A 57,671-nucleotide genomic window follows, 5' to 3' on the forward strand; every position below is an offset into this window, starting at 1 on the left:
GTGGTGGACGGGCGGGGCGCCCGCCGCGAACTGCGGGCGCGCCGCGAGGTGATCCTGTGCGCCGGCGCCATCGGCTCGCCAACCCTGCTGCAGCGCTCGGGCATCGGCCCGCGGCCCTTGCTGGAACAACTGGGCATCGGCGTGCGCCACGCGCTGCCCGGCGTCGGCGAGAACCTGCAGGACCACCTGCAGCTGCGGCTGATCTACCGCATCCAGGGCACCCGCACGCTGAACCGTATCGCCGCCACGCCCTGGGGCAAGGTCGGCATGGGCCTGGAATACCTGTTCAAGCGCAGCGGCCCGTTGTCCATGGCGCCGAGCCAACTGGGCGCCTTTGCCAAGTCCGACCCCGGCCAGGCCTCGGCCAACCTCGAATACCACGTGCAGCCGCTGTCCCTGGAGCGCTTCGGCGAGCCGCTGCACGCCTTCCCGGCCTTCACCGCCTCGGTGTGCGACCTGCGCCCGCAAAGCCGCGGCAGCGTGCGCATCCGCAGTACCGACCCGCGCGCCAAGCCGCTGATCCAGCCCAACTACCTGAGCCACCCGGAAGACCTCAAGGTAGCCGCCGACGCCATCCGCCTGACCCGCCGCATCGCCGCCGCGCCGGCCCTGGCGCGCTTCCATCCGGAGGAATACAAGCCCGGCCCGGACTTCCGCAGCGAGGAAGACCTGCACCGCGCCGCGGCGGACATCGGCACCACCATCTTCCACCCCGCCGGCACCTGCCGCATGGGCAGCGGGCCGAATGCCGTGGTCGATAGCCAGCTGCGCGTGCACGGCATCCCCGGCCTGCGCATCGCCGACGCCTCGATCATGCCCACGCTCACTTCCGGCAACAGCTGCTCGCCGGTGCTGGTGATCGCCGAGAAGGCGGCGCGGATGATCCTGGCCGAACCCACGCGGCAGGCAGAGGTCATCCCTATCAGCGGCCGGGAGGAAAAGGCCCTGTCCTGACGGCCACCCCGGCGGGACGAACACGAGGTTCGACAGCAGACAGCGTCGCGCGGCCCCCGGGCCGTGGCGGTCGAGGCTGAAACAACAATAAGAGCCCCCACGAGGGGCAGGAGAGCCGTAATGACCGATCTAGCACAGCCCCAGTCGTTCGAACGGGGGCGCTCCAGCAGCCGCGAAGAGCGCAAGGTGATCTTCGCTTCCTCGCTCGGCACCGTGTTCGAGTGGTACGACTTCTTCCTCTACGGATCGCTGGCAGCGGTCATCAGCAAGCAGTTCTTCGCCGGCGTCAACGACACCACCGCCTTCATCTTCGCTCTGCTGGCCTTTGCCGCCGGCTTCCTGGTGCGGCCCTTCGGCGCCCTGGTGTTCGGCCGTCTGGGCGACATGATCGGGCGCAAGTACACCTTCCTCGCCACCATCCTGCTGATGGGCCTGTCGACCTTCTGCGTCGGCCTGCTGCCGTCCTACGCCAGCATCGGCGTGGCCGCGCCGATCATCCTCATCGCCCTGCGCCTGCTGCAGGGCCTGGCCCTGGGCGGCGAATACGGCGGCGCGGCCATCTACGTCGCCGAGCACGCCCCGGCCAACAAGCGCGGCGCCTACACCAGTTGGATCCAGTGCACCGCCACTGCCGGCCTGCTGCTGTCGCTGCTGGTGATCTGGGGCTGCCGCCAGGCCACAGGCGAAGCCTTCGAGACCTGGGGCTGGCGCCTGCCGTTCCTGATTTCCATCGTGCTGCTGGGCATTTCCACCTGGATCCGCCTGTCCATGCAGGAGTCGCCGGCGTTCCTGAAGATGAAGGCCGAGGGCAAGATCAGCAAGTCGCCGCTGAAGGAGTCCTTCACCCGCTGGAGCAACCTGAAGATCGTGCTGATCGCCCTGTTCAGCATCAACGCCGGCCAGGCGGTGACCTTCTACGCCGCGCAGTTCTACGTGATGTTCTTCCTCACCCAGGTGCTCAAGGTCGACCCGGGGCTGTCCAACGTGCTGCTGATCATCTCCCTGGTGATAGGCGCGCCGCTGTTCGTGCTGGCCGGCTGGGTGTCCGACAAGGTCGGGCGCAAGCCGGTGCTGGTGGTCGGCCTGCTGCTGGCGACGGTGTTCTACTTCCCGCTGTTCAAGGCCCTGACCCACTACGCCAACCCGCAGATCGACCAGGCCTCGCGCCAGGCGCCGGTGGTGGTGATGGCCGACCCGGCCACCTGCACCTTCCAGTTCGACCCGGTGGGCAAGGCCAAATTCGACAGCCCCTGCGACAAGGCCAAGACCCTGCTGGTGAAAGGCGGCGTGCCCTACAGCACCCAGGCCGCGCCGGCCGGCAGCGAGTTGGTGGTGAGCGTGGGCGAGAAGCGCATCGAAGGCTTCGACGCCGCCGCCCTAGGCGCCGCGGTGAAGGAAGCCGGCTACCCGACCCAGGCCGACGCCTCGCTGGTGAACCGGCCGATGGTGATCGCCATCATCGTGGCGCTGATCTTCATCGCCACCTGCTGCTACGGCCCGCTGGCGGCGCTGATGGTCGAGCTGTTCCCGACGCGCATCCGCTACACCTCGCTATCGCTGCCGTACCACATCGGCAACGGCTGGTTCGGCGGGCTGCTGCCGACCATCTCCTTCGCCCTGGTGGTGTACACCGGCAACATCTTCTACGGCCTCTGGTATCCGGTGCTGATCACCGGCGTGAGCCTGGTGTGCTCGCTGCTGTTCCTGCGCGAGACGCGGCACAACGACATCCATGCCGATTGATCACGGCGCCGCCGGGGGCTCTTCGTAGGAGCGAGCTTGCTCGCGAAGGGTGCCTTCCGGCGGCAGCCGTGTGCCAGGTTGACTCTGTCCCCTCTCCCTGAAGGGAGAGTGGGCTGTCCGGTGCGCTCGGGAAGTTCGGCGTCAACCTGAGCGGACGTCTGCGAATCGCGCACAGGGCGCGCTCACCCGTCCATGCCACCGGGGCATCCGGCGTGGCCGGCAAATCCAATCGCGGACGGAGTCCGCTCCTACGCCCGTGCTTTTCTGAACCGTAGGCGTAGCTGTCTTGCAGGCCGCGCCGGGGTGCTCTTCGTAGGATGGGTTGAGCTTGCGAAACCCATGCGGTTGCGGTGATGGGTATCGCTTCGCTCAACACCATCCTACGGGTCTTGTGCTTGCCGGAGGGTGTAGGACTCTGTCCGCGATTCGGCGGATAACGCCGTAGGCGTTATGCGCCCTACGTCCGGCCGGGGCGGGCGTGTTCAGAACAACGCCATCTGCCGATCGACCGTGCTGCAAGTGTCGGGGACGTGCTGACAGATAATTCAGGGCTGCCGAGCTCTTCGTCATGTTCCATTTTCGCTGCGATATCCAGGAACGAGCATGCGGGTGACAGGGAAAGTGGACTGCATACCCTCTCGAACGCTCGCTCTAAAAACGCTCTGTCTTCCAAGGCTTTCAGGGGGGAACAGGTCATGCCGGCCCCCCTGGGAAGCGAGCCCGCGCCGGTTGCCGGCAAGGAGTGGAAGACATCCTCGAGTACTGATGGAAACAGCAAGCAGTGGAAGGACATGACAAGGAGATCGAGCGATGAGCAAGCACTACGCGAACGACCTGGAGTATCCATTGCTCTTCGGCGCGCAGCCTCTGGGGCTGGGCCGGGAGGGCGGCTACATCGAGGGCGGCCCGTCGGATGATACGTTGATCGGCGGCGCTGGAGACGACCTGCTGTACGGCGACGCTGGCGACGACTTTCTCGAGGGGGGCGGCGGCGACGATTACCTGATGGGAGGCGAGGGCGAAAACACCTACTACTTCGCTTCCGGCTGGGGAAACGACACCATCGAGCCGCCCCCGCTGTACGACTGGGAAACCGGTATCACCAGGCCTCCCAGCGACAGCATCGAGTTCGGCCCCGGTATTTCCGGCAGCGACATACGGCTGGTCAAGAACGGCAACGATCTCATGATCTTCGGCCAGGGTGGGCGTGACTCCATCACCCTGTCGGGCTACTTCGACGAGGCCGGCCCGTTGCGCGAAATACGTTTCGCCGATGGTACGCGCTGGCTGCCTGAACATATCCTCGACCAGGTGTTGTCGGGCACCGAGAACGACGACGACCTGCACGGCGATGAGCGGGACAATCGGATTTCCGGTGGCCTGGGCAACGATCGGTTGTTCGGCGAGGGGGGAAACGATCACCTCGATGGCGGGGAGGGAAACGACTATCTGCTGGGTGGCGATGGGGACGATATCCTCATCGGTGGCGCTGGCGATGATTTCCTCATGGGGCATTCCGGCCATAACCGCTACCGCTTCGAGCGAAACTGGGGAGCGGATCGCCTCTTCAGCACCAATGGCAAGGATGGTCGGGAAACGCTGGAGTTCGGCGAGGGAGTGGACCCTTCAAGCCTGAGGATCGCCGAGCGGGATGGCGTTCTGTACCTGATCCAGGAAGGCACCGGCAACCGGCTCGAATGGTCGGGCTATTTCGACTTCAAGCATGGGGACGCCGAGATCCGCTTCGCCGATGGCACCGTCTGGGGGCGTGACTATATCGACGCCGTATTGCAGCGTGGAGCTTCCCCCCAGGGGCGTTGCAATTTGCCCGGCGGCCTTGGCAGCCAAACGCCGATATCGCCGCTGGACGAGTCGCCTGGAGCACCGCTGGCTGCGGCGTCCGGCAGGCTCGATGCCGATGGCTTGCTGCTCACTCTCGAAGGCAAGACTCATCAACTGGTCAACGTGCTTGCGGCGTTCGGTACGCCGCCTGCCAGCGGCTCCCTGGGAGCGGTTGCGGTGAGCACGCAGTTGGAGCATCTCCTGGCAGTCGCTGGCTGAGTCCGGAGGAGTGGCTCCTCGGCGTGAGCCGAGGGGCCTTTGACCTTTGCCATCCAACTATGTCGGCCTCAGTTCCGGCAAAAAAATCGTCGTACCGAGTTCCTGGGAAATTTCCACCGTTTCTGTGGCGTTTAGGAAAAATTTGCAGGCAGAACTGGAAGTGGACTGCATACGTTCCTAGGGCCTCCTCTTAAAAAGACTCCCAGATGGGCATTTCAGGGAGTCGATCATGCTGCGCATCTTACGTGGGCGTTATCGAGCCAAGCCGCTAGCCTGCGGCCGCCAGCAACGGACGGGAGTCATCCTGTGAAGGTCCTGTTGCTGCACCAGAACTTCCCTGGCCAGTTCCGCTACCTGGCTCGGAACCTGGCCACCGATTCCGCCTGCGAGGCGCGGGCCGTCGGGCTGGACAGCGCGCCAGGGCTACCCGGTGTGCCACTGCTGCGATACCGCCCCACCCGGGCACCGGCCAGACAGGCGCATGGTTATCTGCGCACGCTGGAAAACGCAGTGCTGCATGGCCAGCAGGTAGCGCGACTGCTGCTGCAACAGCGGCGCAAGGGATATAGCCCGGATGTGATCCTGGCGCATCCCGGCTGGGGAGAGACGCTGTTCGTCAAGGACGTATTCCCCGACGTCCCGTTGATCCATTTCTGTGAGTTCTATTACCAGCATCGAGGCGCGGATGCGGGCTTCGATCCCGAGTTTCCCTCGACGCTGGACGACTCCGCGCGCCTGCGCCTGCGCAATACCCTGCATCTGCTCAACCTCGAACAGTGCGACCTGGGCATCACGCCAACCCATTGGCAGCATTCCCTTCATCCCGAGGCCTATCGGGGAAAGATCCGTATCGCCCACGAAGGCGTTCCGGTCGATGAGTTGCGGCCGGACCCTCAAGCCTCGCTGGTTCTACCCTGCGGTCGGCAACTGCGAGCCGGGCAGCCAGTGGTGACCTACGTGGCGCGCAACCTGGAGCCTTACCGGGGCTTCCATAGCTTCATGCGTTCGCTGCCGGCCATTCTGGCGGCCAACCCGCATGCCCAGGTGCTCGTCGTCGGTGGCGACGGTTGCAGCTACGGGGCGCCGCCGCGGGATGCCGCCAATTGGCGCAGCAAGTTGCTGGAGGAAGTGTCGCCGGACCCGGAGCGCGTGCACTTTCTCGGCAAGGTGCCGTATGCAACCTACCGGCGCGTGCTGCAGGTCTCCGCGGCCCATGTCTACCTCACCTATCCCTTCGTCCTGTCCTGGTCGCTGCTCGAGGCCATGGCCAGCGGCTGCCTGGTCGTCGGTTCGGATACCGCGCCGGTGCGCGAGGTGATCGAAGACGGGCGCAACGGTTACCTGGTCGATTTCTTCTGCGCGCAATCCATCGCCGAGCGCGTCCTGGCTGCCCTGGAACAGCCGGCTTCGCAGCAGCAACTGCGGGATGCCGCCCGGCTCACGGCGCAACGTTACAGCGTAACCGCTGGGCTCGAGGCCTACCGCCAGTTGCTGGCCGATGCCCTCGAAGGAAGGGCCGTGGCGGCGCGCTGAGGCCATGGACGCACTCTTGGAAAAGCACAAGGAAAACCGATGCCCCTGGAACAACCCGAAGGCATAGCCGATGCCACCCCGAAACTGGACAGCGCAGTAGCCTGTCTGGTGATGCTGGCGCGTTTTCATCAGGTCGCCGTTTCGCCGGAGCAACTGGCCCATGAGTTCAGCCCGTCCCAGGAAGGCTTCGGTACCGCTGAAATCCTCCTGGCGGCGCGCAAGCTTGGCCTCAAGGCGCGCGCCGCGCGCAGCACGGTCGATCGACTGGCCAGAACGCCGCTCCCTGCCATAGCCCGGTCGAATGCCGGCGGCTTCTTCCTTATCGCACGGCTCGACCAGGGGCAGGCACTGATCCAGGACCCCAATGCACGGCGGCCGGAAGTCTGCTCCCTGGCTGACCTGGAGAGTCGCTGGAGTGGCGAGCTGATTCTGGTCCGCTCCGAGGCCTCGGATGCCGCCGGTCTCTCCCGTTTCGACTTCACCTGGTTCATCCCGGCCGTGGTCAAGTACCGCAAGCCGCTGGGGGAGGTCCTGGTGGCGTCCTTCGTGCTGCAGATATTCGCCCTGTTGACGCCGCTGTTCTTCCAGGTGGTGATGGACAAGGTACTGGTGCACCGAGGGCTTTCGACCCTGGACGTACTGGCGGTCGGCCTGCTCGGCATCATGCTGTTTGAAACCCTGCTCAGCGGCTTGCGCAGCTACGTCTTCGCCCATACCGCCAGCCGCATCGACGTGGAACTTGGTGCGCGCCTGTTCCGCCACCTGATCACGCTGCCACTGGCGTATTTCCAGGCGCGTCGCGTCGGCGACTCGGTGGCGCGGGTGCGCGAACTGGAGAACATCCGCAACTTCCTCACCGGCAATGCCATCACCCTGGTGCTCGACGTGCTTTTCTCGGTGGTGTTCATCGCCGTGATGTGCTTCTACAGCGGCTGGCTGACCCTGGTGGTGGTGCTTTCGCTGCCCCTGTATTTCCTGCTCTCGCTGTTCGTCACGCCACTGCTGCGCGCGCGGGTGCAGGAAAGCTTCAACCGCGGGGCCGAGAACCAGGCCTTCCTGGTGGAAACCATCAACGGCATCGACACCCTCAAGTCGATGGCCGTCGAACCGCAAACCACCCGCAAGTGGGACAACCAACTGGCAGCCTACGTGGCGGCCGGCTTCAAGACACAGAACCTGTCCATGCTGGCCAACGAGGGGGTCTCGCTGATCGGCAAGCTGGTCACGGTTGCCACCCTATGGCTGGGCGCGCGCCTGGTCATCGAGGGCCAACTCACCGTAGGGCAGTTGATCGCCTTCAACATGCTGGCAGGCCGGGTGTCGCAACCGATCATGCGCCTGGCGCAGCTGTGGACGAATTTCCAGCAGACCGGCGTATCGGTGCAGCGCCTGGGGGACATCCTCAACAGCCAGACGGAGCTTTCGCAAACCTCCCGCAGCAGCCTGCCCGCGCTGAAAGGCCGCGTGGAATTCGACCAGGTGCATTTCCGCTATCGTCCAGACGGTTCGGAGGTGCTGCGTGGCATCAGCCTGAGCATCGCCGCGGGCGAGGTTATCGGCATCGTCGGCCGCTCCGGCTCCGGCAAGAGCACCCTCACGCGCCTGCTGCAGCGGCTGTACGTGCCCGAGCGCGGGCGGGTGCTGGTGGATGGCATGGACCTCGCGCTGGCCGACGTTTCTTCGCTGCGTCGCCAGATCGGCGTAGTGCTGCAGGATAACCTGCTGTTCAACCGCAGCATCCGCGAGAACATCGCGCTGACCGACCCCGGCGTGCCGGTGGAAACGGTGATCCAGGCCGCGCGCCTCGCCGGCGCCCATGAGTTCATCCTGGAACTGCCGGAAGGCTACGACACCCTGGTCGGTGAACATGGTTCCTCTCTATCCGGAGGCCAGCGGCAGCGCATCGCCATCGCCCGGGCGCTGATCGGCAATCCGCGCATCCTGATCTTCGACGAGGCCACCAGCGCCCTGGACTACGAGTCCGAGCGCGTGGTTCAGCAGAACATGAAGGCCATCTGCAAGGGGCGCACCGTGATCATCATCGCGCACCGCCTGAGCGCGGTGCGCGATGCCCACCGCATCGTGGTCATGGACCGTGGCCAGATCGTCGAACAGGGCAGCCATGCCGAACTGCTCGCCCACCAGGCCGGGCACTATTCGCGCCTGTTTCGCCTGCAGCAGGGCGGTGTGCCATGAGCGCCCGCCGTGAACTGCTGCAGCGCTACCGTGAAGCCTGGCGCCAGGCCTGGCGCAATCGCCAGGCGATGGACGCGCCGCGACGTCTGCCCCATGAAGTGCAGTTCCTGCCCGCGGCCCTGGCCTTGCAGGAGCAGCCGGTCGGTCCGCTGGTGCGCTACATCAAATGGTCGATCATGGCCTTTGCCGCCCTGGCCGTGCTCTGGGCCTGCCTGGGTGAGATAGACGTGGTCGCCACTGCCCGCGGCAAGATCGTGCCCAGCGGCAAGACCAAGGTCATCCAGCCCAGCGAGGTGGCCGTGGTCAAGGCCATCCATGTCTACGACGGGCAGCAGGTAAAGGCCGGCGACCTGCTACTGGAACTGGACCCGAGCCAGACCGAGGCGGACGTCGAACGCCTGAAAGCGGACCTGCTGGCGGCCAGGGTGGATAGCGCCCGCGCAAGCGCCATGCTCGAAGCCATCCGCGACGGAGTCGAACCCGGCTCCCTGGCGGAGCGTCTGCCCCAGGCCAGCGAGGAGCAGCGCCAAAGCGCCCAGCGCTGGCTGAGCGGGCAATACCTGGAGCTACGCAGCAATGTCGAGCAGACCCAGGCGCTGATCGAACAGCGCAGCGCGGAAATCCAGGCGGCGCAATCCACGGTCGACTCCCTGCGCATCACCCTGCCCATCGCCGAGCAACTGGCGGCGGACTACAAGCGCCTGATGGAGCGCCGCTTCGTCGCCAAGCACGCCTGGCTGGAGAAGGAACAGTCCCGTCTGGAGCAGACCCGCGAGCTCGCGGTGCAAAAGGCTCGCCTGCTGGAACTGCGAGCCTCCAGGCGCGAAGCCGAACAACGCCGCGAAGGCGTGATCGCCCAGACCCGCCGGGCCATGCTCGACCTGCAGCAGCAATCCGAACAGAAGGCCGCCGCCCTGGCCCAGGAACTGCGCAAGGCGCAGCAGCGCGACCAACTGACCCGCCTCACCGCCCCCGTGGACGGCACCGTCCAGCAACTGGCCATCCACACCCGCGGCGGCGTGGTCACCGCGGCCCAGCCCCTGATGGCCATCGTGCCCAAGGACCAGCCCGTGGAAGTGGAAGCCATGCTGGAAAACAAGGACATCGGTTTCGTCTGGCCCGGGCAGGAAGTGGAAATCAAGGTCGAGACCTTCACCTTCACCAAATACGGCGTGGTGCCGGGCGAAGTCATCAGCATCTCCGACGACGCTATCGAGGATGAAAAGCGCGGGCTGCTCTACAGCATGCGTATCCGGTTGAAGCAAAACCATATCCGCGTCGGTGCGCGGGATATTCCGCTGACGCCGGGAATGGCTGTCAGTGCGGAAGTCAAGACGGATAAGCGGAAGGTGATCGAGTATTTCCTGAGTCCGCTTAAACAGTATGTGAGTGAGAGTTTGGGGGAGAGATAGACGGTGGCGAGAGTTTTTATTATCAATGTTATTGGGCTGTTAACATGCTTCTGAATATTTTATTTATTTATCCTCTGTTTCTAGTTTCTATGAACTTATTTCTTTTATGGAAATGGCGGCGTATGACTAGATGGAGGTGGGGAGCGATAGCAGTAATATGGCTGCCTTTTTTTCTGCTTCTGATTGTAGGAGGAGTCTTTTGGGGGGGCGAAGTTCGGAGAAAAAATCTAATAGAAAGTTATGAGGCGGTTTTTGGTGGGGGGCGAGATGAAGCCTACGGTAACCCTAGAGAAATGCTGCAAGGGGATGAGGATACAGTTTGTTTGTATGACTCATATGATTTGTCTCTTGTTATAAATAAAGAGGGGGTGCCCGTAGTTGAAAACTTGGATCCAAATGACTTTCCAGCTGAAGATGGAGTTTGGTATGCGATTTTTATATCTAATAATTTTGTAACGAGAGTGAGGGTTCTTTCTCCTGGCTTGCTAGGAGATGGATGTTATGGTGATTAATAGATATTTGTTTGTGAGGTGAGTATGAGTAGCTGGCCAGGTAGTAGGGTTTGGTGGGAGAAGAAAGCACGAGACATGTATGAAAGTCGCACAGGTAGGAGCGATTTTAAGAATTCAGATCCCCAGTTTGATGCGTTCAGACATGCGTATACGAGTGCATTATGGACATGGCTGTTCGGCTCCGAAATTGCCAAGGCTGGAGGGGACTATGTTGAGCTAAATAATAGAAGGAATTTTGAGTCTCCGAGAGGGGGCCGAGACATGAATGGAGATCTTCATAATAATAATATAGGTAGAGAAGTTGGCAGTAGGTCATGGGATAGTGCAGGGGATATTGGGGATGAGATTCTAGAGAGGCTGAAAAAGGGAGACTTGGTCACTGATCCTCAGAATGATCCTAGAACAGAACCTGATAATTTTCCGGAAAAACTTTCGCCTTTGCCGATTAAGGATAATTTATGGTATCCCATAAAGGACAAGATTGGTGAGTGGAGAAAGTGGTTGGAGAGCCCTGAGGGGCAAGCCGATCCTGAAGGCGGAGAAATAATTCGTGATTTAATTTCCTATTATGATACAGGGGCTTTATGTTCAATCGCACCAATGGCATATACCGGGTTTGTTTCTGCGACTAATCTTGAGTTTCGTATAGATCCACTTGCGTTAGATCTTGATGGAGATGGCCTGGAAACGGTAGGTTTGAGTTCTGGGGTTAAGTTCGATTTTGACAATGATGGTATAAAAACAGGTACTGGATGGGTTAATAAAGATGATGGATTCCTCGTCTGGGACCGCAATGGCAACGGTCAGATTGATAATGGCGGCGAGTTGTTTGGTGTCGATTTCATCAAGAGCGATGGAAAGAAAGCAACCGATGGGTTCGATGCATTGCGTGATCTGGACTCCAACAACGATGGTGTCTTCGACGCCAAGGACGAGCAGTTCGATAACCTGCGTATCTGGCAGGATCTGAATCAGGACGGTATTGCTCAGGCCAATGAGCTTAAGAGCCTGGCCGAGCATAATATCGTTGCCATCAATCTGGATTCGAGCAAGTCCAGCCAGAACAGCAATGACAACATCATCAGCGCCATTGGCAGCTTCATTCGCGATGACGGCAGCACTGGAGAAGTCAATGGCAACCAGAGCCTGGTTGGGAACTTGGACCTGGCCTCCAATCCCTTCGATCGTGAATTCACCGACCAGATACAACTGGATGAAGTAGCCAAGGGGCTGCCGGACATGCAGGGCTCTGGCGCGGTACGTGATTTGCGTGAGTCGAGCATGCTCAATGAGGGGCTGAAGAGCCTATTGAACGAATACGCTCAGGCTTCGACTCGCGAGCAGCAAATGGCGCTGTTGGACCGACTCCTCGGCGAGTGGGGAAAAACGGCTGACTATAGTGATTTCCAACAGCGCATAAAGGGCTTGAGCAATGGTCAGGTTCAAGTCGACTTCGAGTGGTCGTGGGAAAGAAATGGTACCGCTCCGACTCAGGCTGAATTGGACAAGCGGGCGCTGTTGGAGAAGATTCGACTGCTGGAGATTTTCAATGCACAGAATTTCTTCAATTTCTCTCTTGATGAGAAGAGACCAGGTCGATTCACGCTGAACCTCGGGGCGGGGACTACCAACTCTACGGCTGGGTCGGCTCAGGCTGGCGGTTCGATTTTGTTGACCGAGCAGAGCTTCAATCTTTTTGGTGAGCAGATCGGTTTGCTCAATTCGGCCTACGAGGCACTGAGAGAGTCCGTTTATAACGGCCTGCTTCTGCAGACGCGCTTGCGTCCCTATGTGGAAGCGATCGGCATCAGCCTTGATGCGAATGGTGTTGGTCTGGATTTCACGGGAGTCGCCAATCTGTTCCAGCAGGTATTCGATGCTTCACGTATCAAGGGATTTACTGACCTTCTGGAATTCATGCGCCAGCCGGCCGCGAACAAAGGGTTGGCGGTTCTACTGCCATTGAGTGAGCGCCTGGCTCAAGGCTTGACTGCGGACGACATTGAACAGATCAGGAAATCCGGTCTGGCTTTGTTGGTCGGCGACTTTAGCAATCAAGGGCTCAATGGCTCGGCTGGACGAGATTTTATTTTCGGACTGGCGGGTAATGATGCTTTGCATGGCAATGCTGGTGAAGACTTACTCAGTGGTGGAACTGGCAATGACACCCTCTATGGAGGTGCTGGAAATGACGTCCTGCTCGGTGGCGCCGGCAACGACTACCTCCATGGTGGAGACGGCAGCGATGTATACCGTTTCGAACGGGGCTGGGGTCAGGATCGGATCGACAACTACGACAGAGGCACCGACAAAGTCGATGCCATCGAGTTCGGCAGTGACATCACGACTGACGACATTCTCGTCGGCCGCTGGGGCTCCGACCTGATCCTGAGCCTGAAGGGTGGCGATGATCGGATCACTCTCACTAATTACCTCACCAACGACGGTAATAACTCATATCGCCTGGAAGAAATCCGCTTCGCCGACGGCACCATCTGGGACGTCGAGCGGGTCAAGGCGATGTTGCTGCAAGGAGGCGAGGGCAATGACAGCCTCACCGGCTACGCCAGCGATGATCACCTGAGCGGCGGCACCGGTAATGATCGGCTCTCTGCCGGGGCCGGCAATGACTGGCTTGAGGGCGGTATCGGTAACGACACCCTGTACGGCGATGCTGGCAACGACACCTTGGTGGGGGGGGGTGGTAATGACTACCTCCATGGTGGGCACGGCAGTGATGTGTACCGTTTCGAACGGGGCTGGGGTCAGGACCGCATCGACAACTACGACAGAGGCACCGACAAAGTCGATGCCATCGAGTTCGGCAGTGACATCACGACTGACGACATTCTCGTCGGCCGCTGGGGTACCGACCTGATCCTGAGCCTGAAGGGCAGCGATGATCGGATCACACTCAGCAGTTACCTCTCCAACGATGGCAACAACTTGTATCGCCTGGAGGAAATCCGCTTCGCCGACGGCACCATCTGGGACGTCGAGCGGGTCAAGGCGATGTTGCTACAAGGGGGCGAGGGTAATGACACCCTCATTGGCTACGCTAGCGATGATCGCCTGAGTGGCGGCACCGGTAATGACCGGCTCACTGCTGGGGCCGGCAATGATTGGCTCGACGGCGGTATCGGTAACGACACCCTGTATGGCGATGCCGGCAACGACACCTTGGTGGGAGGTGCTGGCAATGACTACCTCCATGGTGGGGACGGCAGTGATGTGTACCGTTTCGAACGGGGCTGGGGTCAGGATCGGATCGATAACTACGACAGAAGCACCGACAAAGTTGATGCCATCGAATTTGGCAATGACATCTCGACTGACGACATCCTGGTGAGGCGCCGGGACTCCGACCTGATCCTGAGCCTGAAGGGTGGCGATGATCGGATCACTCTCACTAATTACCTCACCAACGACGGTAATAACTCATATCGCCTGGAAGAAATCCGCTTCGCCGACGGCACCATCTGGGACGTCGAGCGGGTCAAGGCAATGTTGCTGCAAGGAGGCGAGGGCAATGACACCCTCACCGGCTACGCCAGCGATGATCACCTGAGCGGCGGCACCGGTAATGATCGGCTCTCTGCCGAGGCTGGCAATGACTGGCTCGAGGGCGGTATCGGTAACGACAGCCTGTACGGCGATGCTGGCAACGACACCTTGGTGGGAGGGGCTGGTAATGACTACCTCCATGGTGGAGACGGTAGTGATGTATACCGTTTCGAACGGGGCTGGGGCCAGGACCGTATCGACAACTACGACCGAAGTACCGGCAAGACGGATGCCATCGAATTCGGCTCGGACATTTCTGCCGATGATGTCCAACTGAGTCGCCGGGGCTCCGACTTGATACTGAGCCTGAAGGGTGGCGATGATCGGATCACACTCAGCAGTTACCTCTTCAATGACGGTAACGACTTGTATCGCCTGGAAGAAATCCGCTTCGCCGACGGCACCATCTGGGACGTCGAGCGGGTCAAGGCGATGTTGCTGCAAGGGGGCGAGGGTAATGACACCCTCATTGGCTACGCCAGCGATGATCGCCTGAGCGGTGGTGGTGGGAATGATCAGCTTGATGCCGGTGCGGGGAATGACTGGCTTGATGGCGGTGTTGGTAATGACCGTCTCTTTGGCGGCGCTGGAAATGACACACTGAGTGGAGGTGTCGGCGACGACAGTCTCTATGGAGGCGTTGGAAATGACATGCTGATTGGGGGTGCCGGGAATGACTGGCTTGATGGCGGTGTTGGTAACGACACCCTGATCGGGGGTGTCGGCAATGACTATCTCAACGGTGGCGAGGGCAGCGATGTATACCGCTTCGAGCGGGGCTGGGGTCAGGACACAGTTTTTAATTACGATAGAAGTTCCGATAAAATCGACGCCATCGAGTTCGGTCCGGATATCCTTGCCCACGACATCCAGATTAGTCGAAAGGACTCCAATTTAGTTCTGAGCTTGAGGGGGAGCGACGACCGAATCACCATCGATAACTATCTGCTTAACGATGGCAGTAATGAATATTGCTTGGAGGAGATTCGTTTCGCCGATGGCACTATCTGGGATGTCGATCTCATCAAGGCTTTATTGCTGCAGAATGGAGAGGGCAACGACACTATTATTGGTTATAGCACTAATGACCTTCTGCAAGGGGGCGGGGGCGATGACTATCTTGGGGGGGAGGAGGTGATGATACATTGGTTGGCGGTGCTGGCAACGACACCCTCAATGGCGGTGGTGGCAATGATGTCTATCGGTTTGGCCGTGATTGGGGACGAGATACAGTATATAATTTTAATTATCAGGGCGTTAATGCGCGTGATGCGATAGAGTTTTATGATGGCATAAGTTTTGATGATGTATATATCTATCGCAATGGTGATCATCTTGTTATCTCCCTCAAGAACGCCTCCGATGAAGTTACGGTAATCGACTATTTTGCCAATGATGGTTATGGCCGCGGTCGACTGGATGAGATACGTTTTTCCGATGGTGTCGTTCTGGATATTGAGACGGTCAAGTCCCTGGCTCTATGTGGAACGTCAGGAAACGATCGGTTGCAGGGCTATTCCGGGGCCGATCAAATTAACGGTGGCCAGGGTGCCGATACCCTATATGGTGCGGATGGCGATGATACCTTGATTGGCGGGGCTGGTAACGACCTGCTCAGCGGTGGAGATGGGCGGGATGTCTATCGTTTCGAGCGTGGATGGGGGAACGACACGATCCATAACTATGATCCTGATCAGAATATCCGGACCCGTGATGCTATCGAGTTTGTCGGTGAAATCACCGCTGACGATATAGTCTTGGAGCGCTCTAATGATAATTTGATTCTACGAATAGTGGGTGGTCCGGATAAAATAACTATTAATGGCTTTTTTGGGGGCGATGCGCCAGGCTCTTCGGGGCTGGGCGAGATTCGTTTTCCCGATGGCACAGTCTGGGACATTGAGCAGATAAAGCACCTGACCCTGCAAGGTGGCGAGGGGAACGATTCGCTTCAAGGATATTCGTCAGCCGATACGCTTACTGGCGGAGCCGGCAACGATACGCTTTTCGCTGGCGATGGGGATGATCTGCTGGTTGGCGGGAGTGGCGATGATCTTCTGGAGGGTGGGAATGGCAGTGACATATACCGCTTCGATCCTGGATGGGGAAATGACACCATAGAAAGCTGGAACTCCAATGAATTCGATATCATCGAGTTTTCCGAGGGAATTTCGGCAGGGCAGGTAGTTGTACGACGCGATGGGAGCGATTTGTTACTTTCGTTGAGTGACGGCACTAATAGTATTCGTATAAGAGGCTATTTCTTCTCTGATAATGAGTCTGACGAGGCTGGATACGAAGTACGCTTTGCCGATGGTACCGGCTGGTCGCGTAATGAAATCCTTATGCTGGCCCAGGCTAATGAGCTGAAGCCCGTCTATGGCACGGAAGGGAACGACACCCTGGTTGGTGGGGAGGGCTACGACGCCCTTGATGGAGGGGCTGGCAACGATCTGCTCATGGGCATGGGAGCGAATGATGAGATTTTCGGCGGTTCCGGAGATGACACCATCGTCGGTGGTGCCGGTAATGATCTCATGAGTGGAGGGCTTGGAAGCAATACTTATATTTTTGATAAGAATTGGGGGCAAGACATTATTTGGCTGTACCAGGAATATGACGAAGGTCAGGGGCTGATTCTGGCCGCGCAGGACCGGATCGAGTTTGGGCAAGGGATTTCCAGCGATGATATTCAGTTGATCCGGCATGGCGGTAACCTGATTATTCAGTCGAGCAGCGATGGGGACTCCATTACTTTAGGGAGCTACTTCGAGGGTACAGGCAAGCTTTCTGAAATTCTTTTTGCCGATGGAACTCGCTGGGGAATCGAGCAGATTATGGAAAGGATCCGGCAATCCCCTGAAGGCCATGATCAATACAATGACACCCTGATTGGTGGTTCGGGCAGCGATATATTCGACGGCAAGGGTGGTGACGATTTCATCGACGGTGGAGAAGGAAATGATGCTCTATACGGCGGAGAGGGAGATGACACCCTGATCGGTGGATATGGCAAGGACCTCTTGGCCGGTGGGGCTGGTGAAAATACGTATCGTTTCGATCAGGATTGGGGATGGGATCGTCTTGTCAGCAACTGGGATTACAACTGCAGAGAGACGATAGAGTTCGGTGCGGGTATAGATCCTTCCGATATTCGAGTGACCAGCAATGGCGACACCTTGTACCTGACCCAGGAAGGGACTGGAAACCGAATCGAGTTGGAGAATTACCTCCAGGATACAGACGAGGCCTGGAGCGCTTCGGGGGGGATTCATTTTGCGGACGGTACGGTCTGGGGGAGGGAGGATATTTATTCGTTGCTGGAAAGAGACGCGCCGGATCAGGAGCGAATCGATGCTCCATTCGATGATTGGTGGCGTGGAGATGGAGGTGCTCCCGCCGTTGAACCGATGAGCTTGCCATTGGGCAGGGGAGTTTCAGGTTCAGCGGAGGCTCCTGCGTCTCGTAGTGCATTACCCGACTCCAGTCGGTCTCTGGCTGCCTTGGAGGGCAAGACACAACTCCTGATAGATAACATGGCTGCCTTCGGCGTACCGAGCCCAGCAGGATCTGGCGCGGTGTTCGAGCAGCGCCACGGGCTGGAACTGGTGCTTGCTGCCGGCAACTGATCGCTCTGTGTTGAGAAAGGCCCCTCGATGTGAGTCGAGGGGCCTTTCTTTTCAGTGATCTTGGGGCAACTTCATCTGTCGGCCGAACAGTCGTGCGAAGTCACTGCTTATGGACTCTGGTTACCGGCGGTTCGTTGCTATTCCTGAGCGAGGTTTCGTAGGAGCGAGCTTGCTCGCGAATGGTATTTACCGGCGGCAGCCGTGTGCCAGGTTGACTCCGCCCCTCTCCCAGAAGGGAGAGTGGGCTGTCCGGTGCGTGCGGGAAGTTCGGCGTCAGCCTGTATGAGCGGGCTCCTTCCGCGAATCGCGCGCAGGGCGCGCTCACCCGGCCGTGCCACCGGGGCGTCCGGCGTGGTCGGCGAATCCAATCGCGGACGGAGTCCGCTCCTACGCCCGTGCTTTTCTGAACCGTAGGCGTAACTGTCTTGCAGGCCGCGCTGGGGTGCTCTTCGTAGGATGGGTTGCGATACCCATGCGGTGGCGGTGATGGGTATCGCTTCGCTCAACACCATCCTACGACGGAACTCCTCCCGTGGGTGGGCGTGTTCAGAACAACTCCATCTGCCGATCGACCAGCCGTGCGAAGTCGTCGCCGACGAAGGGCAGGATGGCGTCGGCCACCGGTTGCAGCTGGCGCGTCAGGTAGTGTTCGTAGTCGATGGCCGCGCGGCGGTTTTCCAGGGGTTCGGGGCCGGCGGTGGTGATCAGGTAGCTGATCCAGCCGCCGTGCTGATACTGCCGCGGGCGGCCCTGGCTCTGGTTGTAGTCGTCGGCGGCACGGGCTGCGCGCACGTGGGGCGGGACGTTGCGTTCGTAGTCGTCCAGGCGCCGGCGCAGGCGCTTGCGGTAGACCAGCAGGTCGTCCAGTTCGCCGGCCAGGGTGCGGCGCACGTAGTCGCGCACGTAGTCCTGGTAGGGCTGGCGGCGGAAGATGCGTTCGTACAGCTCCTGCTGGAAGCGCTGGGCCAGCGGCGACCAGTCGGTGCGCACCGTTTCCAGGCCCTTGAAGACCATTTCCTCGCTGCCGTCGGCGCGCCGCACCAGGCCGGCGTAGCGCTTCTTGCTGCCTTCCTCGGCGCCGCGCACCGTGGGCATCAGGAAGCGCTGGTAGTGGGTTTCGTACTGCAGCTCCAAGGCGCTTTCCAGGCCGTAGGTTTCGCGCAGGTGTTCCTTCCACCATTGGTTGATGCGTTGCACCAGGGCGCGGCCGATGCGCTCGGCGTCCGCCTCGGCGTGGGCGCCGCCGAGCCAGACGAAGGTGGAGTCGGTGTCGCCGTAGATCACCTGGTGGCCCTGCGCTTCGATCAGCTCGCGGGTGCGGCGCATGATCTGGTGCCCGCGCATGGTGATGGACGACGCCAGGCGCGGGTCGAAGAAGCGGCAGCCGCTGGAGCCGAGCACGCCGTAGAAGGCGTTCATGATGATCTTCAGCGCCTGGGACAGCGGCTTGTTGCCCTCGCGCTTGGCCGCCTCGCGGCCCTGCCACACGCGCTCGACGATGGCCGGCAGGCAGTGCCGGCTGCGCGAGAAGCGGGCGCCGCGGAAGCCTTCCACCGAGTGTTCGTCGTCCGGCTGGCGCAGGCCTTCCACCAGGCCCACCGGGTCGATCAGGAAGCTGCGGATGATCGACGGGTACAGGCTCTTGTAGTCCAGCACCAGCACCGATTCGTACAGCCCCGGGCGCGAGTCCATGACGAAGCCGCCGGGGCTGGCCTCCGGCGGCTTGCCGCCGAGGTTGGGGGCGACGAAGCCGAGGCGGTGCATGGCCGGCAGGTACAGGTGGGTGAAGGCCGCCACCGAGCCGCCGCTGCGGTCGGCGGGCAGGCCGGTGACGCTGGCGCGTTCGAGCAGGAAGTGCAGCAACTCGGTCCTGGCGAAGATGCGCGTGACCAGCTCGCAGTCCTTGAGGTTGTAGTGGGCAAGGGCCGGCTTGTCCTCGGCGAACTTGCGGTCGATCTCGGCCATGCGGTCGTAGGGGTTGTCGATCGCCTTGCCTTCGCCCAGCAGCGTCTGCGCCACGCTTTCCAGGCTGAAGGAGGGGAAGCTCCAGGTGGCCGAGCGCAGCGCCTCGATGCCGTCGATGATCAGCCGCCCGGCGGCCGCGGCGAAGTAGTGGTTGTTGCCGCTGCCGTGCTGGCGCCAGTGCATCTCGTCACCATCGCGGCCCAGGCGCAGGGGGACCTTCAGGCGCTGGGCGTGCTCGCGCAGCACGCGCAGGTCGAACTGCACCAGGTTCCAGCCGATGATGGCGTCGGGGTCGTGCTCGGCCAGCCACTGGTTGAGGCTTTCCAGCAGTTCGCCGCGGCTGTCGCGGTAGGCCAGGTCGAAGTCCAGCCAGCTGGCGTCGCCGTTGGCCGGGCCGAGCATGTACACCTGGCGCTGGCCGCAGCCTTCCAGGGCGATGGAATAGAGGTTGCCGTGGATGTCGGTCTCGATGTCCAGGGACACCAGCTTCAGCTGCGGCCGGTAGTCCGGCGCCGGCTTGAGCACGGCTTCGCACAGCACGCCCTCGGCATCGGCCTCGCCATCGAAGCTCACCGGGGCGGTGATGAAGCGCTCCATCAGGTAGCGCTCCGGCGGACGGATGTCGGCCTCCAGCACCTCGATGCCGGCCGCGCGCAGGCGCTTGTCCAGGTCCATCAGCTGGCGGTGCTGGCGGCAGTACAGGCCCAGCACCGGGCGTTGCTCGAAGTCGCGCAGCTGCAGCGGCCGCAGCTCCACGCCGGTCTCGCCCTGCAGCAGGCGCTGCGCCGCCTCGCGCTGGGCGGCGGGCAGGAAGGCCACCGAAGTCTGCGGCGGCAGGCGCACCCGGCGCGGGCCGGCGCCGGTGGCCAGCCAGAACTCCACCTCGGTGCCGGCGGGCGTGTCGCGCCAGTGCCGGGTGAGGACGAAGCCGTGTTGTGCTGCCACCGGTAACCCCTGGGAAGAATCTTTCAGGCGTTCATTCTACCCGGGGTGGGACGCTTGTAGGCGCTTGCTGGTGATAAAGCGTTTGCGTGACGAGCGCCGGCCCTGCCGGCGCAATCGCGGATAAATCCGCTACAAGGTGCAGGAGAGACACCGTCGTAGGATGGTGTTGAGCGAAGCGATACCCATCACCGCCACCGCATGGGTTTCGCAAGTTCAACCCATCCTACGAAGAGCGCTTCGGTGCGGCCTGCAAGACCGCCGCTCCTACTGTGGCAGGGAAGCACGGGCGTAGGAGCGGACTCCGTCCGCGATTGGATTCACCCGCCACGCCGGACGTCCCGGTGGCACGACGGCGGCGTATAACCGTGAACGGTTATACCCCCTACGCCGATGTTGCTTTCGTAGGATGGTGTTGAGCGAAGCGATACCCATCTCCGTGACCGCATGGGTTTCGCAAGCTCAACCCATCCTACGAAGAGCGCTTCGGCGCGGCCTGCAAGACGGTTGCTTCTACGACGGTGCCCTGCCGGCGAATCGCGCGCAGGGCGCGCTCCTACATGGGGCGCGACGGTTAGCGCTGCGTAGGAGACTCCGTCCGCGATTGCCGGGCGTTTCTGTGAGATACAGCTACAAGGGGAACACTATCGCCAATGCACCCCCGGCGGTTCTCTTTTGCGCCGATCCTGTCCAGAATGGCCGCCCCTTTTCCCAGCCCCGACGCCATGAACGCACAAGCCCTCGACGTACTCCTGCAACAGCTGCTGGCCGCCCTGGAGGCGCCGCCCGCCGAGGTTCGCCGCCTGTTCCACGGCCGCGGCCGGCGCTGGCCGGGGCTGGAGCATGTGACCGCGGACTGGCTGCAGGGCGTGCTGCTGGTGTCGCTGTTCCGCGAGCCGGGCGAAGATGAACTGGCGGCGCTGGGGCGCCTGCTGCTGGGCCTTTGCGAGTCGCCGCAATGGCGCGCCAGTGGCGCCGAGGCACTGCTGCTGCAGCACCGCTACCGCCCGGACAGCGCCATGCAGGCCCTGTTCGGCGAGGTGCCGGAGGAGCGCGTGGTCAGCGAGAACGGCCTGCGCTACCTGCTGGACCTGGGGCGCAAGCAGAACAACGGCCTGTTCCTCGACATGCGCCTGGGCCGCCAGTGGGTGCAGGCCCGGGCCGCCGGGCAGCGGGTGCTCAACCTGTTCGCCTATACCTGCGGCTTCTCGGTGGCGGCCATCGCCGGCGGCGCCGAGCACGTGGTCAACCTGGACATGGCGCGCGCCGCCCTGAGCCGCGGGCGCGACAACCACCGGCTGAATGGCCACGACCTGTCGCGGGTGGAGTTCCTCGGCCACGAGCTGTTCAAGTCCTGGGGCAAGGTGAAGAAGTCCGGGCCCTACGACCTGGTGATCATCGACCCGCCGTCGTTCCAGAAGGGCAGCTTCGCCCTCGGCAAGGACTACCCGCGCATCCTGCGCCGCCTGCCCGAGCTGCTGGCGCCCGGCGGCCGGGTGTTGGCCTGCGTCAACGATCCGTCCGTGAGCCCGGCCTTCCTCATCCAGGGCATGGCCGCCGAGGCGCCGGAACTGGCCTTCGTCGAGCGCCTGGACAACCCGCCGGAGTTCGCCGACGTCGATGAGGATGCGGCGCTCAAGGCGCTGGTGTTCGCCTACCCGGGCTAAGCCCGCACCTGGATGTAACACCTGGCACACAATCTGCTCCGCATCGGCCATGGCACGGAAAACGCCGGTTTTCCGTCATCCCCTGGCCACGGAGCGAATCCCATGCGCTTTTCCTGCAACGGTTGCGGCAAGTGCTGCCATGACCACCACGTACCCCTGACCCTCGACGAATCCCGCGACTGGGTGGCCGACGGCGGCAGCCTGATCGTCCTGCTGGAAGCGGTGCTGGACGACGGCGCCGGGCTGCCGGAGGGGCAGCGCGAACACGTGCTGCGCCGCTCGCTGCCGGTCCGCTGTGGCAGCACCCAGGCGCACCTGGCGATCACCTTCGCCGCCTTCAACCAGGGCGCCTGCCGCCACCTGGGCAGCGACATGCGCTGCGGCATCTACGAGCGGCGGCCGCTGGTGTGCCGCATCTACCCCATGGAGATCAACCCGCACATCCCGTTGCGGGCGGAGGCCAAGGACTGCCCGCCGCAGGTCTGGGACGAGGGCCCGGAGCTGATCGTCGGCGGACGCCTGGTGGACACCGAACTGGCGGCGCTGGTCGAGTGCTCGCGCCAGGCCGACCGCGAGGAGATCGCCGCCAAGGCGGCCATCTGCGAGCGCCTGGGCATCAGCGTCTCGGCGCTCAAGGGCGACGGCTTCACCGCCTACCTGCCGCAGCGCAAGGCCTTCCTGGCTGCCCTGGACGCGGTGCGCGCGCAGACGCCGGCCAGTTCCGCGGCGGACTGGCAACTGCATGTCTCCAGCGATGACCTGGCCCGCCAACTGGAGGAAACCGGGGCGATGATCGCCGCCCTGCTGAGCGACGACTGCGCCTTCATTCCCCTGCGCGCGGCCTGATGAGGGAGGGGATGGTCGGGTAGTAGTCCTTCGGAATAATGGCGCCGAAAATTCGCCGGTGCGGATAATATATGCGGCATTTTCCGCTAGAACTGAAAAGAAGGCTGACGCCAATCTGCCTTCGTCTGCAGGTTTTATCTGTCAGACAGCCGATCATCACCAGGGGAATACTGTGAAGAATTGGACGCTCCGCCGACGTATCCTGGCCAGCTTCGCGGTCGTGATCGCGATCATGTCGCTGATGGTGGTGGTTTCCTACATCGCCCTGCTCGCCGTCGAGCGCGACTCGCGCAGCGTCAGTACCGACGCCATGCCGGGCACCTATGCGCTGACCACGGTGCGTAGCACCTGGACCGACACCATGCTGCGCACCCAGGCCCTGGTCGGCCTGGGCGACGGCAAGCCGCTGGACGCCGCCGGCCGCCAGGGCTTCCGCGAACTGCACGAGACCCTGCTGCAGCGCATCGCCACCTACGAGGCCACCGTGCACGCGTCGGCCGACCGTGAGCTGCTGGCCCGCTACAAGCAGCAGGCGCTGGACTTCCAGGCGCAACTGGAGCAACTGCTCGACCTCTACGACAAGGACCACCAGGCCGCCCGCCAGTCGCTGCTGCACGATCTGCTGCCGGCCTGGGAGAAGGGCCGGCAGACGCTCAACGAGCTGATCGCGCTGAACCGGCAGATCGCCGATGCGGCGGTCATCGCCATCGTCCACCAGGTGGAGCTGGCCGAGGCCGCCATGCTGGTCTCGCTGCTGCTGGCCATCGTCGCCGCCGGCGTCCTCGGCCTGCTGCTGATGCGCGCCATCACCGGCCCGGTGGAGAAGGTGGTGAAGACCCTCCAGACCATGAGCGGCGGCGACCTCACCGCGCGGCTGGCGCTGGAGCGCAACGACGAGTTCGGGGTGATCGAGAGCGGCTTCAACGGCATGGCCGAGGAGCTCAAGGCCCTGGTGGCGCAGGCGCAGCGCTCGGCGATCCAGGTCACCACCTCGGTCACCGAGATCGCCGCCACTTCCAAGCAGCAGCAGGCCACCGCCACCGAGACCGCCGCCACCACCACCGAGATCGGCGCCACCTCGCGGGAGATCGCCGCCACCTCGCGCGACCTGGTGCGCACCATGACCGAGGTGTCCAGCGCCGCCGAACAGACTTCCACCCTGGCCGGCTCCGGCCAGCTGGGCCTGGCCCGCATGGAAGAGACCATGCACCAGGTGATGGGCGCCGCCGAGCTGGTCAACGCGAAGCTTGCGATCCTCAACGAGCGCGCCGGCAACATCAACCAGGTGGTCACCACCATCGTCAAGGTCGCCGACCAGACCAACCTGCTCTCGCTCAACGCCGCCATCGAGGCGGAGAAGGCCGGCGAGTACGGCCGCGGCTTCGCCGTGGTGGCCACCGAGGTGCGTCGCCTGGCCGACCAGACCGCGGTGGCCACCTACGACATCGAGCAGATGGTCCGCGAGATCCAGTCGGCGGTGTCCGCCGGGGTGATGGGCATGGACAAGTTCTCCGAGGAAGTGCGCCGCGGCATCGCCGAGGTCGGCCAGGTCGGCGAACAGCTGTCGCAGATCATCCACCAGGTGCAGGCCCTGGCGCCGCGGGTGCAGATGGCCAACGAAGGCATGCAGGCGCAGGCCACCGGCGCCGAGCAGATCAACCAGGCCCTGGTGCAACTGGGCGAGGCCACCGGGCAGACCGTGGAGTCGCTGCGCCAGGCCGGTTTCGCCATCGACGAGCTGAACCTGGTGGCCAATGGACTGCGCAATGGCGTCTCGCGCTTCAAGGTCTGAGGCCGGCGGGCGGCTGTACCTGCAGTTCCGCCTGGGCGCCGACCGCTACGCGCTGGACGTGCACGAGATCGTCGAGGTCCTGCCGCTGCGGCGCTTCAAGCAGGTGCCCGAGGCGCCGGCCTGGGTGGCCGGGCTGTTCGTCCACCGCGGCGAACTGCTGCCGGTGCTCGACCTCAGCCAGATCGCCTGCGACCGCCCGGCGCCGCGGCACACCAGCACGCGCCTGGTGCTGGTGGACTACCGCTTCGCCGGCAGCGGCCCGCAGCGGCGCCTGGGGCTGATCCTGGAACAGGCCAGCCAGACCCTGCGCCGCGACCCGGCGGCCTTCCGCGACTACGGCCTGGAGCCGGGCGAGGCGCGCTACCTGGGGCCGGTGCTGGAAGATGCCGAGGGCCTGCTGCAGCGCGTGCAGGTGGACGAACTGCTGCCCGAACACGTGCGCGAACTGCTCCTGGCCCAGGGTGAGCGGCCATGAGGGACGAGCGTTTCAGCCAGTTGCTCAAGGCGCGCATCGGCCTGGACGCGGAGTCGGTGGGCGAGGCGGTCATCGCCCGCGCCGTGCGCCAGTGCGCCAACCGCAGCAGCGGCGGCGACCTGGAGGCCTACTGGCAGCGCCTGCAGGGCTCCGCCGAGGAACAGCAGGCGCTGATCGAGGCGGTGATAGTCCCGGAGACCTGGTTCTTCCGCTACCCCGAATCCTTCGCCGCCCTCGGCCGCCTGGCCCTGCGCCGGCAACTGGAACTGGCCGGCGCGCGACCCCTGCGCCTGCTCAGCCTGCCCTGTTCCACCGGCGAGGAGCCGTACTCCATCGCCATGGCCCTGCTCGATGCGGGGCTGCCGGAAGCGGCCTTCCAGATCGACGCCCTGGACGTCAGCCCGGCCTCGCTGGAGCGCGCGGCCCATGGCGTGTACGGGCGCAACTCGTTCCGCGGCAGCGAACTGGGTTTCCGCGACCGCTACTTCCACGCCGAGGGTCCCGACTACCGCCTCGACGAACGGGTGCGCCGCCGCGTGCGCCTGCGCCGCGGCAACCTGCTGGCGCCCGGCCTGCTGGCCGAGGAGGCGCCCTACGACTTCCTGTTCTGCCGCAACCTGCTGATCTATTTCGACCGCGACACCCAGGAACGCGCCGTGCAGGTGCTGCTGCGCCTGGTGCGCGAGGACGGCGCGCTGTTCATCGGCCCGGCCGAGGCCAGCCTGACGTCGCGCCCGGGGCTGCGCGCGCTGGGCGTGCCGCAGTCCTTCGCCTTCCTGCGCGTGGCGGCGCAGCCCGAGGCGCCGGCGGCCAGGCCGCGCTCCACCATGCAAACCACGCCGCCGCCCGCCGTGGCGCCGCGTCCGGCACCGCGCCGCGCGCCTCCGCCGCCACCCGCCAGGCCGGCGGTAGCGCCGCCGAGCGGTGCCGAACAGGGCCTGGCGGAAATCGCCCGGCTGGCCAACCTGGGCCAGACGGCCCAGGCCCGCGCCGCCTGCGAGGCCTACCTGGCCCAGCACGGCCCGTCGGCCCAGGCCTATTACTGGCTCGGCCTGCTGGCCGATGCCGAGGGCCGCAACGAACAGGCCCAGGGCTACTACCGCAAGGCGCTGTACCTGCAGCCCGACCACCAGGAAAGCCTGCTGCACCTGGCCGCCCTGCTGGCCGCCCGCGGCGACCGGGAAGGCGCGCGGCGCCTGCAGGAGCGCGCCGCGCGAGGAGTGAAGCGCGATGCCTGAGCAGCGCTACCACCTGCACCCGGAGGCCGCCGAACAGGCGGTGGACGACTGCTGGAACCGCATCGGCATCCGCGGCGACAAGTCCTGCCCGCGGCTGGCCGAACATATCCACTGCCGCAACTGCCCGGTCCACGCCGCCGCCGCCGTGCGCCTGCTGGACCGCTACGCCCTGGGCGCCGAAGGCGAGCAGGCCGCCAGCGTCGAGGACGAGGCGCCGCCGGGCGACGCCTACCTGCTGTTCCGCCTCGGCGAGGAATGGCTGGCCCTGCGCACCCTGGCGCTGGCGGAGGTGGCGCCGAACTGCCCGGTGCATTCGCTGCCGCACCAGCGCTCGCCGGTCGTGCTGGGCGTGGCCAACGTGCACGGCGCGCTGGTCGCCTGCCTGTCGCTGGCCGAACTGCTCGGCCTGCCGCCTTCCGCCCCGCGCGAGGACGAGGGCCGCCGCCTGCCGCGCATGCTGGTGCTGGCCACCGACAGCGGGCCGGTACTGGCGCCGGTGGACGAGGTGGATGGCATCCACCCGCTGGCGCCGGGCCAGGCGCGCGTCGCCACGGCGGCCGGCAGCCGTTTCACCCACGACGTGCTGAAGTGGCGCGAGCGCAGCGTGCGCCTGCTCGACCACCAGGCCCTGCTTGCCGCCGCCGCCCGGAGCCTGGCATGACCCCCGAGCAGATGAAGGACGCCTCGCTGCTGGAACTCTTCCGCCTGGAGGCCGAGGCCCAGGCCCAGGCGCTCGGCCAGGGCCTGCTGGCGCTGGAGCGAGAGCCGCGCCAGGCCGCGCAGCTGGAGGCCTGCATGCGCGCCGCGCATTCGCTGAAGGGCGCCGCGCGTATCGTCGGCCTGGACGAGGGCGTGCAGGTCGCCCACGTCATGGAGGAATGCCTGGTGGCCGCCCAGGACGGCCGCCTGCTGCTGGGCGGGGAGCACATAGATGCGCTGCTGGCCGGCACCGATATCCTGCTGCACATCGCCGATGTCCAGGCCGAACAGGCCGCCGCGGCGCGTGCGTCGGTGCCCGGCCTGGTGCAGCGCCTGGAGGGGTTGCTGGGCGATGGCCCTGCGCAGCCCGCAGCACCTGTCGCCGCCGAAGCGCCGCCAGCCGAGCCGCCAGCCGAAACCGCGGAGCCGGCGCCTGCCGCAGTCGATAAAAAGGGCGAGGAGGGTACGGGCCGGGTACTGCGCGTGACCGCCGAGCGCCTGAACCAGTTGCTCGATCTTTCCAGCAAGGCCCTGGTCGACTCCCAGCGCCTGCAACCCCAATTGGCCTCGATGCAGCGCCTGAAGCGCCTGCAGGCCACCGCCAGCCGCCTGCTCGACGGCGCCCGCGACGCCGCCGGCGCCAGCCTCGACCCGCAGGCCCAGGCCTTCCTCGCCGATGCCCGGCGTCTGGTCGGAGAGTGCCAGCAACTGCTGGGCGAGCAGATGGCCGAGCTGGACGAATTCGCCTGGACCACCTCGCAGCGCGCCCAGACCCTCTACGACAGCGCCCTGGCCTGCCGCATGCGGCCCTTCGCCGACGTGCTCGGCGGCCAGGCGCGGATGGTCCGCGACCTCGGCCGCGAGCTGGGCAAGTCGGTGCGCCTGGAAGTGGACGGGGTGTCCACCCAGGTCGACCGCGAGGTCCTGGAAAAACTCGAGGCGCCGCTGACGCACCTGCTGCGCAACGCCGTCGACCACGGCATCGAGACGCCGGACGCGCGGCGCCGGGCCGGCAAGCCGGAGCAGGGGCTGATCCGCCTGCTGGCGCGGCACCACGCCGGCATGCTGGTGCTGGACCTGCGCGACGACGGCGCCGGCGTCGACCTGCGGCGCCTGCGCGAAGGCATCGTGCGCCGTGGCCTGTCCACCGGGGAGACGGTCGCGCGGCTGTCCGAGGAGGAACTGCTGGCCTTCCTCTTCCTGCCCGGCTTCAGCCTGCGCGAGCAGGTTACCGAGGTCTCCGGCCGCGGCGTCGGCCTGGACGCCGTGCAGCACATGGTGCGCCAGCTGCGCGGCGGCATCCGCATGGAGCAGGTGGCGGGGCAGGGCAGCCACTTCCACATCGAGGTGCCGCTGACCCTCTCGGTGGTGCGCAGCCTGGTGGTGGAAATCGGCGGCGAGGCCTACGCCTTCCCCCTGGCGCACATCGAGCGCATGCGCAGCCTGGCGCCGCAAGAGATCGTGCAGATCGAGGGCCGCCAGCAGTTCTGGCACGAGGGCCGGCACGTCGGCCTGGTGGCCGCGCACCAGTTGCTGCAGCGCCCGGAAGGCCGCGCGCCGGAGGGCGACATCCCGCTGGTGCTGATCCGCGAGCGCGACACCCTGTACGGCGTGGCGGTGGAGCGCTTCATCGGCGAACGCACCCTGGTGGTGATGCCGCTGGACGCGCGCCTGGGCAAGGTCCAGGACGTATCCGCCGGCGCCGTGCTGGACGACGGCACGCCGGTGCTGATCCTCGACGTCGAGGACATGCTGCGTTCGGTGGACAAGCTGCTGGCCAGCGGCCGCCTGGAACGCATCGACGCCGGCAACCGCCAGGGCGCTGCGCTGCGCAAGCGCGTGCTGGTGGTGGACGACTCGCTCACCGTGCGCGAACTGGAGCGCAAGCTGCTGGCCGGCCGCGGCTACGACGTGGCGGTGGCGGTGGATGGCATGGACGGTTGGAACGCCCTGCGTTCGGAGCGCTTCGACCTGGTCATCACGGATATCGACATGCCGCGCATGGACGGTATAGAACTGGTCGGGCTGATCCGCCGCGACGCCCGCCTGCAAGCCCTGCCGGTCATGGTCGTGTCCTACAAGGACCGCGAGGAGGACCGCCGCCGCGGGCTCGATGCCGGCGCCGACTACTACCTGGCCAAGGCCAGTTTCCACGACGAGGCCCTGCTGGATGCGGTGGTCGATCTAATTGGAGGTGCGTAGGGTCGGCTCCCGTTTCGGCGCGGCCGCGACGGAGCCGCATTTTGCGCAGAGCAAGGCGCGAGGAGAGAGGTTTGGTTATTCCAAATGAACGACGAGTAACGCGGCGCTGCGCAAAATGCGGCCCGTCCCTTCGGGTTGCGCGGCAACGCGGCTCGCGCCGAAACGGGAGCCGACCCTAAGATGAGGATAGGCATCGTCAACGACATGCCGCTGGCCGTGGAAGCGTTGCGCCGGGCCTTGGCCTTCGAACCTACGCACCGCGTGCTGTGGGTCGCCAGCAACGGCGCCGAGGCGGTGGAAATGTGCGCCGCGCAGACCCCCGACGTGGTGCTGATGGACCTGCTGATGCCGGTGATGGACGGTGTGGAGGCCACGCGGCGGATCATGGCCGCCTCGCCCTGCGCCATCATCGTGGTCACCGTGGACCTGGAGCAGAACCTCTCGCGGGTGTTCGAGGCCATGGGCTGCGGCGCGGTGGACGCGGTGAACACCCCGGCGCTGGGCGTCGGCGACTCCCTGGAGGCGGCCCGCCCGCTGCTGCGCAAGCTGCAGAACCTGGCCTGGCTGTCGGCCCCGGGCAACAGCCGGCCGCGCAGCGAGGTCGCCGTGTGCGAAAACCCGGCCAAGGCCCGCCGCCTGGTGGCCGTGGGCGCCTCGGCCGGTGGTCCGGCGGCCCTGGCCGAGTTGCTGGGCCTGCTGCCGGCGAGCTTTTCCGCGGCCATGGTGGTGGTGCAGCACGTGGACGAAGTGTTCGCCGCCGGCATGGCCGAATGGCTGGCCAGCCAGGCGCGCATCCCGGTGCGCCTGGCGCGCAACGGCGAAGTGCCGCAGCCCGGCTGCGTGCTGCTGGCCGGCACCAACGACCACATCCGCCTGCAACGCAACGGCGAGCTGGCCTACACCGCCGAGCCCTGCGGGCACATCTACCGGCCCTCGATCGACGTGTTCTTCGACAGCGTGGCCGACAACTGGGTGGGCCAGGCCACCGGCGTGCTGCTCACCGGCATGGGCCGCGACGGCGCCCAGGGCCTGAAGCACATGCGCGAACGCGGCTTCCTGACCTTGGCCCAGGACCAGGCCAGCAGCGCCGTGTACGGCATGCCCAAGGCCGCCGCGGCGATCGGCGCCGCCACCGAGATCCGAGCCCTGGGCGACATCGCCCGGCGCCTGGGCGAACTGTACGGCTGACATTCCGGAGGCAGCGCCAGCGGCGCCACGACGACGATGAACCCCAAGCATAGCGAGAACCCCTTGATCACTCCGGACGACACCGCGGTCATGGTCCTGCTGGTCGACGACCAGGCCATGATCGGCGAGGCCGTGCGCCGCGCCCTGGCCGAGGACGGCGGCATCGACTTCCACTTCTGCTCCGACGCCACCCAGGCCATCGAGCAGGCCCTGCAGATCCGCCCGACGGTGATCCTGCAGGACCTGGTGATGCCCGACAGCGACGGCCTGGAGCTGGTGCGCCAGTACCGCCGCCACCCGCAGACGCGCGACATCCCGATCATCGTCCTGTCGACCAAGGAGGAGCCGCAGGTCAAGAGCGCCGCCTTCGCCGCCGGGGCCAACGACTACCTGGTCAAGCTGCCCGACGCCATCGAGCTGGTGGCGCGGGTGCGCTACCACTCGCGCTCCTACCTCGCCCTGCAGCAGCGCGACGAGGCCTACCGTGCGCTGCGCGAGAGCCAGCAGAAGCTGCTGGAGACCAACCTGGTGCTGCAGCGGCTGATGAACTCCGACGGCCTCACCGGGCTGTCCAACCGCCGCCACTTCGACGAGTACCTGGAAATGGAATGGCGCCGCGCCCTGCGCGAGCAGAGCCAACTGTCGCTGCTGCTGATCGACGTCGACCACTTCAAGGCCTACAACGACACCTTCGGCCACGTCGCCGGCGACGAGGCGCTGCGCCGCGTCGCCGGGACCATCCGCGAAAGCTGCGCGCGCTCCTCCGACCTGCCGGCGCGCTACGGCGGCGAGGAGTTCGCCATCATCCTCCCGGGCACCTCGCCGGGCGGCGCGCGGCTGCTGGCGGAAAAGCTGCGGCTGACCGTGCAGGCCCTGGGCATCGCCCACGAGCAGCCGGATGCCGGCGCGGTGCTGACGGTCAGCGTCGGTGTGGCGACGCTCACCCCGGGGCAGGGCGAAAGCTGCCTGCGGCTGATCGAACACGCCGACCGCGCGCTCTACAACGCCAAGCACGGCGGGCGCAACCAGGTGGGGGTGGACGGCGGCGCAACCGGCTGACGCACAGCCGCCCACGGGCGGCTTTCTCGGGTATACTTCCGGGTTTTTCCACGCCATTACCCGTGAGTGCTGACCGCCATGGAAATCCAACCGATCCTCAACAGCATCAAGGACCTCTCCGACCGTACCCAGTCCATTCGGGGGTATCTTTGACTACGATCTGAAACATGATCGTCTGATCGAAGTAAACCGCGAGCTGGAAGACCCGGCGGTCTGGAACAAGCCCGAATACGCCCAGAACCTGGGCCGCGAGCGCGCCATGCTGGCGCAGATCGTCGAGACCCTCGACGAGCTGACCGGCGGCCTGGCCGACTCCCGCGACCTGCTCGACATGGCGGTCGAGGAGAATGACGAAGGCGCCGTCGGCGACGTCGAAGCGGAAGTCCAGCGCCTGCGCGAAATCCTCGAGAAGCTGGAATTCCGCCGCATGTTCAGCGGCGAGATGGACCCGAACAACGCCTACCTGGACATCCAGGCCGGCTCCGGCGGCACCGAGGCCCAGGACTGGGCCAACATGCTGCTGCGCATGTACCTGCGCTGGGCCGACAAGAACGGCTTCGACGCCGAGATCGTCGAGCTGTCCGAGGGCGAGGTCGCCGGCATCAAGGGCGCCACCGTGCACATCAAGGGCGAGTACGCCTTCGGCTGGCTGCGCACCGAGATCGGCGTGCACCGCCTGGTGCGCAAGAGCCCGTTCGACTCCGGCAACCGCCGCCACACCTCGTTCACCGCGGTGTTCGTCTCGCCGGAGATCGACGACAACATCGAGATCGAGATCAACCCGGCGGACCTGCGCATCGACACCTACCGCTCGTCCGGCGCCGGCGGCCAGCACGTGAACACCACCGACTCCGCGGTGCGTATCACCCACGTGCCGACCAACACCGTGGTGGCGTGCCAGAACGAACGCTCCCAGCACGCCAACAAGGACACCGCCATGAAAATGCTGCGGGCCAAGTTGTACGAGCAGGAGATGCAGAAGCGCACCGCCGCCTCGCAGGCGCTGGAAGACACCAAGTCCGATATCGGCTGGGGCCACCAGATCCGTTCCTACGTGCTCGACCAGTCGCGCATCAAGGACCTGCGTACCGGCGTGGAACGCAGCGATTGCGACAAGGTGCTCGACGGCGACCTCAACGAATACCTGGAAGCCAGCCTTAAACAGGGCCTGTAGACCGCACCCCGTAGGAGCGAGCTTGCTCGCGAACCCATTGAAGAGCTTCGCGAGCAAGCTCGCTCCTACAGTTGTTATCCCTAATTGAATGAATCGACGCCAGGCAGATAGAACGACCATGAGCGACCAACAACTCGACCAGCACGAGCTGCAACAGGAAGAAAACAAGCTGATCGCCCAGCGCAAGGAAAAGCTTGCCGCCGTGCGCGAGGCCAAGGCCATCGCCTTCCCCAACGACTTCCGCCGCGACGCCTATTTCGCGGACCTGCAGAAGCAGTACGCCGACAAGACCAAGGAAGAGCTGGAAGCCGCAGCCATTCCGGTCAAGGTCGCCGGTCGCATCATGCTCAACCGTGGCGCCTTCATCGTCCTGCAGGACAGCAGCGACCGCCTGCAGGTCTACGTCAACCGCAAGACCCTGCCCGAAGAGACCCTGGCCGAGATCAAGACCTGGGACCTGGGCGACATCATCGGCGCCGAAGGCACCCTGGCCCGCTCCGGCAAGGGCGACCTGTACGTCGACATGAGCAGCGTGCGCCTGCTGACCAAGTCGCTGCGCCCGCTGCCGGACAAGCACCACGGCCTGACCGACACCGAGCAGCGCTACCGCCAGCGCTACGTCGACCTGATCGTCAACGAGGAAACCCGCCACACCTTCCGCGTGCGTTCCCAGGTGATCGCCCACATCCGCCGCTTCCTGTCCGAGCGCGGTTTCCTCGAAGTGGAAACCCCGATGCTGCAGACCATCCCCGGCGGCGCCGCGGCCAAGCCCTTCGCCACCCACCACAACGCGCTGGACATGGCCATGTTCCTGCGCATCGCTCCGGAGCTGTACCTCAAGCGCCTGGTGGTCGGCGGCTTCGAGAAGGTCTTCGAGATCAACCGCAACTTCCGCAACGAAGGCGTCTCGACCCGGCACAACCCCGAGTTCACCATGCTCGAGTTCTACCAGGCCTACGCCGACTACGAAGACAACATGGACCTGACCGAGGAACTGTTCCGCGAGCTGGCCCAGGCGGTGCTCGGCACCACCGACGTGCCCTACGGCGACAAGGTCTTCCACTTCGGCGAGCCGTTCGCCCGCCTGTCGGTGTTCGACGCCATCCTCAAGTACAACCCGGACATCACCGCGGCCGACCTGCAGGATGTCGACAAGGCCCGCGAGATCGCCAAGAAGGCCGGCGCCAAGGTCCTCGGCCACGAAGGCCTGGGCAAGCTGCAGGTGATGATTTTCGAGGAACTGGTGGAGCACAAGCTGGAACAGCCGCACTTCATCACCCAGTACCCCTTCGAAGTCTCCCCGCTGGCCCGCCGCAACGACCGGGACCCGAGCGTCACCGACCGCTTCGAGCTGTTCATCGGCGGCCGCGAGATCGCCAACGCCTACTCCGAGCTCAACGACGCCGAAGACCAGGCCGAGCGCTTCATGCTGCAGGTCAAGGAGAAGGACGCCGGCGACGACGAGGCGATGCACTACGACGCCGACTTCATCAACGCCCTGGAATACGGCATGCCGCCCACCGCCGGCGAAGGCATTGGCATCGACCGCCTGGTGATGCTGCTGACCAACTCGCCGTCGATCCGCGACGTGATCCTGTTCCCGCACATGCGCCCGCAGGCGTAAGCGCTGGAGCAAGTGAAGAAGCCGCCTTAGGGCGGCTTTTTCGTGCCTGAGGGCAAGGCTCTTCGTAGGAGCAAGCTTGCTCGCGAACGGTGCTTGCCGGGGATTTGGGCGCTGGGTTTGAGAGCGCCCTCTCCCCAGCCCTCGGCTGCGCGCCCCGCCCTGAAGGGAGAGGGGGCTTGTCCGTGCCGAGAGAAGGAATGGTTTCAGCTGGAAACCCTCCGTGTTGCCGGCTGACTCCAAAACATCCAAGCACACCGAACGGTTCCCTCTCCCTTCAGGGAGAGGGTTAGGGAGAGGGAACGGAGGTCGGCGCAACAACGGAGTTGCCGGGTAACGCATTCGCGAGCGCTCCGACAAAACCCGTCCCTCCATCCGCCAGCGGGCCACCGATTGATTCCCCAAGCAAAAGCCCGAACAATGCGCCATCGCCCGCGAGCGGAGGAAAGATCGTGCCCCGAGCAGTTTCCAGAGACAGCGCCGCCCAGGCCGCCAGTGCGGTGGCCGAGAGTGTCCAGTACCAGGGCCGCAAGGCCGCCCGCCAGGGCAGCGAGCAGCGCCGCCAGGCGATCCTCGACGCGGCCATGCGCATCATCGTCCGCGAGGGCGTGCGGGCCGTGCGGCATCGGGCGGTGGCGGCCGAGGCGGACGTGCCGCTGTCGGCCACCACCTACTACTTCAAGGACATCGACGACCTCATCACCGACACCTTCGCGCTCTTCGTCGAACGCAGCGCCGAAGCCCTGTCGGCCTTCTGGGCCAGCGTCGAGGGCGACCTGCAGGCCCTGGCCGCCGGCCTCACCGGCAGCCCCGAGGCGCGCCGCGAGCTGGCCGACCGCATCACCGAGCTGGCCATCCAGTACGTGCGCGTGCAGCTCACCGAGCGCCGCGAGCACCTGCTGGCCGAGCAGGCGTTCCGCCAGGAGGCGCTGCTCAACCCGCGCCTGGAACAGCTGGCGCAGAGCCACAGGCGCATCCTCTCCCTGGGCGTGGTGCACTTCTTCGAGGTGCTCGGCTCGCAGCAGCCGGAACAGGACGCCAAGGTGTTGACGGCCATCATCCTGCAGATGGAGTATCAGGGCCTGCTGGATGGCGTGGAGCACCTGGACACCGTGGAAATGCGCGCCATCCTGACCCGCTACCTGTACCTGGTGCTGGGCCTCTGAAGCCCGCCGACGACCCCATATGGCGTGCCGCCCGCGGCCCCTGAGGAGACTTCGATGAAAGCCTGGCGCGCCTTGCTGCTGTTGAGCATCTTCCTGCTCGGCGGCTGCCTGGTGACCTTCAAGGAGCCGATCCCGGCGAAGGAGGCCGCGCCCAAGCAGTTGCTCGGCCAGTGGTCGCGGATCGACGAATACGGCGAGGAACAGTTCCTCGAGATCAGCCGCACCGGCGAGGGCCTGTACCGCGCCTTCAGCTACTACGACGACAGCGGCAACACCGACAGCGCCGAGGACCTGCCCTTCACCGTGGTCCACCACGGCCAGCGCTGGTACCTGTCCGCCGAACTGCCCAAGAGCCAGGGCGGCAACTACGTGCTGGCCGGCTTCGAGATCACCGACAAGGACGAGCTGGTGGTCTACTCGCTGGACGTCGAGCAGATCCTCCAGGCCATGGCCAAGGGCACCCTGCAGGGCCAGAAGGTGGACAGCGAGCAGGGCGCCGGCGCCCTGGTGGCCAGCCCCCTGGGCGACGTCCTGGCCTACCTGGACGAGCCCGCCAACGCCGAAGTCTTCAACGAAGCGCTACGCTTCCAGCGAGTGACTCCGGGAGAACGCCCATGAACCCGCGGCGCAAGAAAAGCACGCCCAGCGAGTACCAGCAGATCATCCGCGGCCTGTCCGACCGCCTGGTGGAGGCGCAGACGCCGATCCGCGTGCTCGACGCCATCAAGTGGGACGACAGCGTGCGCGCGGACTTTCTCAAGGGCCGCGGCAAGCATGCGCCCAAGGTCGACCGCGGCTACTACGACGGCCGCCCGCTGGCCTTCGACGGCAACGCCAAGAAGCAGGAATTCCAGAACCTGGAGCGCGACATCACCCGCCAGCTCGGCCAGTTCAACCCGGTGGGGCAGATCATGCGGCGCATGTGCCGCGAGTACCGCATGGTCATCCGCATGCTGGAGGCGCGCGGCACCCAGGACTTCGGGCTGATCTCCCAGGAACTCTACGGCTCGGCCTCCGACGCCTTCCACGCCGGTGACCCGACCCTGGCCGACCTCGGCCTGATGCTCTCGGACTACCTGAACAACATCGCCGACCGCGGCGACCTCAAGGACGAACCCAAGACGCTCACCGCCAAGGAAGCGGTGGCCATGCTGCAGGAGCGCCTGAACAAGACCTTCGGCGAGGCCGAGGACACCATCCGCGTGTTCGAGTCCGACGGCATAGTCGCCGACGCCGCGGCCGGCGCCGACTACATCAAGGTGCGTGCCGACGCGATGTTCAACGAGCGCGACGTGCGCGCCCTGGAAGTCCACGAGGGCCTGGTGCACGTGGGCACCACCCTGAACGGGCAGAACCAGCCGATCTGCACCTTCCTGGCCAAGGGCCCGCCGTCCTCCACCGTGACCCAGGAAGGCCTGGCCATCCTCATGGAAGTGATCGCCTTCGCCTCCTACCCCACGCGCCTGCGCAAGCTGACCAACCGCACCCGCGCCATTCACATGGCGGAGGAGGGCGCGGACTTCCTCGAGGTGTTCCACTTCTACCGCGAGCAGGGCTACAGCCAGGAAAGCAGCTACCAGAACGCCAGCCGGGTGTTCCGCGGCTCCACGCCCGGCGGGCTGCCGTTCACCAAGGACCTGTCGTATCTCAAGGGCTTCATCCTCATCTACAACTACATCCAGCTCGCCGTGCGCAAGGGCAAGCTGGAGCAGATCCCGCTGCTGTTCTGCGGCAAGGCCACCCTGGAAGACATGCGCACCCTGCGCCAACTGGTGGACGAGGGCCTGGTGGTGCCGCCGAAGTACCTGCCACCGCAGTTCCGCGACCTCAACGCGCTGTCGGCCTGGATGTGCTTCTCCAACTTCCTCAACCACCTGAGCCTGGACCGCATCGAGGCGGACTACGCGAATATCCTCTGACGCCATGCCGACCCGTTCAGGCCCCGTAGGATGGCGTTGAGCGAAGCGATACCCATCGATGGGAATCGCTCCGCTCGTCCCATTCTACGAAAGCGCTTCTGTGCCGCCAGTGTGGGAGTGATCCCCGGCCCCAAGGATGACCCGACCATGACCCACCGCTTCAAGGCCGCCGCGCTGTCCCTGCTGCTTCTGCTCGGCGGCTGCAGCTCGCTGCTGTTCTACCCCAGCCCCGACGTGGCCATCACCCCGGCGCGGGCCAAGCTGGACTACCGCGACGTCAGCATCACCACCGCCGACGGCGTGAAGCTCGCCGGCTGGTGGCTGCCGGCCAAGCCCGGCGTGCCGGTCAAGGGCACGGTGCTGCACCTGCACGGCAACGGCGGCAACATGGCCTGGCACCTGGGCGCCACCTTCTGGCTGCCGGAACAGGGCTACCAGGTGCTGATGCTCGACTACCGTGGCTATGGCCATTCCCAGGGCGAGCCCAGCCTGCCGGCGGTGTACCAGGACATGGACGCCGCCTTCGCCTGGCTGGACAAGGCCCCGGAAGCCCAGGGCAAGCCGCTGATCCTGCTCGGCCAGAGCCTGGGCGGCGCCATGGGCGTGCACTACCTGGCGCAGCATCCCGAGCGGGTGAAGCAGCTCAAGGCCGTGGTGCTCGACGGCGTGCCGGCCAGCTACCGCGAGGTGGCCCGCTACACCCTGGGCACCGCCTGGCTGACCTGGCCGCTGCAGATTCCGCTGTCCTGGTTCGTGCCCGATGGCGACAGCGCGATACGCGCCATGCCGCGACTTTCTGGCGCACCCGTGCTGTTCTTTCACAGCATCGACGATACCATCGTGCCCCTGGACAACGGCCTGAGCCTGTACAAGGCGGCGCGGCCGCCGAAAGTCTTCCAGCTGACCCGCGGCGGGCACGTGGAAACCTTCGGCGAACCGACCTGGCGCGAAGTGATGCTGCGCTTCCTCGACGACCCGCAGCACTTCAGCGGCCTGCGCCGCCTGGCCGAAGTCCCCAACACCGATCCGCCGGCCGAGCCGGCCAGCCAGTCCCAGGGCAAGCCATGACCACCAGCACCGACCGCAACATGATCCCGTACATCCTCACCGCCATCGGCAGCATCATCGTCAGCGTGGGCACGCTCTGGTATTACGGCTACCTGCACTTCGCCAAGGAGCAGGACGCCCTGCTGCTGGCCGAGTTCACCATGCTCAAGAGCATTCCCGGGCAGGACGTGAAACTCTCGCTGGAGCCGGCCAACCAGATCGCCCAATGCATCGACGGCGTGCTGGTGCTGTTCGACACCACCCAGAAGGGCCTCTCCGGCGTGCTGGTGGACAACAGGAAGCACGCCGTGCGCTGCGCCGGCGAGGAAACCCCGCAGGAAGTCCGCTGACGGCAGGCTTCGGGGCCAGTCTGGGAGCAACCTGGAGGGCGCGACCATGAGCAACCCCGAAATCCACGTCTGGCAGGGCGACATCACCACCCTGCGCATCGACGCCATCGTCAACGCCGCCAACAGCTCGCTGCTCGGCGGCGGCGGCGTGGATGGCGCCATCCACCGCGCCGCCGGCCCGGAACTGGCGAACCATTGCCGCAACCTGGGCGGCTGCAGGACCGGCGAGGCCAAGATCACCCCCGGCTTCCGCCTGCCCGCCGCCCACGTCATCCACACGGTAGGCCCGGTCTGGCGCGGCGGCGGCCACGGCGAGCCGGAGCTGCTCGCCGCCTGCTACCGCAACAGCCTGGCGCTGGCGGAGGAGCATGAGCTGGAGGGCATCGCCTTCCCCGCCATCAGCTGCGGAATCTACGGCTATCCCCTGGAAGCGGCGGCCAGCATCGCCGTCGCCGAACTGCGCCGCCAGCGCCCCGCCGGCAGCAGCCTGCAACGTCTGTTGCTGGTGCCTTTCTCCGAAGACATGGCCGAGCTCTACCGACGCCTGCTGCGGGGTGGCGCGTAGGCGCCGACTGCGCCGAGGTGCTCTTCGTAAGCGGGCCCTGCCCGCGAATCGCGCGCAGGGCGCGCTCCTACATGGGAAAGGTGCGGGTGGGGCGGCGTAGGAGCAACTGTCTTGCGCCGAGGAGCTCTTCGTAGGATGGGTTGAGCTTGCGATACCCATGCTGCCGTGGTGATGGGTATCGCTTCGCTCAACGCCATCCTACGAAAAGCCGTGCTTCCTGGAACCGTAGGATCTCATCCGCGAAGCGCGCCGGTGGTTCCGGCTATCGCGGACAAGGTCTGCTCCTACATGGATAGCCGCGTCAGTAATCGCTATCCACCGACGACCGCGGCACCACCGGCTTGGCGTCGTTGGAGATGGTCACTTCCACCCGGCGGTTCTGCGCGCGGCCGGAGGATGTGGCGTTGCTCGCCACCGGGTAGTCCTTGCCGTAGCCGCGGGTGGTCACCCGCGCCGGGTCCACGCCCTGGGCCAGCAGGGCCATGCGCACCGAGTCGGCGCGGCGTTCGGACAGGCCCTGGTTGTAGCCGGCCGAGCCGCTGCTGTCGGTGTAGCCCTCGACCAGCACCTTGCGCTCGGGGTTCTGCTGCAGGTAGCTGGCCAGTTGCTGGATGTTGTGGCTGGCCTCGGGCTTGAGGTCGGCGCGGTCGAGGTCGAAGAGCACGTCGCCGAAGGTCACCAGGGTGCCGCGCTGGGTCTGCTTCGCCTGCAGCTCCTTGAGCTGCTGGGTGCGCACGTCCAGGCGGGCCTGGGTGCGCTGCGCCGAGGCGTTCTGCAGCTGCCCTTCGGCGCTCTTCAGGGCGATGGTCTGGTTGGCCAGGTTGATGCGCTGCTGCGTCAGGTAGGCCAACTGGTCCACGTCCTGCTGCTTCTCGCCGTCGCGGTAGGCCTTGTCGGCCTTGGCCAGCCAGTCGCCGGCGTCCTTGGTTTCCAGGGCCGCGAGCTGGGTGGCCTGGGGTTGCGCCTGCAGGGCGGAGTAGTCGCTGCGGGCCTTCTCCAGGTTGGCGTTGGGCTCGTGGGCACAGGCGGCCAGCAGCAGCGCCAGGCTGGAGAGGGCGGGGAGGGCGATGAGTTTACGCATGGCTGTCGTCCTTAATGATCCGGAGGGGGGAATGGGGAAGGGCGCCTACTGCTGTGGCTGCTGGAGCTTCTGCAGCCCTTCCTCGCGGATTTCCATCACGCCCTGCTGGGCGTCCTTGACGGCGTTCTGCGCCTTGACCGCCTGCGACTTGCGCTCGGCCACGCGGGCGTCCCATTCGGCCTGCTGGGCCAGGCGCCTGGCCTGCTCGTATTCCTTGTCGTTGAGGGCGATGCGCGCCTGGGCGAGCTTGTCCTGGGCGGTCTTCATCTCCAGCGGCGCGTACTGCGGGCCGCCGGCGCTGACCGCGGCGTTCACCGCCGATTCGGTGACTGCCATCTGTTCGCTCGGCGGGTTGCCGGCGCAGCCGGCCAGGGCCAGGGCGCCGAGGCCGGCCAGCAGGCCCGTGCGCAGGAAGGCGAGGCGGGGTTGGTGTGTTTTCAGTTCCATTGTTCGAGTCCTCTCGTCTGGGGAACGCGGATTCTCAGCGGGCGGTGCCCGGCCCGGCCGTTCGCAGCCCTGCGCTGCGGCGTTGTCCCGTGATGGCCAGGTACTACTGGGGACTTGAGGACTTGTCCGAGGGTTCAAAAAAAATGGCCGCCCGGCGGGGCGGCCATGTCTGCGGCGCGGCTTTCAGAAGCGCAGGCGGAGCAGGCGCAGGCCGTTGAACACCACCAGCAGGCTGGCGCCCATGTCGGCGAACACCGCCATCCACAGCGTGCCCAGGCCGGCCAGGGTGAGGGCCAGGAACACGGCCTTGATGCCCAGCGCCAGGCTGATGTTCTGCACCAGCACGGCGTGGGTGCGGCGCGACAGGCGGATGAACTGCGGCAGCTTGCGCAGGTCGTCGTCCATCAGCGCCACGCCGGCGGTCTCGATGGCCGTGTCGGTGCCCGCCGCGCCCATGGCGAAGCCGATGTCGGCGCGGGCCAGGGCCGGGGCGTCGTTGATGCCGTCGCCGACCATGCCCACTCGCGCGCCGCCGGCCTGGTGCTGTTCGACCTCGCGCAGCTTGTCCTCGGGTAGCAGGTTGCCGCGGGCCTGGTCGATGCCCACCTGGGCGGCGATGGCGGCCGCGGTGTGCGGGTTGTCGCCAGTCAGCATCAGTGTCTTCACGCCCAGGCCGTGCAGCTCGACGAGGGCCTCGCGGCTGGTCTGCTTGACCGCGTCGGCCACGGCGAACAGCGCCAGCGGGCCTTCGTCGTCGAGCAGCACGATGACGGTCTTGCCCTGTTGCTCCAGGGCGTCGAGGCGTGCTTCCAGCGCCGCCGAGCACAGCCCCAGTTCCTCCACCAGGCGATGGTTGCCCAGGTGGTGCAGGCGGCCGTCGACCAGGCCCTTCACGCCGCGGCCGGGGATGGCCTCCAGCGCGTCGACGCCGTACAGCGCCAGGCCATCGGCCTCGGCGGCGCGGGCCACGGCCTGGGATACAGGGTGGTCGGAACGTGCCGCCAGGCTCGCGGCCAGGACCCGGGCGCGCGCCTCGTCGCCGCGCAGGCCGTGGAAATCGGTCTGCGTCGGGCGGCCCTCGGTGAGGGTGCCGGTCTTGTCCAGGGCCAGCCATTGCAACTGGCGGCCCAGTTCGAGGAACACCCCGCCCTTGATCAGGATGCCGGCGCGCGCCGCCGCCGACAGGCCGCTGACGATGGTCACCGGGGTGGAGATCACCAGCGCGCAGGGGCAGGCGATCACCAGCAGCACCAGGGCGCGGTACACCCAGTCGAGCCAGGCGCCGCCGAAGGCCAGCGGCGGGATCAGCGCGGTGGCGATGGCGATGAGGATCACGACTGGTGTGTAGATGCGCGCGAACTGGTCGACGAAGCGCTGCGTCGGCGCCCGCGAGCCCTGGGCTTGCTCCACGGCGTGGATGATCCGCGCCAGGGTGCTGTCGTCGGCGCCGCGGCTCACCGCATACTCCAGCGCGCCCTCGCCATTGATGCTGCCGGCGAACAGGGCTTCGCCGGCCTGCTTTTCCACCGGCAGGCTCTCGCCGGTGATGGGCGCCTGGTTGACGCTGGAGCGGCCGTCGAGCACTTCGCCGTCGAGGGCGATGCGCTCACCGGGGCGCACGCGCACGCGCTCACCCACGGCCACCGACTTGGCCGGCACGTCCCGCCACTGCCCGTCGCGCAGCACCGTGGCCTGTTCCGGGGCCAACTGCAGCAGGCCGCGGATGGCGCTGCGCGCGCGTTCCAGGGAGCGCGCCTCGATCAGCTCGGCGATGGCGAACAGCACCGCGACCATGGCCGCTTCCGGCCACTGGCCGATGAGCATGGCGCCGGTCACGGCGATGCTCATCAGCGCGTTGATGTTCAGGTCGCGGTTCTTCAGGGCGATCCAGCCCTTGCGGTAGGTCGGCAGGCCGGCGCCGAGGATGGCCGCCACGGCCAGGGCTGCCACCAGCCACTGCGGGCCGAGGGCGAACCACTCGCAGACTTCCGCAGCCAGCGCCAGCACCCCGGCCAGGGCCAGCGGCCACCAGGGCTTGTGCCTGCCCGGCGCGCTGGCGAGTGGCTGGCCATCCTCCACAGCCTCGGCCTCCATGCCCAGGGAGGCGACCAGCTTCTGCAGCGGCTCCAGGCTGTCGAAGCGGTGCTGCACCTTGAGCAGGCGCTGCATCAGGTTGAATTCCAGCTGCTCCACCGCCGGCAGCTTGCCCAGGGCGTCGCGCAGCAGGCGCTCCTCGGTGGGGCAGTCCATGGCCTCGATGCGCAGGCTGCTCCAGCGCAGCTCGCCGGTGGCGGCCGCGGTAGCGCCCAGCGCCGGTTCGGCGTGGCGCGGGCGCTCGTGGTGGTGGTCATGCCCATGCTCGTGTTCATGGCGATGCACGGCGGCGTGGTCGTGGCAGCAGGGCCCGCATCCAGGCTGGCGGCTGTTGGCGTCGGTCATCAGGTCGTTTCCCATTTGACGGTATGCTTGCGATTGCACACCCTGTAGCAACTACAGAGTCAAGCGGTTCCGGGAGGAAAGGCTGATGAAGATCGGTGAACTGGCGAAACTGACCGGCTGCCCGGTGGAGACCATCCGCTACTACGAGCGCGAGGGCCTGCTGCCGGAGCCGGCGCGCACCGGCGGCAACTACCGGCAATACGACAACACCCACGTCGAGCGGCTGTCGTTCATCCGCCACTGCCGCTCGCTGGACATGACCCAGGAGGAAATCCGCATCCTCCTCGGCCTGCGCGACCGCCCCGAGTCCGACTGCGGCACCGCCAACCGGCTGATCGACGAGCACCTGCACCACGTGGAAGTGCGCATCGCCGAGCTGCAGTCGCTGCGCCAGCAACTGCAGGACCTGCGCGCCCGCTGCAGCGGCAGCGGCAACAGCGAGGACTGCGGCATCCTCCGCGAACTGCAACTGCCCGCCGAGCCCTCGGCGGTGCCGGAAGCCTGCGCCGAGGCCGGGCACCTGCACGTGCCCGGGGTGCATGGTCGGCATTGAAGCCCGTTCTGGCCGTAGGGCGAATAACCGTTCGCGGTTATCCGCCGTTACACCCAAGCCCATGCCCGGCTTCAAGGTCGGGATCGGAGTGCCCTGGACAGCCGCTCCGGGCTCGAATCCTACGGGGCTCGGAGTGCCCGGAAACAGGCGCTCCGTGACCGAACCCGAAGCGCGCCGGGGACCAAGGCCAAACGGCGGATAACGCCATAGGCGTTATGCGCCCTACGCTCAGCTGTGGCTCGGCTCTTCCTTGTGCCCCGTCAGCTCATGCAGGTACTTGCGCGACAGCTGCAGGAAGCGCGGGGTAGGGCCGACGTCCTCGTAGAGCGGGTCGCCCTGTTCGTCCAGCGCCACCACCTTCTGCCCCTTCACGTAGGGGAAGCTCGCCTCCAGTTCCTCCAGGGCCGAGCCGACCAGTTCGCCGAGCAGTTCCTCGACGCTGCGCTTGGGGTACATGTCGTGCAGCGCGGCCAGGCGCGCGGCGGTTTCCACGTCCAGCGGGATGCTGTAGCTGTGGCTGGTCATGCGCCCCCTGGCGTTCTGTTCCCAATGGCGTACCAGATCGCGGATCTTCATGTTCACCTCATGGGCCGGCTCGTGGCCGGCGGGGAAGACGGCCCTTTTGGAGCCGCCGGGAAGAATTTCCCGAATCCTTCGGGATCACATCTAGCCTAGACGCTGTCGGAGCAGGATCGCGGGCGTTCGTCGCACGCTTGTCAGTGAGTGTCGCCAGGCGGCACTGTAAGAGAATCCAGACACGGAGAACCCCCATGGCGGATATCGACGCGCGCCTGCGCGAGGACGTGCACCTGCTGGGCGAACTGCTCGGGCAGACCATCCGCAGCCAGTACGGCCAGGCCTTCCTCGACAAGATCGAGCTGATCCGCCAGGGCGCCAAGGCGGCGCGGCGCGGTTCGGCCGAAGGCGCGCGGCAGCTGGCGGCGGCCCTCGACGGCCTGGGCGAGGACGAGCTGCTGCCGGTGGCGCGGGCCTTCAACCAGTTCCTCAACCTGGCCAACATCGCCGAGCAGTACCACCGCATCCGCCGCCGCGGGCCGAAGGAGCCGCAGCCCTTCGAGCAGCGCGTGCTCGGCGAGCTGCTGGGGCGCCTGCGCAAGGCCGGCGTGGAGCCGGCGGAGCTGGCGCGCCAGGTGGCGCAGCTGGACATCGAACTGGTGCTCACCGCGCACCCCACCGAAGTGGCGCGGCGCACCCTGATCCAGAAATACGACGCCATGGCCGCGCAACTGGCGGCCAAGGACCACACCGACCTGCTCCCCGAAGAGCGCGAGCAGGTGGACACGCGCCTGCGCCGGCTGGTGGCCGAGGCCTGGCACACCGACGAGATCCGCCGCACCCGGCCAACGCCGGTGGACGAGGCCAAGTGGGGCTTCGCGGTGATCGAGCATTCCCTCTGGCACGCCGTGCCCGACTTCCTCCGCCACGTCGACGAGACCCTGCAAAGCTGCACCGGCCAGCGCCTGCCGCTGCAGGCCGCGCCCATCCGCTTCGCCTCCTGGATGGGCGGCGACCGCGACGGCAACCCCAACGTCACCGCCGCCATCACCCGCGAGGTGCTGCTGCTGGCGCGCTGGATGGCCGCCGACCTCTACCTGCGCGACGTCGACAGCCTGGCCGCCGACCTCTCCATGCAGCAGGCCAGCGAGGAACTGCTGGCGGAAACCGGCGAGGTGGCCGAACCCTACCGCGCTCTGCTCAAGCAACTGCGCGAGCGCCTGCGCGCCACGCGGGCCTGGGCCGAACGCGCGCTGAGCGAAGACGAGGTTGCACCCGAGGCGGTGCTGCAGGACAACCGCGAGCTGCTGGCGCCGCTGGAGCTGTGCCACCGCTCGCTGCACGCCTGCGGCATGGGCGTGATCGCCGACGGCGCGCTGCTCGACAGCCTGCGCCGCGCCGCCACCTTCGGCCTGTTCCTGACGCGCCTGGACGTCCGCCAGGACTCCGGCCGCCACGCCGCCGCCCTGAGCGAGATCACCGAGTACCTGGGCCTGGGCCGCTACCAGGAGTGGGACGAGGCGGTGCGCCAGGAATTCCTCCTGGAGGAACTGGGCAACCATCGCCCGCTGCTGCCGGCGGACTACCAGGCCAGCGCCGACACCGCCGAAGTCCTGGCCACCTGCCGCGTGGCGGCTGCCGCGCCGGCGGCCTCGCTGGGCTCCTACGTCATCTCCATGGCCGGCCAGCCGTCCGACGTGCTGGCGGTGCAACTGCTGCTCAAGGAATGCGGGTTGCGCCGGCCGCTGCGCGTGGTGCCGCTCTTCGAAACCCTCGACGACCTGGACAACGCCGGCCCCTGCATCGACCGCCTGCTCGGCCTGGACGCCTACCGCGAAGCCCTGGCCGGGCCGCAGGAAGTGATGATCGGCTACTCCGACTCGGCCAAGGACGCCGGCACCCTGGCCGCCGCCTGGGCGCAATACCGCGCCCAGGAAGCGCTGGTGGACATCTGCCGCGCCCATGGCGTCGAGTTGCTGCTGTTCCACGGCCGGGGCGGCACCGTCGGGCGCGGCGGCGGCCCGGCCCATGCGGCCATCCTCTCGCAGCCGCCGGGCTCGGTGGCCGGGCGCTTCCGCACCACCGAACAGGGCGAGATGATCCGCTTCAAGTTCGGCCTGCCCGGCATCGCCCGGCAGAACCTCGACCTCTACCTGGCCGCGGTGCTGGAGGCCACGCTGCTGCCGCCGCCGGCGCCGGAGCCGGCCTGGCGCGAGGAAATGCAGCGCCTGGCCGCCGATTCCCTGGCCGCCTACCGCCAGGTAGTGCGCGAGACGCCGCAGTTCGTCGACTATTTCCGCGAGGCCACGCCGGAACAGGAACTCGGCCGCCTGCCCCTGGGCAGCCGCCCGGCCAAGCGCCGCCAGGGCGGCATCGAGAGCCTGCGAGCGATCCCGTGGATCTTCGCCTGGACGCAGACGCGGCTGATGCTGCCGGCCTGGCTGGGCTGGGAGACCGCGCTGTTCAACGCCATCGACCGCGGCGAGGGCAGCCTGCTGCAGCGCATGCGCGAGCAGTGGCCGTTCTTCCGCGCGCGCATCGACATGCTGGAGATGGTCCTGGCCAAGGCCGACGGCGAAATCGCCCAACTCTACGACGAACGTCTGGTGCAATCGGAACTGCGACCATTAGGTGCGCATTTACGCGACCTATTGTCGCAGGCGCTGCGCGTGGTTCTCGGCCTGACCGGCCAGCAGCGCCTGCTGGCGCAGGCCACCGAAACCCGCGAATCGATCGCCGTGCGCAACATCTACCTGGACCCGCTGCACCTGCTCCAGGCGGAGCTGCTGGCCCGTTCCAGACGCTGCGAAGGCGACGCCTGCGGCGCTCTGGAACAGGCCCTGCTGGTGACGGTGGCGGGCATCGCCGCGGGGCTGCGCAACACCGGTTGAGCGGCCCCGGCCACGACTTTCCGGTGGCTTGTGCGCTCAGGGTGCGCTGTGTATCTTGATCAGCCTTTCGGCGTATTCCTGCGCCATTTCAAGCATGTTCAGATAGGCCCCATAAGGCAGATCCGGGATTTCGCTTTCAACAAGACTAAGGAGCATATCGATGCGTGTGATTCTGCTCGGGGCGCCCGGTGCCGGCAAAGGTACTCAGGCTCGCTTCATCACCGAGAAGTTCAGCATTCCGCAGATCTCCACCGGGGACATGCTGCGCGCAGCGGTCAAGGCCGGCACCGAGCTGGGCCTGCAGGCCAAGAGCGTGATGGATGCCGGCGGCCTGGTTTCGGATGACCTGATCATCAACCTGGTCAAGGAGCGCATCGCCCAGCCCGATTGCGCCAACGGCTTCCTGTTCGACGGTTTCCCGCGCACCATTCCCCAGGCCGAGGCCATGAAGGAAGCCGGCGTGAGCATCGACCACGTGGTCGAGATCGCCGTCGACGACGAAGAGATCGTCAGCCGCATGGCCGGCCGCCGCGTGCACCCGGCCTCCGGCCGCGTGTACCACGTCGAGCACAACCCGCCGAAGGTCGCCGGCAAGGACGACGTCACCGGCGAAGACCTGATCCAGCGTGAAGACGACCGCGAAGAGACCGTGCGCCACCGCCTGTCGGTCTACCACACCCAGACCAAGCCGCTGGTCGACTTCTACCAGAAGCTGGCCGCCGTCGAAGGCACCCCGAAGTACAGCCGCGTCGAAGGCGTCGGCTCGGTGGACCAGATCACCGCCAAGGTCCTGGCCGCGCTCAGCTGAGTCGCCGCCCGACCTGCACCAGAGGCCCGCTTGCGGGCCTTTGGCGTTTATAATGCCCGCCCTTTTTCAGCTTGCCGGAAGACCCCGATGCCCACCCTGCTGGCCCTGGACACCTCCACCGAAGCCTGCTCCGTCGCCCTGCTGCACGGCGGCCGGCGTTTCAGCCGCCACGAGGTGATCCCGCGGCTGCACGCCAAGCGCCTGCTGCCCATGGTGCAGGAGCTGCTCGACGAGGCCGGCATCGCCCTGGCCGCGGTGGACGCCATCGCCTTCGGCCGTGGCCCCGGTGCCTTCACCGGTGTGCGCATCGCCATCGGCGTGGTGCAGGGCCTGGCCTTCGCCCTGGACAAGCCGGTGCTGCCGATCTCCGACCTCGCGGTGCTGGCCCAGCGCGCCCACCGCGAGCACGGCGCCAGCCAGGTGGCGGCCGCCATCGATGCACGCATGGACGAGGTCTACTGGGGCTGCTACCGCCTGGAGCGGGGCGAGATGCGCCTGGCCGGCGCCGAGGCGGTGCTGCCGCCGGAAAAGGTGGCGCTGCCGCGCGATGCCGAGGGCGACTGGTTCGGCGCCGGCACCGGCTGGGGCTACCGCGAGCGCCTGGCGGTGAAGCTGCAGGCCGAGGACGCCAGCCTGCTGCCCAACGCCGGAGACTTGCTGGGCCTGGCGCTGTTCGCCTGGGAACGCGGCGACGCCGTGCCGGCGGACCAGGCGCAGCCGGTCTACCTGCGCGACAACGTGGCCACGCCCAAGGCCGGCTGACCGGCGATTGCCAAGCCCCTGGACGCTCGCTAGAGTGAAATCCTTACCCGCTGAGCCCTGAACATGCGCATCGACGGCCTGTCCAGCTACTCCATCACGCCCGACTCCGGCAGCCGCCCCGGCACCGCGGTCACGCCCTATCGCGAGGTCATGCGCGAGGCCGAGGCGCGTCGCGAGCAGCCGGCCTCGGTGGCCGCCAGCCAGGGCCTGGAGCAGCAGGCGCAGACGCGCTACGTGGAGCCGGGCAACGCCGGCACCGGCAGCCTGCCCATCGTCCTCAGCGACGTCCTGGCCTACCAGCGCCCGGTCAGCAACCGCGCCGCCCAGGCCCTGGCCAGCTACAGCAGCACCGCCAACCTGCCGCTGGGCGGCTACGACGCCCCGGAAGTGCTGGGCATCGACCTCTACGCCTGATGGGCCTGCCGTACTACCTGGGCTGCCCGTCGTGGAACGAGCCCGCCTGGCGCGGCAGCTTCTACCCCGCCGACCTGCGTCCGGCCGATACCCTGGGCTTCTACAGCCAGGTGTTCAACGCGGTGGAGGGCAACACCACCTTCTATGCCCGCCCCAGCGCCGACACGCTGCAGCGCTGGGCGCAGACCATGCCGGCGGACTTCCACTTCTGCGCCAAGCTGCCCCGCGACATCAGCCACGAAGGCGATTTGCGCGAGCAGTTCGGCGCCACACGCGACTTCCTCGACCTGCTGGCGCCGCTGGGCAGCCGGGTGAGCCCGCTGTGGCTGCAGCTTTCCGCCGGCTTCGGCCCGCAGCGCCTGGGCGAGCTGGCCGCCTGGCTGGACGAGTTCGGCGCCCGGCGCATCGCCGTGGAAGTGCGCCACCCGGCGTTCTTCGAGAAAGGCGAGGAGGAGCGGCTGCTCAACCGCCTGCTCCACGAGCGCGGCGTGGAACGCATCTGCCTGGATTCGCGGGCGCTGTTCGCCTGCCAGTCCGACGACCCGGCGGTGCGCCACGCGCAATCGAAGAAACCGAGGATTCCGGTGCGCCCTGCGGCCTTCAGCGACAGCCCGCAGGTGCGCTTCATCGGCGGGCCGGACCTGGACGCCAACCAGGCCTACCTGACGCCCTGGGTGGACAAGGTGGCCGGTTGGATCGAGGACGGCCTGACGCCCCACGTGTTCCTCCACACCCCGGACAACCACCGCGCCGCCGAACAGGCGCAGCGCTTCCATGGCCTGCTGGCCGAGCGCCTGCCGGGGCTGCCGGCGCTGCAATTGCCGCAACCGGAAGTGGAGCAACTGGGCCTGCTCTGAGGCCGCGGTTGCGCTAATCTGCAAGCTCCCATTCGCACGGAGAGCGCCCCAATGACCACCCAACGCGAACGCGGCCTGGCCTTCCAGGCCCTGCACCGGCGCGACGGCCTGTTCGTCCTGCCCAACCCCTGGGACGCCGGCTCGGCGAAAATGCTCGCTGGCCTGGGCTTCGAGGCCCTGGCCACCACCAGCGCCGGCCTGGCCTTCGCCCTCGGCCGCTGCGACGCCGAAGGCGAGGTGAGCCGCGAGGAAGCCCTGGCCAATGCCCGCGCCATCGTCGAAGCAACGCCGCTGCCGGTGGCCGCCGACCTGGAGAACGGCTACGGCGATGCGCCCGAGGACTGCGTGGCGACCATCCGCCTGGCCGCCAGCATCGGCCTGGTCGGCGGCTCCATCGAGGACGCCAGCGGCCGCCCGGACGATCCCATCTACCCCTTCGAACTGGCGGTGGAACGCGTGCGCGCGGCGGTGCAGGCCGCGCACTCCCTGGAGTTCCCCTTCACCCTGGCGGCCCGCGCGGAGAACCTGCTGCACGGCCGCGACGACCTGGACGACACCATCCGCCGCCTGGTGGCCTTCGCCGAAGCCGGCGCCGACGTGCTCTACGCGCCTGGGCTGACCACCCGCGAGCAGATCGACGCAGTGGTGCGCGCGGTGGCGCCGCGGCCGGTGAACGTGCTGGTCGGCTCGCCGGCCCTGCAACTGTCGCTGAGCGACCTGGCCGAGCTGGGTGTGAAGCGCGTCAGCCTGGGCTCGTCGCTGGCGCGGGTGGCCTACGGCGCCTTCTTCCACGCCGCCAGCGAACTGGCCAGCGGGCGTCTGGAGGCGACCCAGGAAGGCATGCCCTTCGCCCGCCTCAACGCGCTGTTCCGGCGTTGAGCCGGGGCCTGCGGTAGAATCGGCGCTTTTGCACCGGATCGACCCGCATGAGCGCCAGCGCAGACACTCCCCGCATCATCGTCCAGGCCCTGGAGCCCCACTACCGCGAAGCCGCCGGGCAGTGGGCCCGGCGCCTGGGCCTGGAACTGGCGGAAGAGGGCGCGGCGGACTTCGCCCTGCAACTGGGCGGGCAGGGCCTGCAACTGCTGCAACTGGGCCCGGACTCGCCGGGCCCGGTGCGCGTGGACTTCCTCGAAGGCGCCGCCGCCCACCGCCGCCAGTTCGGCGGCGGCAGCGGGCAGATGATCGCCAAGGCGGTGGGCGTGCAGCCGGGCGTGCGCCCGCAGGTGCTCGACGCCACCGCCGGCCTGGGCCGTGATGCCTTCGTCCTCGCCACCCTGGGCTGCGAGATGCAGTTGATCGAGCGCCAACCGCTGATCGCCGCCCTGCTGGAAGACGGCCTGGCCCGCGCGGCGCGGGACCTGGAAGTGGCGCCGATAGTGGCGCGGATGCAACTGCGCCAGGGCAACGCCATCGACCTGATGGGCGCCTGGCAGGGCGAGGCGCCCCAGGTGATCTACCTCGACCCCATGTTCCCGCACCGCGACAAGAGCGCCCTGGTGAAAAAGGAAATGCGCCTGTTCCGCCCCCTGGTGGGCGACGACATGGACGCCCCGGCGCTGCTCCAGGCGGCCCTGGCCCTGGCCAGCCACCGCGTGGTGGTCAAGCGCCCGCGCAAGGCGCCGATCATCGAGGGCGCCAAGCCGAGCTACAGCCTGGAAGGGAAGTCGAGCCGGTATGACATCTATCCGTTGAAGTCCCTCAAGCCCTGAGCGGAGGGCTTTTCGTAGGAGCGAAGGGGGCGCCTAGCTCTTGCTCGCAAACAATGGTGTCAGGCCTTGCTCCAGAGCGAGGTCGAAGTCCGTCCCCTCTCCCCAGCCCTCGGCTGCGCGCCCCGCCCTGAAGGGAGAGGGGGCTTGTCCGTGCCGAGAAAGGATTTGGTGTCAGCCGGCCACTCACTGCAAGCCGGCTAACGCGGAAACATCAGCGCATGCCGAACGGTCCCCTCTCCCTTCAGGGAGAGGGTTAGGGAGAGGGGCGGAGCCGAGCCGAGCCAAGACACCGTAGCCACCGGGGACCCCCCTTCGCGAGCAAGCTAGCTCCTACAGGAGAAGCGCCCACGGCATAGGCCTCAAGGCCGATAAGCCCGCAAAAACAACTCCACCACCTCCTGCACATGTCTTTCGCTCTCCTCCAGCGGCGGCCGCTCGACGCAGCCGATCAGCAGGCGGAAGTGCAGGCAGCCCTGCACCAGCATCAGGAAGTGCTCGGCGGCGTTGCGCGCGTCGCCCTCGCGCAGTTCGCCCTTGCGCTGGGCCTGGGCGATCAGCCGTTGCATCTGGTCCAGCACGCGCTGCGGGCCGGCGTCGAAGAACATCTGCGACAGCGCCGGGTTCTGCCCGCCCTGGGCGATCATCAGGCGGCTCAGGGCGATGGCCTCGGGGCTGTTGATCAGGCGGTTGAAGCCGCGCGCGATGTTCAGCAGCAGCTCCTGTGTCGGCGCGTCGGCCGGCGGTTCGTGGAACAGCTCCGGCACCTGCTCGGCGCACTTGGCCTGCACCGCCTCGCAGAACAGCGTCTCCTTGTCGGTGAAATGGCTGTACACGGTGAGCTTGGAAACCCCGGCCTCGGCGGCGATGGCTTCCATGCTGCTGCCGTCGTAGCCGTTGCGCACGAACAGCTCCTTGGCGGCTTCGAGGATCGCCTGGCGCTTGGCCGGGTCCTTGGGGCGGCCGGGGCCGTTGGGGATGGGAGGCTGGGACATTTTATTTTCGCTTTAAATACTGGACTGGTCGGTTTTGTATTCTTACTATACCGCCGAGTATAAGAATTCAACTGCGTTTTGCGAAAGGTCATACATCATGTTCCGCCATGCCTTGTCCGTCGCTGTCCCTCTCGCCTTCTCCCTGACCCTTGCCGCCTGCGGTAACGGCGAGCCGGCCAAGCCGGCGCTGCGCCCGGCCATGGTCGTGCAGCCGCAGTTGGCGCGTTCGGTCACCGAGGCCTACCCGGGCGAGGTGCGCGCCCGCCACGAGCCGGAGCTGGCGTTCCGCATCGGCGGCAAGGTGGCCAAGCGCCTGGTGGAGACCGGCGAGCGCGTGCGCCGCGACCAGCCGCTGGCCGAACTCGACCCCGAGGACGTGCGCCTGCAGCTGGAGGCCAACCGCGCCCAGGTCGCCGCCGCCGAGGCCAACCTGCAGACCGTGCGTTCGGAATACCAGCGCTACAAGGTGCTGCTGGAGCGCAAGCTGGTCAGCCAGTCGCAGTTCGACAACATCGAGAACACCTACCGCGCCGGCGAGGCGCGCATGAAGCAGGTGCGCGCCGAGTACGACGTGGCGCGCAACCAGGCCGACTACGCCGTGCTGCGCGCGCCGCAGGACGGGGTGATCTCGGCGCGGCGCGTCGAAGTGGGCCAGGTGGTGGCCGCCGGGCAGACGGTCTTCACCCTGGCCGCCGATGGCGATCGCGAGGTGCTGATCAGCTTCCCCGAACACGCCATCGAGCGCTTCCGCATCGGCGAGGGCGTCAGCGTCGAGCTGTGGTCGCAGCCGGACAAGCGCTTCAGCGGCCACATCCGCGAACTGTCGCCGGCCGCCGACCCACAGTCGCGCACCTTCGCCGCGCGGGTGGCCTTCGACGATGCCAAGGTGCCGGCCGAGCTGGGCCAGAGCGCCCGGGTGTACATCCACAGCGAGGGCGCCGTGCCCCTGGCCGTGCCGCTTGCGGCGGTGAGCGCCGAGGGCGGCCAGCCGTTCGTCTGGGTGGTCGACCCGAAGGATGCCAGCCTGCACCGCCGGCCGGTGCGCATCGGGCCCTACACCGAGGACCGGGTGCCGGTGCTCGAAGGGCTGCAGCCCGACGACTGGGTGGTCGCCGCGGGCGTCCAGGTATTGCGCGAAGGCCAGCAGGTACGCCCGGTCGATCGCGAGAACCGTTCGGTCAAGCTGCTGGCGAAGGAGTGACGCAGGATGCGCTTCAACCTCTCCGCCTGGGCCCTGCAGAACCGACCGATCGTACTTTTCCTGATGCTGCTGCTGGGCATCGCCGGGGCGCTGTCCTACACCAAGCTCGGCCAGAGCGAGGACCCGCCCTTCACCTTCAAGGCCATGGTGGTGAAGACCAACTGGCCCGGCGCCACCGCCGAGGAAGTCTCGCGCCAGGTCACCGAGCGCATCGAGAAGAAGCTGATGGAGACCGGCGACTACGACCGCATAGTCTCCTTCTCGCGCCCGGGCGAGTCGCAGGTGACCTTCGTCGCCCGCGAGGACTTCAAGTCCAGGGACATCCCCGAGCTGTGGTACCAGATTCGCAAGAAGGTCGGCGACATCCGCTACACCCTGCCGCAGGGCATCCAGGGGCCGTTCTTCAACGATGAGTTCGGCACCACCTTCGGCAACATCTACGCGCTGTCCGGCAAGGGCTTCGACTACGCGGTGCTGAAAGACTACGCCGACCGCATCCAGCTGCAGCTGCAGCGCATCAAGGACGTCGGCAAGGTCGAGCTGGTCGGCCTGCAGGACGAGAAGATCTGGATCGACCTGTCGAACACCAAGCTGGCCACCCTCGGCCTGCCCCTGGCGGCGGTGCAGAAGGCCCTGGAGGAGCAGAATGCGGTGAGCGCCACCGGTTTCTTCGAGACCGCCAGCGACCGCGTGCAGCTGCGGGTTTCCGGGCGCTTCGATTCGGTGGAGGACATCCGCCAGTTCCCCATCCGCGTGGGCGACCGCACCTTCCGCATCGGCGACGTGGCCGAGGTGCACCGCGGCTTCAACGACCCGCCGGCGCCGCGCATGCGCTTCATGGGCGAGGACGCCATCGGCATCGCCGTGGCGATGAAGGACGGCGGCGACATCCTGGTGCTGGGCAGGGCGCTGGAAAACGAGTTCCACCGCCTGCAGCAGAACCTGCCGGCGGGCATGGAGCTGCGCAAGGTGTCCGACCAGCCGGCCGCCGTGCGCGAAGGCGTGGGCGAGTTCGTCCGGGTGCTGGCCGAGGCGCTGGTCATCGTGCTGCTGGTGAGCTTCTTCTCCCTGGGCCTGCGCACCGGGCTGGTGGTGGCGCTGTCGATCCCGCTGGTGCTGGCGATGACCTTCGTCTGCATGCGCTACTTCGACATCGGCCTGCACAAGATTTCCCTCGGCGCGCTGGTGCTGGCGCTGGGCTTGCTGGTGGACGACGCGATCATCGCCGTGGAGATGATGGCGGTGAAGATGGAGCAGGGCTACGACCGCCTCAAGGCGGCCAGCTTCGCCTGGACCAGCACCGCCTTCCCGATGCTCACCGGCACCCTGGTGACCGCCGCCGGCTTCCTGCCGATCGCCACCGCGCAGTCGGGCACCGGCGAATACACCCGCTCGCTGTTCCAGGTGGTGACCATCGCGCTGCTGGTGTCCTGGGTGGCCGCGGTGATGTTCGTGCCCTACCTGGGCGCCAAGCTGCTGCCGGATCTGGCCAAGCGCCATGCGGAAAAGCACGGCGGCAGCGACAAGGGCCACGACCCTTACTCGACGGGCTTCTACCAGCACTTCCGGCGCCTGGTGGAGTGGTGCGTGCGCCACAACAAGACGGTGATCGTCCTGACCCTGCTGGCCTTCGTCGGCTCCATCGCCGCCTTCCGCCTGATACCGCAGCAGTTCTTCCCGCCGTCGGTGCGCCTGGAGTTGCTGGTGGACCTGAAGCTGGCCGAGGGCGACTCGCTGGCCGCCACCGCCGAGCAGGTCAAGCGCCTGGAGAAGCTGCTCGCCGAGCATCCGGGCATCGAGAACTACGTGGCCTACGTCGGCACCGGCTCGCCGCGCTTCTACCTGCCGCTGGACCAGCAGCTGCCGGCGGCGAGCTTCGCCCAGTTCGTGGTGCTGGCCAAGGACCTGAAGGGCCGCGAGGAGGTGCGCCAGTGGCTGATCCAGCGCATGGCCGAGGACTTCCCCACGCTGCGCAGCCGCATCAGCCGCCTGGAGAACGGTCCGCCGGTGGGCTACCCGGTGCAGTTCCGGGTGTCCGGCGAGCACATCCAGCAAGTGCGTGAGCTGGCGCGCAAGGTCGCGGCGAAGATGCGCGAGAACCCCCATGTGGTGAACGTGCACCTGGACTGGGAGGAGCCGAGCAAGGTCATCCGCCTCAACCTCGACCAGGACCGCGCCCGCGCCCTGGGCGTGAGCACCCAGGACGTCTCGCAGTTCCTGCAGAGCTCGCTGACCGGCTCCACCGTCAGCTACTACCGCGAGGACAACGAGCTGATCGAGATCCTCCTGCGCGGCGATGCCCGCGAGCGCCAGGACCTGTCGCAGCTGCCGAGCCTGGCCATCCCCACCAACAACGGCCGCAGCGTGGCGCTGTCGCAGGTGGCAACCCTGGAGTACGGCTTCGAGGAAGGCATCATCTGGCGGCGCAACCGCCTGCCGACGGTGACCGTGCGCGCGGACATCTACGACGACTCGCTGCCGGCCACCCTGGTCAAGCAGATTTCCCCGACCCTCGAGCCGATCCGCGCCGAGCTGCCGGACGGCTACCTACTGGAAGTGGGCGGCACGGTGGAGGATTCGGCCAAGGGGCAGAACTCGGTGAACGCCGGCATCCCGCTGTTCCTGGTGGTGGTGATGACCCTGCTGATGATCCAGCTGCGCAGCTTCTCGCGCATGGCCATGGTGTTCCTCACCGCGCCCCTGGGGCTGATCGGCGTGACCCTGTTCCTGCTGGCGTTCCACAAGCCCTTCGGCTTCGTCGCCATGCTCGGCACCATCGCCCTGGCCGGGATGATCATGCGCAACTCGGTGATCCTGGTGGACCAGATCGAGCAGGACATCGCCCACGGCCTGGACCGCTGGCACGCCATCATCGAGGCCACGGTGCGGCGCTTCCGCCCCATCGTGCTGACCGCGCTGGCGGCGGTGCTGGCGATGATCCCGCTGTCGCGCAGCGCGTTCTTCGGGCCCATGGCAGTGGCCATCATGGGCGGGCTGATCGTCGCCACGGCGCTGACCCTGCTGTTCCTGCCGGCGCTGTATGCGGCCTGGTTCAGGGTGAAGAAGGAACCTGCGTAGGGCGTATGACCGTTCGCGGTCATACGCCCTAGGGTCCGGGACCACCCTGTAGGAGCGAGCTTGCTCGCGAACGGTACTTGCAGCCACAAACGACACCGCAGGATGGCGCCTACCTTCCAAGCCACTCAGGACAGCCCCCTCTCTCTTCAGGGAGAGGGTTGGGGAGAGGGAGCGGAGTCACCTGATACGACGATGTAACCGGAAAAACACCCTTCGCGAGCAAGCTCGCTCCTACGAGTTCCGCGGGCCTCAGAGCGCCCCAAAAACCTTCTTGGCCAAACTGGTAGCCGCCCCCGCCGGATTCTCCCGAATCCCCTTCTCCTGCTGGGCGATCACCTTGAACAGCCCATCCAGCGCCTGCTCGGTGACATAGCCCTCGACATTCGCATCCTTGGCATCGA

General features: G+C 66.3%; 43 protein-coding genes and 2 pseudogenes (1 of these 45 running past the window's edge). 38 read left to right on the forward strand and 7 right to left on the reverse strand.

Features of this window, described 5'->3' with window-relative positions; translation table 11 throughout:
- From RN02_RS11365 to RN02_RS33210, 11 genes and pseudogenes are all read left to right on the forward strand, one after another.
- Positions 1-954, forward strand: a 954-nt coding sequence (locus RN02_RS11365) for a GMC family oxidoreductase (protein ID WP_043314600.1), incomplete at its 5' end; no start/stop codon positions are given.
- Between the two features lie 120 nt (positions 955-1,074).
- The gene (locus tag RN02_RS11370) at positions 1,075-2,697 is read left to right on the forward strand and encodes an MFS transporter (RefSeq protein WP_043314602.1); all 1,623 of its coding nucleotides are present in this window, start codon (positions 1,075-1,077) and stop codon (positions 2,695-2,697) included.
- A gap of 810 nt (positions 2,698-3,507) precedes the next feature.
- Positions 3,508-4,758, forward strand: a complete 1,251-nt coding sequence (locus tag RN02_RS11375) for a calcium-binding protein (RefSeq protein WP_043314604.1) — start codon at positions 3,508-3,510, stop codon at positions 4,756-4,758.
- A 306-nt stretch (positions 4,759-5,064) separates the two neighbouring features.
- Entirely contained in the window at positions 5,065-6,291 is a 1,227-nt protein-coding gene (locus RN02_RS11380) for a glycosyltransferase family 4 protein (RefSeq protein ID WP_043314605.1), read from the forward strand.
- A gap of 39 nt (positions 6,292-6,330) precedes the next feature.
- On the forward strand, positions 6,331-8,487 hold the full coding sequence (locus RN02_RS11385) for a type I secretion system permease/ATPase (protein WP_052267707.1): 2,157 nt from the start codon (positions 6,331-6,333) through the stop codon (positions 8,485-8,487).
- Positions 8,484-9,899 (forward strand): HlyD family type I secretion periplasmic adaptor subunit, encoded by a 1,416-nt coding sequence (locus RN02_RS11390; RefSeq protein ID WP_043314606.1) that lies wholly within the window; start codon positions 8,484-8,486, stop codon positions 9,897-9,899. Before RN02_RS11385 ends, RN02_RS11390 begins: the two co-directional genes overlap by 4 nt.
- Before the next feature lie 44 nt (positions 9,900-9,943).
- Positions 9,944-10,411, forward strand: a complete 468-nt coding sequence (locus RN02_RS33205; RefSeq protein ID WP_152623746.1) for a hypothetical protein — start codon at positions 9,944-9,946, stop codon at positions 10,409-10,411.
- Positions 10,412-10,435: 24 nt separating this feature from the next.
- Positions 10,436-10,720, forward strand: a pseudogene (locus tag RN02_RS34690) (DUF6973 domain-containing protein); the annotation flags it as partial.
- A 63-nt stretch (positions 10,721-10,783) separates the two neighbouring features.
- Positions 10,784-15,253, forward strand: a complete 4,470-nt coding sequence (locus RN02_RS34695) for a calcium-binding protein (RefSeq protein WP_161796243.1) — start codon at positions 10,784-10,786, stop codon at positions 15,251-15,253.
- A pseudogene (locus RN02_RS34700) lies at positions 15,139-15,525 on the forward strand (calcium-binding protein); the annotation flags it as partial. The gene RN02_RS34695 and the pseudogene RN02_RS34700, both read left to right, overlap by 115 nt.
- Positions 15,508-17,604, forward strand: a complete 2,097-nt coding sequence (locus RN02_RS33210) for a calcium-binding protein (RefSeq protein ID WP_442965424.1) — start codon at positions 15,508-15,510, stop codon at positions 17,602-17,604. The pseudogene RN02_RS34700 and the gene RN02_RS33210, both read left to right, overlap by 18 nt.
- A 546-nt stretch (positions 17,605-18,150) precedes the next feature.
- Here RN02_RS33210 and RN02_RS11405 read toward each other — a convergent pair.
- Positions 18,151-20,514: a DNA polymerase II gene (locus RN02_RS11405; protein WP_043314608.1), complete on the reverse strand. Its 2,364-nt coding sequence runs from the start codon at positions 20,512-20,514 to the stop codon at positions 18,151-18,153.
- A gap of 722 nt (positions 20,515-21,236) precedes the next feature.
- Here RN02_RS11405 and RN02_RS11410 point away from each other — a divergent pair.
- From RN02_RS11410 to RN02_RS11490, 17 genes are all read left to right on the forward strand, one after another.
- Positions 21,237-22,178 carry a class I SAM-dependent methyltransferase gene (locus RN02_RS11410; protein ID WP_043314609.1) on the forward strand — a complete coding sequence of 314 codons (942 nt, stop codon included), beginning with the start codon at positions 21,237-21,239 and terminating at the stop codon, positions 22,176-22,178.
- A 102-nt stretch (positions 22,179-22,280) separates the two neighbouring features.
- Positions 22,281-23,024 (forward strand): YkgJ family cysteine cluster protein, encoded by a 744-nt coding sequence (locus RN02_RS11415; RefSeq protein ID WP_043314610.1) that lies wholly within the window; start codon positions 22,281-22,283, stop codon positions 23,022-23,024.
- Between the two features lie 172 nt (positions 23,025-23,196).
- On the forward strand, positions 23,197-24,816 hold the full coding sequence (locus RN02_RS11420) for a methyl-accepting chemotaxis protein (protein WP_043314611.1): 1,620 nt from the start codon (positions 23,197-23,199) through the stop codon (positions 24,814-24,816).
- Entirely contained in the window at positions 24,791-25,291 is a 501-nt protein-coding gene (locus RN02_RS11425) for a chemotaxis protein CheW (protein WP_043314612.1), read from the forward strand. The genes RN02_RS11420 and RN02_RS11425 overlap by 26 nt, the downstream gene beginning before the upstream one ends.
- Positions 25,288-26,529: a CheR family methyltransferase gene (locus tag RN02_RS11430; RefSeq protein ID WP_043314613.1), complete on the forward strand. Its 1,242-nt coding sequence runs from the start codon at positions 25,288-25,290 to the stop codon at positions 26,527-26,529. Before RN02_RS11425 ends, RN02_RS11430 begins: the two co-directional genes overlap by 4 nt.
- Positions 26,522-27,190, forward strand: a complete 669-nt coding sequence (locus tag RN02_RS11435; RefSeq protein WP_043314614.1) for a chemotaxis protein CheW — start codon at positions 26,522-26,524, stop codon at positions 27,188-27,190. Before RN02_RS11430 ends, RN02_RS11435 begins: the two co-directional genes overlap by 8 nt.
- Positions 27,187-29,430 (forward strand): hybrid sensor histidine kinase/response regulator, encoded by a 2,244-nt coding sequence (locus RN02_RS11440; RefSeq protein ID WP_043314615.1) that lies wholly within the window; start codon positions 27,187-27,189, stop codon positions 29,428-29,430. Before RN02_RS11435 ends, RN02_RS11440 begins: the two co-directional genes overlap by 4 nt.
- A 180-nt stretch (positions 29,431-29,610) precedes the next feature.
- Entirely contained in the window at positions 29,611-30,618 is a 1,008-nt protein-coding gene (locus RN02_RS11445) for a chemotaxis response regulator protein-glutamate methylesterase (RefSeq protein WP_043314617.1), read from the forward strand.
- Between the two features lie 36 nt (positions 30,619-30,654).
- The gene (locus RN02_RS11450; protein WP_043314618.1) at positions 30,655-31,677 is read left to right on the forward strand and encodes a response regulator; all 1,023 of its coding nucleotides are present in this window, start codon (positions 30,655-30,657) and stop codon (positions 31,675-31,677) included.
- Between the two features lie 78 nt (positions 31,678-31,755).
- Positions 31,756-32,851, forward strand: a protein-coding gene (prfB, locus tag RN02_RS11455) for a peptide chain release factor 2 (protein WP_099049077.1) whose coding sequence is annotated in 2 segments (ribosomal slippage) — positions 31,756-31,827 and positions 31,829-32,851 — 1,095 coding nt in all. Because the reading frame shifts where the segments join, the coding sequence is not laid out codon by codon here.
- A 118-nt stretch (positions 32,852-32,969) separates the two neighbouring features.
- Complete coding sequence (gene lysS, locus RN02_RS11460; RefSeq protein ID WP_043314620.1) at positions 32,970-34,475, forward strand: lysine--tRNA ligase; 1,506 nt, start codon at positions 32,970-32,972, stop codon at positions 34,473-34,475.
- A 449-nt stretch (positions 34,476-34,924) separates the two neighbouring features.
- Positions 34,925-35,638, forward strand: coding sequence for a TetR/AcrR family transcriptional regulator (locus tag RN02_RS11465; protein ID WP_009616533.1), 714 nt, complete (start codon positions 34,925-34,927; stop codon positions 35,636-35,638).
- 54 nt (positions 35,639-35,692) lie between these two features.
- Positions 35,693-36,256, forward strand: a complete 564-nt coding sequence (locus tag RN02_RS11470; RefSeq protein ID WP_043271295.1) for a hypothetical protein — start codon at positions 35,693-35,695, stop codon at positions 36,254-36,256.
- A complete protein-coding gene (locus tag RN02_RS11475) occupies positions 36,253-37,557 on the forward strand; it encodes a flavohemoglobin expression-modulating QEGLA motif protein (protein ID WP_043271293.1) in 1,305 nt (434 codons plus the stop codon). Before RN02_RS11470 ends, RN02_RS11475 begins: the two co-directional genes overlap by 4 nt.
- Before the next feature lie 147 nt (positions 37,558-37,704).
- On the forward strand, positions 37,705-38,625 hold the full coding sequence (locus tag RN02_RS11480) for an alpha/beta hydrolase (protein ID WP_043314621.1): 921 nt from the start codon (positions 37,705-37,707) through the stop codon (positions 38,623-38,625).
- Positions 38,622-38,954, forward strand: coding sequence for a hypothetical protein (locus RN02_RS11485; protein ID WP_043271290.1), 333 nt, complete (start codon positions 38,622-38,624; stop codon positions 38,952-38,954). The genes RN02_RS11480 and RN02_RS11485 overlap by 4 nt, the downstream gene beginning before the upstream one ends.
- Positions 38,955-39,000: 46 nt before the next feature.
- A complete protein-coding gene (locus RN02_RS11490) occupies positions 39,001-39,519 on the forward strand; it encodes an O-acetyl-ADP-ribose deacetylase (RefSeq protein ID WP_043314622.1) in 519 nt (172 codons plus the stop codon).
- A gap of 301 nt (positions 39,520-39,820) precedes the next feature.
- Here the strand turns inward: RN02_RS11490 and RN02_RS11495 are convergent, their stop codons facing one another.
- The 3 genes from RN02_RS11495 to RN02_RS11505 form a co-directional block, all read right to left on the reverse strand.
- A complete protein-coding gene (locus RN02_RS11495; RefSeq protein ID WP_043314624.1) occupies positions 39,821-40,600 on the reverse strand; it encodes an OmpA family protein in 780 nt (259 codons plus the stop codon).
- A 45-nt stretch (positions 40,601-40,645) separates the two neighbouring features.
- A complete protein-coding gene (locus RN02_RS11500) occupies positions 40,646-41,047 on the reverse strand; it encodes a DUF4398 domain-containing protein (protein ID WP_043314625.1) in 402 nt (133 codons plus the stop codon).
- 183 nt (positions 41,048-41,230) lie between these two features.
- Positions 41,231-43,486 carry a heavy metal translocating P-type ATPase gene (locus tag RN02_RS11505; protein ID WP_052267711.1) on the reverse strand — a complete coding sequence of 752 codons (2,256 nt, stop codon included), beginning with the start codon at positions 43,484-43,486 and terminating at the stop codon, positions 41,231-41,233.
- A gap of 85 nt (positions 43,487-43,571) precedes the next feature.
- Between RN02_RS11505 and cadR the strand changes: the two genes are divergently transcribed.
- Positions 43,572-44,039 (forward strand): Cd(II)/Pb(II)-responsive transcriptional regulator, encoded by a 468-nt coding sequence (cadR, locus tag RN02_RS11510; protein ID WP_043314626.1) that lies wholly within the window; start codon positions 43,572-43,574, stop codon positions 44,037-44,039.
- 228 nt (positions 44,040-44,267) lie between these two features.
- Here the strand turns inward: cadR and RN02_RS11515 are convergent, their stop codons facing one another.
- Positions 44,268-44,615, reverse strand: a complete 348-nt coding sequence (locus RN02_RS11515; protein ID WP_009616546.1) for a hypothetical protein — start codon at positions 44,613-44,615, stop codon at positions 44,268-44,270.
- Positions 44,616-44,809: 194 nt separating this feature from the next.
- On the opposite strand from RN02_RS11515, the gene ppc reads away from it, so the two are divergent.
- The 7 genes from ppc (at position 44,810) to RN02_RS11550 (ending at position 51,999) form a co-directional block, all read left to right on the forward strand.
- Positions 44,810-47,446 carry a phosphoenolpyruvate carboxylase gene (gene ppc, locus RN02_RS11520; RefSeq protein ID WP_043314628.1) on the forward strand — a complete coding sequence of 879 codons (2,637 nt, stop codon included), beginning with the start codon at positions 44,810-44,812 and terminating at the stop codon, positions 47,444-47,446.
- Between the two features lie 160 nt (positions 47,447-47,606).
- The gene (adk, locus tag RN02_RS11525; RefSeq protein WP_043314629.1) at positions 47,607-48,254 is read left to right on the forward strand and encodes an adenylate kinase; all 648 of its coding nucleotides are present in this window, start codon (positions 47,607-47,609) and stop codon (positions 48,252-48,254) included.
- Positions 48,255-48,341: 87 nt separating this feature from the next.
- Positions 48,342-49,016: a tRNA (adenosine(37)-N6)-threonylcarbamoyltransferase complex dimerization subunit type 1 TsaB gene (tsaB, locus tag RN02_RS11530; protein WP_043314631.1), complete on the forward strand. Its 675-nt coding sequence runs from the start codon at positions 48,342-48,344 to the stop codon at positions 49,014-49,016.
- Positions 49,017-49,079: 63 nt separating this feature from the next.
- On the forward strand, positions 49,080-49,430 hold the full coding sequence (locus RN02_RS11535) for a hypothetical protein (protein ID WP_043271257.1): 351 nt from the start codon (positions 49,080-49,082) through the stop codon (positions 49,428-49,430).
- Positions 49,427-50,287 carry a DUF72 domain-containing protein gene (locus RN02_RS11540; protein WP_152623748.1) on the forward strand — a complete coding sequence of 287 codons (861 nt, stop codon included), beginning with the start codon at positions 49,427-49,429 and terminating at the stop codon, positions 50,285-50,287. The genes RN02_RS11535 and RN02_RS11540 overlap by 4 nt, the downstream gene beginning before the upstream one ends.
- 51 nt (positions 50,288-50,338) lie before the next feature.
- Positions 50,339-51,166 carry an isocitrate lyase/PEP mutase family protein gene (locus RN02_RS11545; RefSeq protein ID WP_043314633.1) on the forward strand — a complete coding sequence of 276 codons (828 nt, stop codon included), beginning with the start codon at positions 50,339-50,341 and terminating at the stop codon, positions 51,164-51,166.
- 47 nt (positions 51,167-51,213) lie between these two features.
- Positions 51,214-51,999: a class I SAM-dependent methyltransferase gene (locus RN02_RS11550; protein ID WP_043314634.1), complete on the forward strand. Its 786-nt coding sequence runs from the start codon at positions 51,214-51,216 to the stop codon at positions 51,997-51,999.
- 359 nt (positions 52,000-52,358) lie between these two features.
- Here the strand turns inward: RN02_RS11550 and RN02_RS11555 are convergent, their stop codons facing one another.
- Complete coding sequence (locus RN02_RS11555; RefSeq protein ID WP_043314635.1) at positions 52,359-52,991, reverse strand: TetR/AcrR family transcriptional regulator; 633 nt, start codon at positions 52,989-52,991, stop codon at positions 52,359-52,361.
- A 97-nt stretch (positions 52,992-53,088) separates the two neighbouring features.
- On the opposite strand from RN02_RS11555, the gene RN02_RS11560 reads away from it, so the two are divergent.
- Positions 53,089-54,192 (forward strand): efflux RND transporter periplasmic adaptor subunit, encoded by a 1,104-nt coding sequence (locus RN02_RS11560; protein WP_009616555.1) that lies wholly within the window; start codon positions 53,089-53,091, stop codon positions 54,190-54,192.
- Between the two features lie 6 nt (positions 54,193-54,198).
- Positions 54,199-57,270, forward strand: a complete 3,072-nt coding sequence (locus tag RN02_RS11565) for an efflux RND transporter permease subunit (RefSeq protein ID WP_043314636.1) — start codon at positions 54,199-54,201, stop codon at positions 57,268-57,270.
- A 249-nt stretch (positions 57,271-57,519) separates the two neighbouring features.
- Here RN02_RS11565 and RN02_RS11570 read toward each other — a convergent pair whose 3' ends face one another.
- Positions 57,520-57,671: the 3' end of a DUF4197 domain-containing protein gene (locus RN02_RS11570; protein ID WP_043314638.1), read on the reverse strand. It continues 526 nt past the right edge of the window; 152 of the gene's 678 nt are visible here — the last part of the coding sequence; the start codon falls outside the window, past its right edge; it ends in the stop codon at positions 57,520-57,522.

The organism is Pseudomonas sp. PI1 (assembly GCF_000812405.1).
GTDB classification, from domain to species: Bacteria; Pseudomonadota; Gammaproteobacteria; order Pseudomonadales; family Pseudomonadaceae; genus Pseudomonas; species Pseudomonas citronellolis.

What these genes read in the sequence shown, in the direction of transcription:
- RN02_RS11370 (WP_043314602.1), top strand. Translation starts at nt 1,075, where the DNA reads ATGACCGATCTAGCACAGCCCCAGTCGTTCGAACGGGGGCGCTCCAGC.
- RN02_RS11375 (WP_043314604.1), top strand. Translation starts at nt 3,508, where the DNA reads ATGAGCAAGCACTACGCGAACGACCTGGAGTATCCATTGCTCTTCGGC.
- RN02_RS11385 (WP_052267707.1), top strand. Translation starts at nt 6,331, where the DNA reads ATGCCCCTGGAACAACCCGAAGGCATAGCCGATGCCACCCCGAAACTG.
- RN02_RS11390 (WP_043314606.1), top strand. Translation starts at nt 8,484, where the DNA reads ATGAGCGCCCGCCGTGAACTGCTGCAGCGCTACCGTGAAGCCTGGCGC.
- RN02_RS33205 (WP_152623746.1), top strand. Translation starts at nt 9,944, where the DNA reads ATGCTTCTGAATATTTTATTTATTTATCCTCTGTTTCTAGTTTCTATG.
- RN02_RS11410 (WP_043314609.1), top strand. Translation starts at nt 21,237, where the DNA reads ATGAACGCACAAGCCCTCGACGTACTCCTGCAACAGCTGCTGGCCGCC.
- RN02_RS11415 (WP_043314610.1), top strand. Translation starts at nt 22,281, where the DNA reads ATGCGCTTTTCCTGCAACGGTTGCGGCAAGTGCTGCCATGACCACCAC.
- RN02_RS11425 (WP_043314612.1), top strand. Translation starts at nt 24,791, where the DNA reads ATGGCGTCTCGCGCTTCAAGGTCTGAGGCCGGCGGGCGGCTGTACCTG.
- RN02_RS11430 (WP_043314613.1), top strand. Translation starts at nt 25,288, where the DNA reads ATGAGGGACGAGCGTTTCAGCCAGTTGCTCAAGGCGCGCATCGGCCTG.
- RN02_RS11435 (WP_043314614.1), top strand. Translation starts at nt 26,522, where the DNA reads ATGCCTGAGCAGCGCTACCACCTGCACCCGGAGGCCGCCGAACAGGCG.
- RN02_RS11440 (WP_043314615.1), top strand. Translation starts at nt 27,187, where the DNA reads ATGACCCCCGAGCAGATGAAGGACGCCTCGCTGCTGGAACTCTTCCGC.
- RN02_RS11445 (WP_043314617.1), top strand. Translation starts at nt 29,611, where the DNA reads ATGAGGATAGGCATCGTCAACGACATGCCGCTGGCCGTGGAAGCGTTG.
- RN02_RS11450 (WP_043314618.1), top strand. Translation starts at nt 30,655, where the DNA reads ATGAACCCCAAGCATAGCGAGAACCCCTTGATCACTCCGGACGACACC.
- lysS (WP_043314620.1), top strand. Translation starts at nt 32,970, where the DNA reads ATGAGCGACCAACAACTCGACCAGCACGAGCTGCAACAGGAAGAAAAC.
- RN02_RS11470 (WP_043271295.1), top strand. Translation starts at nt 35,693, where the DNA reads ATGAAAGCCTGGCGCGCCTTGCTGCTGTTGAGCATCTTCCTGCTCGGC.
- RN02_RS11475 (WP_043271293.1), top strand. Translation starts at nt 36,253, where the DNA reads ATGAACCCGCGGCGCAAGAAAAGCACGCCCAGCGAGTACCAGCAGATC.
- RN02_RS11480 (WP_043314621.1), top strand. Translation starts at nt 37,705, where the DNA reads ATGACCCACCGCTTCAAGGCCGCCGCGCTGTCCCTGCTGCTTCTGCTC.
- RN02_RS11485 (WP_043271290.1), top strand. Translation starts at nt 38,622, where the DNA reads ATGACCACCAGCACCGACCGCAACATGATCCCGTACATCCTCACCGCC.
- RN02_RS11490 (WP_043314622.1), top strand. Translation starts at nt 39,001, where the DNA reads ATGAGCAACCCCGAAATCCACGTCTGGCAGGGCGACATCACCACCCTG.
- RN02_RS11495 (WP_043314624.1), bottom strand. Translation starts at nt 40,600, where the DNA reads ATGCGTAAACTCATCGCCCTCCCCGCCCTCTCCAGCCTGGCGCTGCTG.
- RN02_RS11500 (WP_043314625.1), bottom strand. Translation starts at nt 41,047, where the DNA reads ATGGAACTGAAAACACACCAACCCCGCCTCGCCTTCCTGCGCACGGGC.
- RN02_RS11505 (WP_052267711.1), bottom strand. Translation starts at nt 43,486, where the DNA reads ATGACCGACGCCAACAGCCGCCAGCCTGGATGCGGGCCCTGCTGCCAC.
- cadR (WP_043314626.1), top strand. Translation starts at nt 43,572, where the DNA reads ATGAAGATCGGTGAACTGGCGAAACTGACCGGCTGCCCGGTGGAGACC.
- RN02_RS11515 (WP_009616546.1), bottom strand. Translation starts at nt 44,615, where the DNA reads ATGAAGATCCGCGATCTGGTACGCCATTGGGAACAGAACGCCAGGGGG.
- ppc (WP_043314628.1), top strand. Translation starts at nt 44,810, where the DNA reads ATGGCGGATATCGACGCGCGCCTGCGCGAGGACGTGCACCTGCTGGGC.
- adk (WP_043314629.1), top strand. Translation starts at nt 47,607, where the DNA reads ATGCGTGTGATTCTGCTCGGGGCGCCCGGTGCCGGCAAAGGTACTCAG.
- tsaB (WP_043314631.1), top strand. Translation starts at nt 48,342, where the DNA reads ATGCCCACCCTGCTGGCCCTGGACACCTCCACCGAAGCCTGCTCCGTC.
- RN02_RS11535 (WP_043271257.1), top strand. Translation starts at nt 49,080, where the DNA reads ATGCGCATCGACGGCCTGTCCAGCTACTCCATCACGCCCGACTCCGGC.
- RN02_RS11545 (WP_043314633.1), top strand. Translation starts at nt 50,339, where the DNA reads ATGACCACCCAACGCGAACGCGGCCTGGCCTTCCAGGCCCTGCACCGG.
- RN02_RS11550 (WP_043314634.1), top strand. Translation starts at nt 51,214, where the DNA reads ATGAGCGCCAGCGCAGACACTCCCCGCATCATCGTCCAGGCCCTGGAG.
- RN02_RS11555 (WP_043314635.1), bottom strand. Translation starts at nt 52,991, where the DNA reads ATGTCCCAGCCTCCCATCCCCAACGGCCCCGGCCGCCCCAAGGACCCG.
- RN02_RS11560 (WP_009616555.1), top strand. Translation starts at nt 53,089, where the DNA reads ATGTTCCGCCATGCCTTGTCCGTCGCTGTCCCTCTCGCCTTCTCCCTG.
- RN02_RS11565 (WP_043314636.1), top strand. Translation starts at nt 54,199, where the DNA reads ATGCGCTTCAACCTCTCCGCCTGGGCCCTGCAGAACCGACCGATCGTA.